The sequence below is a fragment of the Ruegeria sp. HKCCD7628 genome (genome assembly GCF_057221005.1).
The window spans coordinates 1-47,161 of sequence record NZ_JBWVBA010000018.1; the positions used below are offsets into that span (position 1 = coordinate 1).

Below are 47,161 nucleotides of genomic sequence, written 5' to 3' on the forward strand. Positions count from 1 at the left end.
CAATCGTGCCGATGTTGACGTGCGGTTTTGTACGCTCAAACTTTTCCTTTGCCATTCCTCAGGCGCCCTTTTGCGATTTGGGGGACCCTTGGTCCCGTGGTTACATCTGCGCGCGCGAGATATTTGGTTCGCAGGGGAAAATCAAGCACATCCTGAGGGAAAAGCCGTTTACGACGCTGGATTTTGCGTGAGCTCGCCGGAATCCAGCGGCTGGATCAGATCGGGGCGACTTTTGAACCAACCGTTCTGTTGATGTTCTTCGGCCAGCCATTCCTCGACTCGGTCCGCAACCTTCAAGGCCAGACCGCTCATCTGCTCTTCTTTGGTACGCTCATGGCCCGAGCCCTTGAGCGCGCTGCCGCCAGTGGTGTCTTCCAGAACCTGAAATTGTTTGCCCTTGGCCAGGAATTCTTTCTTGTTCACATCATAGACATTCACCAGCACAATCGCGGTGCTGCGTGGGTTGTAGATCACCGGAATGCCCGGAGGCGCCAGCATATATCCCTCTAGGCTGATGCCGATATCATAATCCTGCGCGCCTTCGTATCGGCCAAGGCGGATATCCACCGCATTCTGGATCGCGGCCGTCCACTCGTCCGGCGTAGCGTCGCGTGAGACCGGTCCCTGAACCGCCTTTTCGGCAAAGGCATAGTTTACGCGCAGTTTGAATTCGCCGAGCGACTCGGGCTCTTCGTACACTTGCGTCTGCGTACACGCGCCCAGCAGGGCCAGTCCGGTGATCAAGGTCAATATGCGCAACATGTCTCTCGTCTCGATAGGCCTGTTTTCTTTGATTTAGCGCACCGATACGGACTGTGCCAAGCCGTATCGGCGGAATTCCCCGCAAGCGGTCGCAAAATCACGAGAATTTATAGTCCCTCGGGAAGCCGTAAGGCGGCTTTTTCCCGACGCTGGCGCGTTTGGCCAGCCATTGAGACATATCCGCCTCGTGCCGGGTCTTGTCGCCACCCATGGACCATTTCAGGCCCTCCTCCCAGTTGAAAGTGGTGATGTCGGACAGACCGCCATCCAGCTCCAGCGTGCCCTGACGCCCGCGCGCCATGTTGTATTTCTGCAAACGCACACCCTTGCCGCGGGTCATCTCGGGCAATTCTTCGGTCGGGAAGACCAGGAACTTGCCGTTCTGAGACACCACTGCTACGTGGTCGCCCGCGACCGGTTTGCAGATCACCGCCGTTTCATCACCTTTGACGTTCAGCACCTGCTTGCCGTTGCGGGTCTGCGCCAGCACGTCATCCTCGGGCACCATGAACCCGTTGCCCGCATCCGACGCCACCAACAGCTTGCGCCCCGGCTTGTGGATCAGGATGTCGATGATCTGCGCCTCGTTCGGCAGATCGACCATCAGGCGCAGCGGCTCGCCCATGCCCCGCCCGCCGGGCAGGTTGGCGGCGCTGACCGTATAGAACCGGCCATTTGAGGCAAAGACCAGCAGGCGGTCGGTGGTCTCCGCGTGGAAGATGAAACGCGGGCCGTCACCGTCCTTGAACTTCAGCTCGCGCTTGAGGTCGATATGGCCGGTCATGGCGCGAATCCAGCCCATCTGCGAACAGACGACCGTGATCGGCTCCTTGTCGATCATCGCCTCAAGCGGCACTTCCTCGACCTGACCAGCCTCAGCGAACTGGGTACGGCGTGCGCCGCCTTCGTAATCTTTACCAAAGGTCTTCTTGGTCTCTTTCAACTGCTCGGCGATCTTGGCCCATTGCAGTGCGGGATCAGCCAGCAGGTCTTCGAGATTGGCGCGCTCTTCCATCAACGCGTCACGCTCGCGGACCAGCTCCATCTCTTCCAGACGGCGCAGGCTGCGCAAGCGCATGTTGAGGATGGCGTCGACCTGAACCTCGGACAGTTCGCCCTCGCCTGGTTTGGGCGAGACATAGTCGGATTCGTCCGTCGCACGAACGTGGTCGATGCCCCAATCTTCGCGCATCAAAGCAGCTTTGGGATCATCGTCATAACGGATGATGTCAATCACACGGTCGAGGTTCAGGAAGGCAACGATAAAGCCCTCCAACACTTCTAACCGGTGGTCGATCTTAGCCATGCGGTGACGCGAACGCCGCAACAACACCTCTTGCCGGTGGTCAAGGAAGGCGCGCAGCACTTCCTTCATCGAGCAGACCTTGGGCGTCACCCCGTCGATCAGCACGTTCATATTCAGGCTGAAACGCACCTCAAGGTCCGAGTTGCGGTAGAGCATCCCCATCAGCACCTCGGGGTCCACGTTTTTAGAACGCGGCTCAAGGATCAGACGAATGTCATCCGCGGATTCATCGCGGACATCGCCGAGGATGGGGATTTTCTTGGTCTGGATCAGCTCCGCGATCTTTTCGATCAGCTTGGATTTCTGAACCTGATATGGGATCTCGGTGACAACGATCTGCCACTGGCCACGCCCCAGATCCTCGACCTCATACTTACAGCGCAGGCGGAACGATCCACGCCCGGTGCGATAAGCCTGCGCGATATTCTCAGGGGGCTCGACAATCACGCCACCAGTCGGAAAGTCCGGGCCGGGGACATAGTTCAGCAGCGTGTCATCCCGCGCGTCTGGCGTCTTGATCAGATGCAGACAGGCGTCACAAAGCTCCGAGATATTATGCGGCGGAATATTTGTCGCCATGCCCACCGCGATACCACTGGCCCCGTTTGCCAGCAGGTTCGGGAACTGTGCGGGCAGAACGACCGGTTCAGTCAGCGTCCCGTCATAGTTGTCACGGAAATCAACAGCGTCTTCGTTCAGACCTTCCAGCAGCGCTTCGGCCACGATGGTCATCCGCGCCTCGGTGTATCGCGAGGCCGCCGGATTGTCGCCGTCAATGTTGCCGAAATTCCCCTGCCCGTCGACCAGCGGGTATCGGACGTTAAAGTCCTGCGCTAGACGCGCCATCGCGTCGTAAATCGCGGCATCACCGTGGGGGTGATAGTTACCCATCACGTCGCCCGAGATCTTGGCGGACTTACGGAATCCCCCTGTCGCGCTGAGTCGCAGCTCGCGCATTGCATAGAGGATTCGCCGGTGAACCGGCTTCAGACCATCGCGCGCATCGGGCAGCGCCCGGTGCATGATGGTGGACAAAGCATAGGTCAGATAGCGTTCGCCAATCGCGCGGCGCAGCGGTTCGGCTACCTCGCCCCCACCTTCGGGGGCCTCCATGTTGGGGTCGTCGATTGTGTCGTTCATATATGATGTGATACGACGCAAGCGCGCCGCGGTAAAGCAACCGGCAAGCATTTTGCTGGGGACAAGTGGCGCTTTTTGCAACAGGGGGAGGCAACCGACGGATTTCCCCCGATCTTTCGACTCGAGACCTCAGATATGGTAAGCTCTCGGTCATTAGACTGCTGCCTATTTCACCTTTTACGATTACCCGGGGGAAGCGCTATGACGCGCCTTATCGTTGTTAGTTTCGCTGCACTTGGCTGGTGTTTTTACGTCATGAGCGGTGGGCCAGACTTTGAACCGCGCGGCCTGCGTGCCGAACAGCCTGTGCGTGTCGCCACCCAATCCAAGCCAGTGCAGATCGCACCTGCGCCTGCCCAAAATCTTGTGACCAATGTCGCCAGCCGCACCCCGGCCGTCCGGGCCAAACCGATTGAGCCTCAACCGGCCGTTGTTGAATTTGTGACTGAAACCGCAAGCGTTGAAGCGCTCAGGGAAATTTCGGTTTTTGATGATCAAACTTCCAATTTTACGCTCGCATCGCTTGAAGATGGAGTGAGCGGCCTGCAGCAGATCGAACCAGAAGCGCCTGAACAGATCGCGGAACCGATTGCCCCCACTGAGCCCGAGAAGGACATTCGCGAGATTTCTGGAACACGGGTCAATCTCCGCGACGGTCCCGGCACGATCTATCCAATCATCGCAAAGGTCGGCATTGGCCAGAAAGTCGAAATCCTGAGCGACTCGGGCACAGGTTGGCTTCGCCTGCGCGTGTTGCCGCAGCAACAGGTCGGATGGATATCGGCATCTCTGGTCGAAAAACCCGTAAACTGACGCAGTGCAACGATTGTCCCACCCGGTATCACGCCCTAGCTAGGGGTAAGGCTTGGTATCGGGGACACTATGCAGAAATCGATTCTAATAACCGGCTGTTCGTCCGGAATCGGGCTGGACGCAGCGCATGGCATGCGCGCTCGCGGTTGGCGCGTCTTTGCATCGTGCCGACAGCAGCGGGACTGTGACAGGCTACGCGCGCAAGGCTTTGAAAGCCCCCGCATCGACTATACCGACACCGACAGCATCGCCGCTGGTCTGGCCGAGGTGCTTGAGGCCACCGGAGGCACGTTGGACGCACTGTTCAATAACGGCGCACACGGTCTACCCGGCGCAGTCGAAGATCTGCCCACCGACGGGTTGCGCGCGATCTTCGAGGCTAATTTCTTTGGCTGGCACGAACTGACCCGTCAGGTCATCCCAGTGATGCGAGCGCAAGGCCACGGGCGAATCGTGCAGAACTCCTCGGTTCTGGGACTGGTCGCCTTCCCCTGGCGCGGAGCTTATGTGGCCACAAAATATGCGATCGAGGGCCTGACCGACACATTGCGGTTGGAACTGGCGGATACCGACATCAAGGTCAGCCTGATCGAACCCGGCCCGATCACCTCGAAAATCCGCGAGAACTCGATCCCTTTCTTCGAACGTTTCATCGACTGGCAGAACTCAGCCCTGCGCGAGCGGTATCAGGCGACACTGTTGAAAAGGCTATACGAAACCTCAGGCACAGATCGGTTTGAACTGCCCGCATCCGCCGTGACCGACAAGCTGGCCCATGCGGTCGAGGCAAAACGACCGCGCCCCCGCTACTACGTTACGACTCCAACTTACATCGCAGGCTACCTGCGCCGCATTCTGCCAACACGTACGATTGACCGTATCCTCTCGGACGTCTGAGGCGAAATTACCCGTTCGCTTTTCTCCGCCATGGGTCTAGATGGTAAGCTAATGCAAAAAACGCGGACGGTGTACCCATGGACCTATTGATGGTCGTATTATTGCTGGCGATGGCGGCGGTGGTCGTCGTGCTGGTGATCGGCATTTCAAACTTCGGCAAGGCAGGGAAAAGTGCCGCGCTGAAGAGCAACAAGATGATGCAGCTGCGCATCCTGTTTCAATTCATTGCCGTGGTGCTGATCGTGCTCTACGTCTGGCTTCGCGGACAGGGAGGTCAGTAAATGGTTGTACTTAACAAAATCTACACACGCACCGGCGATGACGGCAAAACAGCCTTGGGCAATGGGGAACGCGTTGCCAAGTATTCGGGTCGAGTTGCAGCGTATGGCACGGTGGATGAACTGAATTCATTTGTCGGCGTTGCCCGAACCGAAGCTGATGGTGAGGTCGAAGCCGCGCTGTCGCGCATCCAGAATGACCTGTTCGATCTGGGTGCCGATTTCTGCCGCCCCGACATGGATATGGATGCCGAGGCTGAATACACGCCGCTGCGCATCGTACCCTCTCAGATCGACAGGCTTGAGGCTGAGATCGACGCCATGAACGAAGCGCTAGCGCCGCTGCGCAGCTTCATCCTACCCGGTGGGTCACGCCTGGCGGCCCATCTACATGTGTGCCGCACCGTCTCGCGCAGGGCCGAGCGTCTGGCGGTTGAGCTGACCAATATGGAACCTGTCAACGAAGTGGCGGTAAAATACCTCAATCGCCTAAGCGACTGGTTTTTCGTGGCCGCCCGCTGCGCGAACGAAAACGGCTCGGCGGATGTGCTGTGGGTTCCGGGCGCGAACCGCTGAAGCGTTGGCTTGAGCGCGCCGTAGCGTCAAAAAATATGAAACGCGACGTCCCAAGCCCACGAGATGACGATTTTGCCCTGTTGTCGTGTGGCTTGAGACGTTATTCAGACGTCCGAGAGCATTGGTGGAGTCGCGTCGCGGCTCACCGTTATTTGTGAGGAGCAAGCGCAAAATGAAGGTACTCGTGCCTGTCAAACGCGTGATTGACTATAACGTGAAAGTTCGCGTCAAAGCGGACGGCAGCGGTGTTGATCTCGCCAATGTCAAAATGTCGATGAACCCGTTCGACGAGATCGCCGTCGAAGAGGCGATCCGTCTGAAAGAAGCAGGCAAGGCGGATGAAGTCGTCGCTGTTTCCATCGGCGTCAAGCAGGCGCAGGAAACCCTGCGCACCGCTCTGGCCATGGGTGCCGACCGCGCAATTCTGGTTGTTGCGGCTGATGACGTGCACACCGATATCGAACCGCTGGCCGTTGCCAAGATCCTGGCCAAAGTGGTCGAGGAAGAGCAGCCGGGTCTGGTTCTGGCGGGCAAGCAGGCGATCGACAACGACATGAACGCCACCGGTCAGATGTTGTCGGCCCTGTTGGGCTGGAGCCAAGGCACCTTCGCCTCTGAGGTGGATATCGAAGGCGACAGCGCCAAGATCACCCGCGAGGTTGACGGCGGTCTGCAGACCATCAGCGTCAAGATGCCGACCATCGTGACCGTTGACCTGCGCCTGAACGAGCCGCGCTATGCTTCGCTGCCCAACATCATGAAGGCGAAGAAAAAGCCGCTGGACGAGAAAACTGCTGCCGATTACGGCGTCGACGTCACTCCTCGTCTGGAAATCGTCAAAACCGAAGAGCCGCCGGCACGTGCCGCTGGTATCGTCGTGGGCTCGGTTGACGAGCTGGTTGCGAAACTCAAAGAAGCGGGGGCTGTGTAATGGCTGTTCTTCTTCTCGCCGAAGTCAATAATGGTGAACTGGCGCTGGACGCCACCGCCAAAGCCGTCAACGCCGCGAAGGCGCTGGGTGACGTGACCGTTCTGGCCGCAGGTGGTTCTGCCGCTGCTGCCGGTGAGGCTGCAGCAAAGATCGACGGTGTCTCCAAGGTTCTGGTTGCCGAAGACGCATCACTGGGTCACCGCTTGGCGGAATCGACCGCAGCCCTGATCGTGGGCCTGGCCGATGGCTATGAGCACATCGTCGCACCGGCCACCACCGACGCCAAGAACGTGATGCCCCGCGTCGCAGCCCTGCTGGACGCGATGGTGATCTCGGATGCATCCGGCGTGGTTGACGGTTCGACCTTCGAGCGTCCGATTTATGCAGGCAACGCGATCCAGACCGTGAAATCGAACGACGCCAAGAAAGTCGTCACCTTCCGTACCGCGTCCTTCGATGCTGCAGGCGAAGGCGGCTCGGCCGCGGTCGAGACGATCTCGGTTGGTGACAACCCAGGTCTGTCTTCGTGGGTCGAGGACAAGGTTGCCGAAAGCGATCGTCCGGAACTGACCTCGGCTGGCGTTGTTGTCTCGGGCGGCCGAGGCGTCGGCTCGGAAGAGGACTTCAAACTGATCGAAACCCTGGCAGACAAGCTGGGCGCCGCCGTTGGCGCGTCGCGCGCCGCCGTTGACTCGGGCTACGCTCCGAACGACTGGCAGGTGGGTCAGACCGGTAAGGTTGTTGCCCCTGATCTGTATGTTGCCGTCGGCATCTCGGGCGCGATCCAGCACCTTGCTGGTATGAAGGACTCGAAGGTCATCGTTGCGATCAACAAAGACGAAGAAGCACCGATTTTCCAGGTTGCTGACTTCGGTCTGGTTGCCGACCTGTTCCAAGCCGTACCGGAACTGACCGAAAAACTCGGCTGATCTTAAGCCGAGGCTTTTCGACGAAAAATCTGACAGGCCCGCCAAAATGGCGGGCCTTTTTCTTAGCGCAGATCCCGAATTGGACCCGCCAGCGCCTCGGCTATGGTCCTGTGCGCAGCAGGCCCAATCATGTACTCAGCCATCGGCTGCTGCAAAGTTCCGAATAGCATGTCTTCAAGCTCGTCCGATTGCCCAGAAACGCTGACAGTCTCACGCACGATTGCCGCGCAAAAAGGTCTAACCGCGTCCAGCAATCCAAGAGACAATGGCACGTCTGCTTCATCGGCAGGGTCCCCGCCATCCGATTGACCAACAACCTGCAAACAGAGAAGAATCACTGGCACGTCCAGTTTTTCCAGCAGGGCCCGCATCTGCTTTAACCAATTGCGCCGTAGCTCATCTGCGACGGCTTCGAAACGTGCGTCCTGATGGTCGCGTAACAGCGCCATCAGGTGATGCACGAAATTCACGTCGGCAAAATCGACATCGGGGTATAGTGAGATCAGATCATCCGTGGCGGCCAGAAATCGATCGTTCCGCCTTGGATGGACACGATAGAAGCGATTCGATTGTCCAAGTAGGTCCGGCGCTTGCAACACGCACAGTTCAGCCTTGTCCATCAACGACTGAAGACCGGAATCGCGACACAACGCGTCGACACCGCAGAACAGGCTGCCAAGGTTTAAACACCGCCTGTCAAGCTTGTCTTCCAAAACGGACGCGAACGGAGTTTCGACGAAACGGCCAAACGTCTCTGTCCCACCGATGCAAGCCATATATGGCGTATCCAGTGATCGCTCGGGACCACGAAACCAAAGCCGCGAACCCGAATACCGGCAGACGGCATCCTCGGGAACCCCCGAGCCTGTTTAGTAATAGCTCATTACACTCACCCATTTTTCACCCGGGAGACACTTTGCAGCCGCATATCTTGAGAAATTACTAATGTGCGCATTTGAAGCAAATTCGATGGGTCTCATCCTCTTGCCGCCCGCCCCCATCTGCCGATACTGTCGCCGTAACCCGTGGGACAGAGGCACCTGAATATGGATGTAAAATCAGTCGGAGTGATTGGCGCAGGTCAGATGGGCAACGGTATCGCCCATGTGTTGGCCTTGGCGGATTATGATGTTGTTCTGAACGATGTCAGCCAGGATGCGTTAAACGCTGCGATGGCCATTATTGAAGGCAATTTGGCCCGCCAGGCATCACGCGGAAAGATAACGGATGAGGCGGTACAGAACGCCTTGAAACGCATCACAACCACGCTGGAATTGCCGCAACTGGGCAAGACCGATCTGGTGATCGAGGCGGCCACCGAACGCGAAGCGATTAAGCAGGCGATTTTTGAGGATCTGCAACCTCATCTTCTGCCGCATACGATTCTGACATCGAATACGTCGTCTATATCGATCACGCGTCTGGCCAGCCGTACGGACCGCCCCGAAAGGTTCATGGGTTTTCATTTCATGAACCCGGTTCCCGTTATGCAACTGGTCGAACTGATTCGCGGCATCGCCACAGATGAAGAAACGTTCAGCGCGTGTAAGGCCGTCGTCGACAAGCTGGGGAAAACTGCAGCCAGCGCCGAGGACTTTCCGGCCTTTATCGTGAACCGTATTCTCATGCCAATGATCAACGAGGCGGTTTACACGCTGTACGAAGGGGTCGGGAATGTGCAGTCGATCGACCAGTCGATGAAACTAGGGGCAAACCATCCTATGGGGCCCTTGGAACTGGCCGACTTTATTGGGCTGGACACGTGTTTGGCCATCATGAACGTGCTGCATGATGGTTTGGCGGACACCAAGTATCGCCCTTGCCCATTGCTCACGAAATATGTTGAGGCAGGGTGGCTTGGTCGCAAATCCCAGCGCGGGTTTTATGACTATCGAGGTGAGTTCCCCGTTCCGACCCGGTGAAGGGGGCCAGCCCCCTCGCCCGGACGTTGTCCGGGCTCACCCCCGAGATATTTTTAGCCCGATGAAGCAGCGGATCAGGTTCCGCGTGTCTCGCCCAAGGACAAAGTGTGCTTTCGGAGCCACGCCATGAAACCGCGTGGATCGCGTTCCAGAAGTTGCATGTCATCTTCCGATATAGGTTCACCAATGACTGGGGATTGAGGCTTGTTACAAGACCGGACGATCTCGTGCAGCAAAAGGCCCTGGCGCATAATGGCTGATAATTTGTTCGCGATCTGATAGGCGCGAGAGTTGCGGCCCGGGAAGAAAATCGGCACCACCTGCGCGCCGGATCTCCGGATCATCTTGGCAGTGAAAACGTTCCACTCGCGTTCAATCGCAGGGCCGAACCAATCATCCGAGGACATAACGACACCTGACGGGAACAGAGCTACAACGCCTCCGTTTTTAAGGTGATCCATCGCCTTACCACGCATTTCCAGCATTTTGGCCTGCGCTTCCGGGTCATGCGGGAAAGGCACTGGAATCATAAACGACGTCGCGGCCTCATCTAGGCCAGTCAGGACCGAGCGTGTCAGAATGCGATAGTCGTTGCGCACCTGACCGATAAGCTCGGCCAGAATCATGCCATCGACCATACCGTGAGGGTGATTTGCCACGACGACCACAGGTCCGGTTTTGGGGATACGGGCAATCTGTTCCTGCGGTGTGGTCAGATTGATTCCCATCACCTCAAGCGCGCCGCCCCAGAAACGCTGGCCCCGGTAGTATTCGTTCTTCTTCTCAAACTTGTTGACCATACGCAAAATGGTCAGCTTACCGGTGCACCATTCGATGGCGCGAATGGCTGTCGCGGTCCAGGCGTCGTCAAACGAGTTCGCATAGGTCAGGGTTCTACGGTCGTAGATTTCGCCCTGGTCCTCGGTCCCATCGACAACCGGGCCTGTCTTGGTCTCGTGCGTAGTTTCCGCCAATTCCTGGTCTTCCCGTTCTTGATATCGCGGCTGATGCGCTCAGAACCCCTCCCCGAACTTGTCGTTCACGAGGGTTTCCAACGCGTCGGCCAACGCCTCAGCATCCGGTCCGGACGTCTCGACGTCAATAGTCGTTCCGCGCGACGCTGCCAACATCAAAAGACCCATAATACTGTCGCCTGACGCTGAAAGCCCGTCTTTTGACACTTCGGCCTGTGCATCGAACCCCTCGACCACTTCAACCAACTTAGCCGAGGCGCGCGCGTGCAGGCCCTTTTCATTAACTATTTTCAAGCTTCGGGTGGTCATTCTTAGTCGGTCCGCTCTTGGTCAAAGGTCACGTTTTGCGCATTGATATACTTGCGCCCAGCTTCCATCGCCTGCCGCACCGCGTCGCCAATTGGCAAGTGGCGGGATTTAGCCAGTTTGATCAACATAGGCAGATTTGCACCGTAAAGGATACGTCGGTCATGAGGTGCACAGGCGCGCAAGCTGAGATTCGACGGGCTGCCGCCGAAAAGATCTGTCACGACAACGACGCCATCGCCAACATCAACGCTGTCGGCGGCAGCACAGATTTCTGCCTGCTTGGCCTCGCGGTCATGGTCCGCTTCGATCGAAATCGCCGCAAGGCCAGGTTGCTTTCCCACGACATGCTGCATGGCCGCAAGATATTCCTGCGCCAACCCACCATGTGCTACGAGTACGATCCCGATCAATCCGGCCTCACATTCAACGATCGACGTTCCATTTCGCGATGCCTAATTGCCACCTGCTGCCCCCCTTCCGCAAGAGCCTTTGCAACCGCTTCCGCTGTGGCGACCGATCTGTGCTGACCGCCCGTACACCCGAATGCAACGGACAGATGCGCTTTTCCTTCGGCACGATAGGCCGGAAGCAGGATTAAAAGCAGATCGACCACGCGTTCAAAAAACGGCGCATAATTTCCGTCTGATTGAACGTAGCGCGCCACGTCCGGGTTTCGACCGTCTTCGCCCCGCAGGTCTGGCTGCCAGTATGGGTTAGCGAGGAAACGGCAATCAAATACCATGTCCAGACCACGGGGTAACCCGCGTTTATACGAAAACGACTCGACCGATACAGCTAGATGTCGGCCTCCCTGTGGCGCGAACCAACGTTCGACCTCTTGCCGCAGCTGGTGCACGTTGAGCGGGCTGGTATCAATTAGCGTGTCAGCAATCTCTCGGATCGGCGCCAGCAACTCTTTTTCCTGCATCACCCCGGTTTCAGGGCTGGCATTCGCCGCGACTGGATGGCGCCGTCGCGTTTCAGAGAACCGACGTAGCAAGACCTCATCGCTACAATCGAGATACAAGGTGGCCAGGTCGACATCAGCCATACGGCGCAGTTTCGCGGCTAGTTCGATAAAACCAATTGTCGAGAAATCCCGATTTCTTGCATCCAGCCCCAAAGCCATGGGCCGCTCGCGCGCCGGTCCTTCCAGCAAGCGAAGCAATAGGCCCATCGGTAAATTGTCTATGGCTTCAAAACCCAAATCTTCGAGCACCCGAATAGCGGTGGATCTCCCCGCACCAGAAGGTCCGGTCACCAGAACTATCCGTTGTTGTGTCATGCGTTCGGCCATTCTGGACCCACTCGCCCCATTTTCAAAAGCTGCATAAGAGCTGCTGACAAATTGGGGGCAGCCGCTGCCCGTAGCAAGGGAACAGTTTGCCTCAGGGCGAGAACAGTTGCGTGTTCGGGCAGGCGCGCGTGCTCGGGCGTATCTAGATCAACAACATAACGAAGTGGGACGGGCCCGACCGGAACAGCTTGCAGAAGGCCAATACCACGGGCCTCGATTATGCCGCTAATATTGGGGGCGGTATCCGCTAATACAGCTCCGCTCTTCATGCGTAGACTGACGCGGTCGTCTGCAACCAACCCGGCGCCCGCCGCCATCATCTGCAACCCAAGCGCGGATTTCCCTGAACCGGACGCGCCAATGATCAAGATACCGCGCCCGTCGACCGCAACGCAGGTGGCGTGAACAACTGCAGAATCCAGATTTTCAACGGCCGACAGCGTGGTGTCCGGCATGACCTATACGGGCAACCCGACGACGAACCGGGCGCCCAGCGGATCCGAGGTGATGTCCGCTTCGGTCGGTCGAATGTTTTCGGCCCAGATAACGCCGCCATGTGCTTCGACAATCTGCTTGGAAATCGCCAAACCAAGGCCCGAGTTGTTCCCGAAATGCTCGGCCGGGCGTTGGGAATAGAAGCGCTTGAACACCTTCGTCAGTGCCTGTTCCGGGATGCCGGGACCGGTGTCTTCAACCACAATCAAGACCCGGTTTTCGCGCTGGCGGACCCAGACACGTATCGCATCGCTGTCCTCGCAGAAAGAAATCGCATTGGTGATTAAGTTGACAAAGACCTGTGCAAGGCGTGCTTCGAGACCGTGGATCACGATCGGTTGACTCGGCATATCCGTGATGTAATCGATGCCCTTTTCGCGCGCGTCCTCGCCCAAATACTGGCCGATGTTGCCCAGTAGCTTGAGCAAATCGAACGGCTGCTCTTCTTCCTTGACCAGTTCGGCATCAAGACGCGATGCATTTGAGATATCGCTGACCAGACGATCCAACCGCCGCACATCGTGCTCGATCACACCCAGCAGTTTGTCCCTCTGGTCTTCGCGTTTGACCATACGCAGGGTGCCAACTGCGGATTGCAGGCTGGCCAAAGGATTCTTGATCTCGTGTGACACATCGGCGGCGAACTGTTCATTTGCGTCAATGCGGTTGTAAAGCGCCGTGACCATGCCTCGCAATGCCCGGCTAAGACGCCCTATTTCATCCGGCCGCGCACTGAGGTCAGGGATACGGATACGGCCAGGGTTCATACCTGTGCCACGGTCTCTGCCCGTCTCTGCAGCAGAGGCCAAATCCGCCAATGGGTTTGCAATGGTCGAGGCCAAAACAAGGCTTAACCCGATGGAGACAAGCAAGGCGACCACGAACATCTGTAGAATACGCTCTTGCTCACGTCGCGCCAGAGCGTCAATTTCGCCTGCGGGGCCCGTTATCGCAACAGCCCCGACTGGTACTCCGTCCTGCAAGATCGGCGTAGCCGCAACAACAACCGTCTCGCGTTGTTCGTCCTTTACCGCCTGAACCTGTGTTGCGCCATCAAGCGCTGAGGGGACAATAGCCTGAACCCGCTGCGCCAAAGTGGGTGCCGTGCTGGGATCGTAATTCGTGAAAACGCGGGTCAGACCGTTCCACACCGCATTCAATGCGTCGCTGATCAGCGTGCTGCCTGTCTGAACCTCGGCATCAGTTCGCAGCAGCACGGCCATTGTGGATGATGAAGCCTCACCGCGCGTCCAACCGATAAGAGTGCCGGACATGTCATACACAAAAACTTCGCCACCCGGCGGCAGGCTCAGACCGGCCAAAGTGTCTTCAACGTCCAATTGACTGGCATCTTGCGACGGTTGATCGCCGGTTTGACGCAACCGTGTTTCAAAGACGTTGCTGACCAGTTGCGCGTTTCCGACGATATTTCGCGCAGTCTGCTGAACTTGTTCCTCACGAGAATCGTCCAAGTACAACAGTCCGGTTACCAGAATAACCAAGGCCACCAAGTTGATAGTAACGATTTTGCGCGCCAGCGGGGACTCACGCAAGGCGAACAGATTTCGGCGACGCCGCGATGCGCGCAGCTCGCCTGATTCTCCGTCCTGTGGAATGACCCAATCATCCCCCAGAACGACATCGCCATCCTTGAATTCGCTGGCTTGTTCCGTATCGCGCACGAGACCCAACTACCCTTTCAGATTGGCGTTCTTATTCTTCGTTGTACCGGTAACCAATGCCATAGAGCGTTTCGATGGCCGAAAACTCTGAATCAGCGGCGCGCATTTTCTTGCGCAGACGCTTGATGTGGCTGTCAATGGTCCGATCGTCCACATAGACCTGATCGTCATAGGCCACGTCCATCAGTTGATCGCGGCTTTTGACAAAGCCTGGTCGCTGTGCCAACGCCTGCAGCAACAGGAACTCGGTCACTGTCAGGGACACGTCTTCTCCCTTCCAGCTGACCGCATGGCGCAGAGGATCCATCCGCAGTTCTCCGCGTTCCATAACCTTAGCGTCGCCAGTATTGGCGACAGTCGCGTCACCTGAAGTGGCTTCCTGTCGGCGCAGCAATGCCCGGATACGCTCGACCAGCAAACGCTGCGAGAAAGGCTTTTTCACATAATCATCCGCGCCCATGCGAAGGCCAAGAACCTCGTCAATCTCGTCATCTTTCGAGGTCAGGAAAATCACCGGCATCTGGGTCTTCTGCCGCAGGCGCTGCAACAGATCCATGCCGTCCATACGCGGCATCTTGATATCCAGCACAGCCATGTCAGGCAGTTTCTTGTTGAAGGCGTCTAGCGCGGCCTGCCCGTCATTATATGTTTCAACCTCAAAACCTTCGGCTTCGAGAGTCATGGATACGGACGTCAGAATGTTTCTGTCGTCATCCACCAATGCAATCTTTGACATCGGGTTAACCCCTATTCCTGCTCACTCATGCAATTTATCGCTTATTAGTATGGCATTTCTGGCGTTTTTAAGGCCGCGAATCAATCCGTAACTGCGAATCGTGCGATTGTTGTCACATAGATGCAGCAAAAAAGCCGTTAATGTTGCCGGAAAGGCGCTTTGATTTCCGACAGGAAATTTGTGATGGCGCTAAACTTGGGCTTGGTTGCGCTAACTGCGTCAAACCCTCCTGTTCATGTCCCGAATGACCGTGGTAAGACGCGGCCATCCGCCGGTTTTTCCCGGCTAATTGCCCAATGGCGCATCCGGCCCAACCGCCAACGCGCCGCCACACGGAGAAGACACACATGACATCTGGACGGGTTAACCCGCAATTCCGCCTCGAGGATCAGGGCATCGAGGGTCTGGGAAATGTCTATTACAACTTCATGGAACCGGCGCTGATCGAAGAGGCGCTGAAGCGCGGCGAAGGCACTCTGGGCAATGGCGGAGCCTTTTTGGTTACCACCGGCAAGTTCACCGGCCGCTCGCCCAAGGACAAACACGTCGTGCGCACTGACAGCGTTGCAGACCATATTTGGTGGGAAAACAACGCCGAGATGAGCCCCGAGGGCTTTGACGCGCTGTATCAGGACATGCTGGCCCACATGAAAGGCCGCGACTACTTCGTGCAGGATCTGGTTGGCGGAGCCGACCCGGCCTATTCGATCAACGTGCGCATGGTTACCGAACTAGCTTGGCACAATCTGTTCATCCGTCACCTGCTGCGACGCCCGGATCGTGAAGATCTGAACGAGTTCATCGCCGATTTCACCGTCATCAACTGCCCCAGCTTCAAGGCCGACCCGGCTAAGCACGGCTGCCGGTCTGAGACGGTGATCGCGATGAACTTCGACCGCAAGATGATCCTGATCGGCGGCACCGAGTATGCAGGCGAGAACAAGAAATCTGTCTTTACTCTGCTGAACTACATGCTGCCGGAAAAAGGCGTGATGCCGATGCACTGCTCGGCCAACCATGCGGTTGGTAACCCGGTCGACACCGCCGTCTTCTTTGGCCTGTCCGGCACTGGCAAGACAACCCTGTCCGCTGACCCGGCCCGCACTTTGATCGGCGATGATGAGCATGGCTGGTCCGATCGCGGCACCTTTAACTTCGAAGGTGGCTGTTATGCCAAGACGATCAACCTGAACGCCGAGGCCGAGCCGGAAATCTACGCGACCACCACCAAATTTGGCACTGTGATCGAAAACATGGTGTTCGATCCCGAAACCAAGGAACTGGATTTCGAGGACGACTCCCTGACCGCGAACATGCGCTGCGCCTATCCGTTGGAGTATATCTCGAACGCGTCCAGCAGCGCACTGGGTGGCCACCCTAAGAACATCATCATGCTGACCTGTGATGCGTTCGGCGTGCTGCCTCCGATCGCGCGGCTTACCCCGGCGCAGGCGATGTATCACTTCCTGTCGGGCTTCACCTCCAAGGTTGCCGGGACCGAGCGCGGCATTACCGAACCTCAGCCCACTTTCTCGACCTGCTTTGGCGCGCCGTTCATGCCGCGTCGCCCGGAAGAGTACGGCAACCTGTTGCGCGACAAGATCGCCCAGCACGGCGCGACCTGCTGGCTGGTCAACACCGGTTGGACCGGTGGCGCCTATGGTGTGGGCAGCCGGATGCCGATCCGCGCGACCCGTGCACTGCTGACAGCTGCGCTGGACGGATCGCTGCGGGATGCCGAGTTCCGCAAAGATGCCAATTTCGGCTTTGACGTACCGGTTTCGGTGCCCGGCGTGGCCGAAGTCCTTTTGGACCCGCGCCGCACCTGGGATGATCAGGCGGCCTTCGACAAGCAGGCTGAAAAACTGGTGCAGATGTTCGCCGAGAACTTTGAACAGTACCTTCCGTTCATCGACGAAGACATCAAAGCCGTAGCAATCGGTTAATCGAAAAAAGGGGGCGAAATCGCCCCCTTTTCTTTAAAGAGTCTCACTACATCGTGATCGCGCATAAGTTGTATATTGCAAAATGTGAATGCAATTGCGTTGCTCGAAGTGTCGATCTGAGGTATCTCGGCATGTCAGAAATATGACAAAACCCGACGCTCTCGCGTCGGGTGAGAAGTGAAAAGACCTATGGGATGCTCAAGCGCACACTCACAAACGCGATTTAAGCAGCCTAATCAGATAGCTAGTGTATTCTAAAGGGGATGAGTGTCAATATGAGATTTGCCGGGTAACTCGTAAAACGGCATACCTCAGTTCGTCACCGTAAAGGGGCGGAAGACACAGAATAAGGCAGGTAACGATATGACAGAAATCTCGAAACTCACCGAACTGCGTAAATTGATGCAAAGCATGGAGCGGACGCTAGGTCTGGAACAACTCTCTCCGGTTGAGCGCGATATCTATTACGCAGCTGAGGAATTGTCGAAAAACGATCAGGAAGTTCGCACCTTTGGATTGATTGAACATACACTGGTTCAAAGCGTATCGCGCCCGACATTTTTCCGTGCACTCAAGTCCCTGGTGCAAAAGGGATACCTTTCGCAAAGCGGCAGCGCAAACCGGGGGCGGTACGTCGTTCATGCTCCCAGGTGACGCGCCAAACAGCTACGACAATGGCTGATTGTCGTGCGCAAATGGGCTTCTGAAACGTTTTTTGCCTCGTTGGCATATGTCGTGGCATCGTACCTTACATTCGAGGTTCTGATGCCCCTTCAGAACATGTTTTTTCCAGAATATCCAAGCCGGGCCAGCCTTCTGTTCTTGCCCCATGGGGTTAGGGTATTGTCTGCATGGCTATTGGGCTGGCGAGCCATTTTTGCCCTTCTTCCCGGCGTTTTCATCGTCTTTGCGGCGCTGGGGGGCAGCGACGTTTTCCTGCCCAGCCGTCTTGCCGCTATTGCAATCGCCGTTCTGACAGTACCGGCAGTCTTCTATTTGCTCAAATGGGCCGGATGGGATCTGTTTCCAAGGGCTGATCGCAAACCGTGCTGGGTCTGTGTCATGGGTGTCGGTGTGATCACCTCATTCCTTGTGGCAGGTCTGACAAATATGGCTTTTGGCAGCGCACGCGTCGAATACATTGCCTATTTGATCGGCGATATTTCAGGTCTGTTCTTCCTGATGCTGGGTTTGTATTTCGCCTTCCGCTTCGCAGATAGCCGCAGTTAACCCATCACCGCTTTACGCAGAAGGTTCAATCCTGCGATCAATAGCACCATCAAAGTCAGTTTCCGAAACCGCGCCTGGTCGATGCGCGCCTGCAGGCGCAGGCCGACCCACATCCCAAGCAGTGCGGGCAGGATCAGAATTGCCGAGAATGGTGCTGTCTCGGCCCGCAAAATACCCGAGCCCAGATGCGCAATAACCAATGCGCCTGCCCCAAGCCCGTAGATTACGCCCTGTACGCGCATTTGAACATCCTTGGGCGTATTCAACGCTGTCAGATAAGCGACCGTCGGAGGCCCCCATATCCCCGACATCCCCCCCACGAAACCGGCTACGGCTCCAATCGCAGCCTCAACTCGGGTCGAGGTCTTTTCGAGGGTCAGTTTCCACCCGGCGATCTGAATCACAGCAAAGACCGAGACCGGAATGCCGATCATCAACAGAAACACCGTCTCGGGCACGAAGCGGACCAGTTGTGCCCCAGCTAACAAAAACACGAGGCCAACCAACAGAAAAACGCGAAACTGCCGTATGGCATCGATCGCGGCCGGAACCCCTTCGCGAAATGCCTGCACGCCATTTGTGGCCAACGTAGGCAGGATCAATCCCGCCAGCGCCAGTTGCGGCGACAGGAAAACACTAAGTCCAGAGACAAGCACCATGGGCATGGCAAAACCGACCATCCCTTTGACCCAACCCGCCGCAAAAGCGACGGCAAGGGCAAACAGAATTTCCGACGGTGACACAACGGAGAACAGGGTCATGCGCCTGTGATATCACTCCTGAAAAATTCTGCATCGCAAAACTGCGCAAGAAATTTTTGAACTATTTCGCAACGCAATTCGTATTTTTGTTGCGCTGCACGTGCAGCATGGTATGACCAATCGACCCAGAAAAGGACTTGATTCATGGCCCATGACGGACAGGATATGACCCAGATGACAGCATCCGCGATTTTGCCCGACCTTCTGACACTGACCCGCGCCGCAGTCCCGGCAGTCGAAGCTGTGTTCGACCGCGCGCGTGAATCTGTACGCCAGATGGTGACTGTCGAGGGTCGCGTGTCCGGTGCGTTGATCGAAGCCAACCAAACGGCCGCTCATGGCCTCGCGTGGCTGGCCACCTACAGTCAGTCGCTGCAACAGATGCAGCGTTGGGCCGAGACGTTGGATCGTGATGGCAAGTTTGGTGAAATCGAACAGCTGCTGCATCAAATCGCGTTCGGCGAATATCTGTGGCAGGTCTATGGCGGCATCCAAATGAATCAGGGTGAAATCGTTCGCCTGCAGGATCTTGGCCTCAGCCAAGATGATATGCGCGCGTTGATGATCCCTGAGGTGATGACTCTGACCCAAGGCGGCAATACACAAGCCGCCCGCAGCCGCCTTGTAGAATTGATGGAAGATCAATCCGGTGCCACAATGTTTGGTGCATCCGGTCTGGACGAAGAACTGGAAATGATCCGCGACCAGTTCCGCCGCTATGCGGTCGAAAAGGTCGAACCGCACGCCCATGATTGGCACCTGAAAGATGAGCTGATCCCGATGGAAATCATCGAGGAACTGGCTGAGATGGGCGTCTTTGGCCTGACCATTCCCGAAGAATTCGGCGGGTTCGGCCTGTCCAAAGCCTCGATGTGTGTGGTGTCCGAGGAACTGTCGCGCGGCTATATTGGCGTGGGTTCGTTGGGCACCCGGTCCGAGATCGCGGCCGAGCTGATCATCGCCGGCGGCACGGACGAGCAAAAGGCCAACTGGCTGCCAAAACTCGCGAACGCTGAGATTCTGCCCACCGCCGTGTTCACCGAGCCCAACACCGGATCGGACCTTGGCAGCTTGCGCACCCGCGCGGTCAAGAACGCCGACGGCGATTATGAGATCACCGGCAACAAGACCTGGATCACACACGCGGCCCGCACCCATGTGATGACCCTGCTGGCCCGCACCAACCCCGACAGCTCTGACCACCGCGGGTTGTCGATGTTCCTGGCCGAGAAAACTCCCGGCACCGACGAGGCCCCCTTCCCCACCCCCGGCATGACCGGCGGCGAGATCGAGGTTCTGGGCTATCGCGGCATGAAAGAATACGAACTGGGCTTTGACGGTTTCAAGGTCAAAGGTGAGAACCTGCTGGGCGGCGAAGAAGGCAAAGGCTTTAAACAGCTGATGGAGACCTTCGAATCTGCCCGCATTCAGACCGCTGCCCGCGCCATCGGCGTGGCGCAAAGCGCGCTGGATATCGCCATGCAATACGCGCAGGATCGCAAGCAGTTCGGCAAGTCGCTGATCAACTTTCCCCGCGTCTCGGGCAAGCTGGCGATGATGGCGGTCGAGATTATGATTGCGCGCCAGCTGACCTATTTCAGCGCGTGGGAAAAGGACAACGGACATCGCTGCGATCTTGAAGCCGGCATGGCCAAGCTGCTGGGTGCACGGGTTGCGTGGGCTGCTGCGGATAATGGCCTGCAGATCCACGGCGGCAACGGGTTTGCGCTGGAATACAAGATCAGCCGCGTTCTGTGTGATGCGCGCATCCTGAACATTTTCGAAGGGGCTGCCGAAATTCAGGCACAGGTCATCGCTCGGCGTTTGCTGGGTTGATCTGATAGGTAGCCCTGTTTCCCCAACTTGACCCGGCGCGCGCGCCGGGTCTTTTTTTGCTAATGACATAGGCCCAGTTTCGCCAACGCCCGGAATTTCTCACTACCACGATGCCTTGAATACGGTTACATCAGCTGGGACAGTGAACAGGAAATTACACGACATGATGCGATCTATTCTGGCCTGCCTCGCAGTAATAGTGGCTATGGCGCTAGGAGGCTGCGCCAAGCAATACCCAGCCGCTGGCCAGAACGACATTGACGAACTGGCGCTGGCTATCCGCGACCTCGGGCCCAACGTCGACCCTGTCGAAGCGCAGCAAGCCGCTGAAATCGCGTACACATACTCGAGCCGTTTGGCGCAGGAATGGAACGTGACCGATCCAGCCATCATTCACAACGCCAAGGTCATCAATGGCCTGCGCGAGAAAGGACTGTGCAACGATTGGGCCGAAGCCATGACTGCCCGGCTTCGGCAAGAGAATTTCGAGACTTTGGATCTGCATTGGGCGACTTCGCCCCCCACGGCATTTCGCATAATCCATCATTCTGCGCTGATCAGCGCCAAGGGGGATTCGATGTATGATGGGCTTATTCTTGATCCATGGCGCAACAGCGGCGCACTGACCTGGGCTCCTACACGCGAGGATACACGATATAATTGGCGCCCTCGCAGCGAAGTAAGGGCTGAGTTGGTGAGCGGTCAGAACCCCTATTAACCCTGTTCGGATTTAGGGTGATTTGGGCTAACGTGATCAAATGATACGACTAACCCTGATCCTGCCCTTCATGGCTCTGTTTCAATGCGACAGGGATGAAACCGTCGCCGCCTATGGTGCGGCGGATAGAACATGGGCGCTGCAAGAGATCGACGGTCAGCCTTATGAAGCCAGCGCTTTGCTACGTTTTACGGAAGACGGGAAGATTGCGGGTAACGCCCCGTGCAACAGCTACAACGGCACCCTAAGCGCCCCATATCCCTGGTTTGAAGTGACCGGATTGACCGCCACCCGCGCAGCCTGCGCGGGGCTGGAAGCCGAAGGATACTATTTCGCCGCTCTGATTGCCATGACACAGTCTGAAGTGGCCGGAGACGTTTTGATCCTGCGGAACGAGGACGGCCACGAAATGGTGTTCAAAGCCGCCGAGTAAACTGCTCGACAAACCGCGCCCGCGCTTCGGGCAGCGGGCGATGACCGAAGGACGGCGCGACCCGGTGCTCCAGAAAGTACCCGGTGGTGCGTAGTGCCTCGGCAATCTCGGGATCCGGCGCGGCCCCCTCGCCGCGCAGACATGGGGGCAGTGGCAACAGCTTATCCGCCCATTCCCCCGCCCCTTTCTCACTAACCGCGCGGCCCGATTTCGGAGAGACATAGATCAGATCTTCGACCGCCCCGGTAACTGCGCAAGCGGTCAGATCAAGACCAAAGCCCAACTCTTCAAGCATGGCCAATTCCCATCGCAAGTAGGCCAGCGGCCATACATCATCCTGCCCCAGCAGGTCCATCAACTGTTCGGTTTGTTTGTAGATGACTGGGTGCGGTTCCCGTTCGGGAAGGCAGAAGGACAAAAGTGCCACGACCGCGTTTAATCCCGCCAGTGCCAGCCGCCCCGAAAACGCCGCCGCTGCACGAGAACGCAGGGGTTCGACTTGAAACGTGCCTATATGCTCTTCGAGCCGCGCGCGCCAAAGCACGTCTAGCTGCGCTCCCGGCTGCAGGATCGGCGCAATTTTCCGACTGGTCCCACCGCGCACAACCCCGGCGTGGCGTCCGTGGATTTCGGTGAAGACCTCGATGATCGCCGCTGTCTCACCATGTCGGCGTGTGGTCAGAAGTATACCGTGATCGCGCCAGTCCAGCGGTCTCCTCCTTGATAGGTGCCGGGGTTCGGGAAACTCAATCTCAAGCAGGGAATTTTCGCAAGCGAATAAGAGTGGTTCCGGCTGTAAGGAACAAAGTGTATATTTGATCTTTTGAGATCCTTTTCCCACTAATTCTGCACCAGCAAACACTTAGAACGGATCTGTGCTTCAAATATTTTTGATCCGGCCGCTCGGCAACTCCGTATCCAAAACACTATCAAAACTTGGGAGGGGACAATGCGTTTCTTGACGACAACTACTGTAATTTTCATCGCGTCTGCGGGTCTTGCCATGGCGCAATCTGCTAACAGCAACTCGGGCGCAGCAAAAAATATGGCCGGGGTGCTGTCTGCAACACCCGGCATCGGTGGAGCGGCACCTACGGTCAGCGGCAAAAATGCCGAAAAAGGTGACAGCGGCTGGGGCAATGCGGGTAGCCGCGAAGTCGCTAAGGATCAGGTTTCGCGTGGCAAGAAAGGCGGAAACTGACTCCAATTCCATCAATCAGTATGGATTGATTGGGCGCGTCTCTTATCCGAGGCGCGCCATATTTTTACGCTCATTTTCATCAAGCGTTTTGCAGGATCAAGAGCGGATCAGTCCAACCCTTCTTCCCCCAGAAGATGTCTCCCTTGGCGGTCTTCGACCTCGACCACCCAAAGGTCTGGATCAAAACTGCGTTGTTTTGTAATCGCCCCATCCACGTCGGCCTCGGGACCAGCGGATAGTTCGACCCATTTGCGCTCCCCACTCATCAGATCAAAACTGCGCTGGAACGCGACGGCCTGCCCATCCAGAGTATTAAGTTTGATCAGCACCGCACCGGCCGTGTCATCACCGTGGGCAACCACAAAGGCAGGAATTTCTTGAAACCGCAGGCGGGCCAAGTAGGCGTGAACCCAAAATTCCGCCGTCAGCCGGGTCATTTCGCGCTCCTTAGCAAAGGCGCCAACAATTTCCGACGAGATTTCTTCGTCCCGCTCATGCGTTGCCGTCTTTGAAATCCAGACCCATTTCCGAGTAACGCTCGGATTCCTCAAGCCAATTTGGACGCACTTTGACCTGAAGGAACAGGTGAATTTTGCGATCAAGAAACTCTTCCAGCTCGGCGCGCGCAGCCTGGCTAACCGCCTTGATCGTCTCGCCACGTTTACCCAGAACGATACCCTTGTGGCCGTCGCGCATAACATAGATGACCTGATCGATTTTGGCGGATCCGTCCTTGCGCTCTTCCCAGTTCTCGGTCTCGACGGTCAGCTGATAGGGCAGTTCCTGATGCAGGCGCAGGGTCAGTTTCTCGCGCGTCATTTCGGCGGCGATCATGCGCAAGGGCAAATCGGCAATTTGATCCTCGGGGTAGAGCCAAGGCCCTTCGGGCAGCTCGCCCGCCAGCCATTTGCGCAGGTCTTCAACTCCGTGGCCTTTTTCGGCTGAGATCATGAAGGTTTCAGCAAACGGATAGCGTGCGTTCAGGTCGCTGGTCAGGGCCAGCAGTTTCTCGGATGGTACTTTGTCGATCTTGTTGATGGCCAGGGCGACGGTGCGGCCTTGCCCGATCTCGTCCAAACCTTCCAGAATGCGTTCAACCCCTTCGGTGATACCGCGATGCGCTTCGACCATTAAGACCACGACATCTGCATCAGCTGCGCCCCCCCAGGCGGCAGCGACCATGGCGCGGTCCAGCCTGCGGCGTGGCTTGAAAAGGCCCGGCGTGTCAACAAAGACCAACTGGGCCTCGCCCTCCATCGCAACGCCGCGAATGCGCGCACGCGTGGTCTGCACCTTATGCGTCACGATCGAGACTTTGGCCCCCACCATGCGGTTCAGAAGGGTGGATTTGCCCGCGTTGGGCTCTCCGATCAGGGCGATAAATCCGGCGCTTGTGGTCATGTGTACTGCGATCCTGTTTGCAAGTGCGCACCCCTATAGCAGAAAGACTTCGCGGGCCAGAGGGTTTTGTCTCATAGCGGGTTTGCACTTCTCTTGGAGAGAAAGCACCGCAAGAGCAGCTGTGGATAAGAAAGTGGGCTCATCTGGATTGGTTTTCGACGTTGGCAGACCTGATCTGGCTAGAGCTTCCGATGCTTGCCAAAGGAGGCGTCGCGGCCTTTAGGAATGAGGCGTTTCATCACTGGATAATTGGCTGTTTGGTCGGGTGGTATCAGGTCGTTTCAATTTCGATTTGTTTGCGCCAATCCGATCCAGAGGGAGCCAGCCTCCTCGCCAAAGGGATTGCTATTTCGTTAACTGATCGAGTAGCGATCTGGCTGCGGCCTGTTCGGCCTGGCGCTTTGATCCGGCTGTGGCTTGCGCCTCTGTACCGTCCTGCAAACGCGCGGCGATCGTGAATACCGGGGCGTGATCGGGTCCACTGCGTTTGACCTCGACGTAAGACGGAGGTTTCTGGCCGCGTGCCTGCGCCCATTCCTGAAGAGACGTTTTGGCATCGCGCGCATCCGCTTCGACCGAATGGATGCGATCGCCCCACAAAGCAATGATCACGTCTCGTGCCGCTTCGAACCCGGCATCGCGGTAGATTGCGGCGATGACCGCCTCCATCGCGTCTCCCAACAGTGCCTGTTTTCGACGGCCACCCGACAGCATCTCAGATCGGCCCAGTTTCAGAACCGCACCGAGGTCGATCTGTCGCGCGACATCGGCGCAGGCTTCTTTTCGGACCAACGCATTGAATCGCGGAGCGAGTTGACCCTCAGTTGCCTTTTTGTCGGCCTCTAGCAGGGCCGTAGCCATAACCAACCCCAATACACGGTCGCCCAAAAACTCTAACCGCTGATTATCCGGTCGAGTTGAGGACGAGACTGAGCCATGAGTCAGCGCGCGAACAAGCAGCTCAGGGTTAGAAAACGTGTAGCCCAACCGATGCTGAAAAGACTTTATCTCGGCCGAAAGCTTCACTTGACCGCCTTGAAGAACCGGTCACTCCGCCAGGTCCAGAAGAACAGCATCGACCGGCCAGCGGAAGAGAACATGATCCGATCTGCGCGACCAATCAGGTTTTCGTAAGGCACATAGCCCACGCCACCCGCAGATTGCGGCAAACGGCTGTCGCTGGAATTGTCACGGTTGTCGCCCATGAAGAAATAGTGACCTTCGGGAACAGTGTAGATCCCGGTGTTGTCGGATCCCTGGTTGCCGATATTGAGTACGTCGTAAGAGACGCCGTTTGGCAACTTTTCGATCGTCCGGGACTTTTCGCAAATCGCCCCAATCCCGACCGGGCCGTTTTCACATCGCGGACGAAGACCTTGCGGCCCCTGCGGCAAAGCGGTTTCGGTGAAAACACCATCCGGTTGCTGTGGAACAGGCGTACCGTTCAGGATGATCTGGCCTTCGCGGATCTGGATACGATCACCGGGCAAACCAATCAGGCGTTTGATGAAATCACGCCCTGTAACAGGGTGACGGAAGACGATGACATCCCCGCGTTCAGGATCGCCGGCCCAAAGGCGCGAGTTATCGTCCCCCGACATCCAGCCGCAAACATCCTCGGCATCGATATTCAGGCCAACACTGGGAATGATCAGACTAGGGCACGAGGCGTAGGAATAACCATAGGCCATCTTGTTCACGAACAGGAAATCTCCGATCAGCAGGGTCTGTTTCATCGAGCCCGACGGAATCCAGAAGGGTTGAAAAAACAGTGTCCGGAAAACGCCTGCGATCAGCAATGCGTAGACGATGGTTTTAATCGTCTCCCACACGGGATTTCCGGTTTTGACGTCCTCGGCCATACTGCTCTCCGGTCCTTGGTTTGTTGGGGTGCTACATGCGGGGCGCAGAGAGGTTAGTCAAGGCTGGCCGCTGCGTTCGTGATGGCGCGCGCCTCAATCACCACGAAAGCCTGCGCCCAAGGGTGGTCGTCGGTCAGGGTGACGTGGATGATCGCCTCATGGCCTTCGGGGGTCATCTCGCGCAGCCGCTCGGCGGCCCAGCCGGTGACATGCATGACCGGCTGGCCGGTGTTCAGGTTAGTGACGGCCATGTCCTTCCACGCGATGCCCATGCGCAGGCCGGTGCCCAAAGCCTTAGAGCACGCCTCTTTGGCGGCCCAGCGCTTGGCATAGGTGCCAGCCGTATCATGGCGACGTTCGGCCTTGCGCTGTTCGGTGTCGGTGAAAACGCGGTTGCGGAACCGGTCACCGAACCGGTCGAGCGTACCCTGAATACGCTCGATATTCGCGAGGTCTGTGCCGATGCCTAGGATCATATCGCGCTTTCTTTGCTACGCCGTCTGGTAATCGCCCTGAGTTCCATTTTGGTCGACAGATAAAATAGAACGCTGTTGGCGAAGAAAGCAAAAATCGCCAGATTCAGCATAAGGCTGCCCATATAGCCACCTCTGTGCCAATACATCAGAAGCGACATATCGACCGGTCCGATATTGCTGATCGCCAAAATCAGATAGGCCGCAGCGTTCACGACCATGAATATCACGGTCCCCGCAACCGCAAAGCCCAGCACCTCGCGCAAGTGCGGCATTCGGCCCATCGACCGCGCTATGCCGCAGCCCGCTATCATCGCTGCGGCAATCGCTGACAGGAAGGGTATCCCCACATTCGCTAAATTGAGCCCGGTCACATGCCACAGAACGACAATAGCGATCGGCATTAATAGCCGGACTTGGACAAGCAAGACGCTGTAGCGCCACAAATTGTTCGAATCCATAGCGTTACCTTTGCGATCAGACGACTGCCCGCGCCTCATCCATCAGCCGTCGCATCTCGGCAATCGCCGGGGTCAGGCCGCGAAAGATAGCCTCGCCGATCAAGAAATGACCGATGTTCAACTCGCGCACCTCAGGGAAAGCCGCGACGGGTTGCACAGTGTCATAGGTCAGACCATGGCCCGCGTGGACTTCCAGCCCAAGCGAATGGGCAAATGCGGACATCTCACGCAGGCTGTCCAGCTCTTGGTTGGCTACGTCTGTGTGACCCTCGGAGACGGCGTCGCAATAAGCACCGGTATGCAGTTCGATCACCTCGGCACCGATGCGATGCGCGGCTTCGATCTGGCGCTGGTCGGCGGCGATGAAAATGGACACGCGGCAGCCCACGTCGCGCAGGGGGGCGATGAAATGGGCCAGCTTGTTTTCCTCGCGCGCGACTTCCAAACCGCCTTCGGTCGTCCGTTCCTCGCGCTTTTCGGGAACGATGCACACCGCATGCGGTTTGTGCCGCAGGGCGATCTGCTGCATCTCGGGCGTCGCGGCCATTTCAAAGTTCAGCGGGACCGACAGAACCTCCATCAACCCGTCGATATCTGCGTCCGATATATGGCGGCGATCTTCGCGCAGATGGGCTGTAATGCCATCAGCCCCGGCCTCTTCGGCCAGTTTGGCGGCGCGCAGAGGGTCAGGGTACGCCCCGCCACGCGCATTGCGCACGGTGGCCACGTGGTCGATATTCACGCCCAGACGCAGGGGATTGTCAGACATCGCTTGATTCCTTTGCCGAATTCTGGCCCGAGCCTAGTGGTTTTGAAACTGAAACGGCAGGCTTGGATTCTGCCAAACGGCGGATTTCGTCAAATTTCGCTTTGATTTTGGCGCGCCGCCGCTGCTGGTAGGTTCGGATCAAAGGCAGGCTCAGATAGTGGCAGATCGCCCCGGCCAGCAAACCGGGCAAAATGCCCCCTATTAGGTAGGGAAAGAACACTTCGTCATAGAATATACGCAACCCGGACCAATCAGCCATGCGATCAGTGAAAATGGCAATGAAGTTATCCTTGAGGTCGCCCAGCGCGTCGGCAAACTTACCCATAAGGCCATGGGTGTCGCCCTCCTGAAACTCGGTTCCCAAAATGAAATGACCGGCCTGAAGGCAGATGACACCAATCGGAACGTAAGTTAGCGGGTTTCCGAAAAACGTTCCGCTCAGCGCAGCCAAAATATTGCCGTTGATCAAACGCGCCGCCAACGCAGCCACGACGAAATGCAACCCGTAGAACGGAGTAAACGCTGCGAACACCCCTGCCCCGATACCGCGTGCGATGCGTTCAGGGGAGTCCGGCAACCGACGGACGCGGTGTTTTACATAGTGGAACGCGCGGGTCCATCCGCCACGGGGGTAGACGAATTCAGATGCGATCTGGACAGGCGAGCGTCGATCTCGGCGCTTGAAAACCACTCCTGATCACCCCTTCTCAGCCAGCCGCCACGGCGGTCTTGGTCCTGTCTCTGTAGCGTTCGACAGCAGCAACATCGCTTTCGGCCTCAAGCATCAGCATCAAAGAATGAAGCTGTTCAAGGTCGCGCAGTTCGACATTGATCAGAAGACGGTAAAAATCCGGTTTCCGGTCGACGAATTCAAGGTTCGAGATATTGGCCTTTTTCTCACCGATCAATGTGCAAATACGCCCCAGTACACCCGCATCGTTTCCAATGGTCAGATCCAGCGTCGCGCCATAGACCGCCGGATGGGTGCCAGTGTGCCAATGCAAGTCCACCCAACGCTCGGGTTCGCCTTCAAACTCGGTCAGGCGGTCACAATCGATGGCATGCACCACCACCCCTTTGCCACGATAGGTGATGCCGACAATCCGCTCTCCCGGCAGGGGCTGACAACATGGTGCCCGGTCGAATTTCTGACCCGGCTCAAGACCAATCACAGCGCGGCGCAGGGGGATCGCGTCCCCTTCATCCTGCGTAAGCTCTGGATAAACGGCGCTCACCACGTCATGGGCCGTCAGTTCGGCACTGCCCAAACGAGCCAACAATTCGTGTCGGTCCTTCAGACGCAAATGCTTGGCGGCCGTGTCCAACGCCTTGTCCGTCGCCTTTCGGCCCACATGTTCGAACCCCGAGCGCGCCAGTTCCTTGCCCAATTTGATGAAACGCTCGCGGTCGACTTCACGCAAAGCGCGCCGGATGGCAGTGCGGGCTTTGCCAGTGACCGCAATCTCAAGCCATGTGACCTGCGGGGTCTGTCCGTCGGCCGTGATAACATCGACCGATTGGCCGTTCTTGATCCGGGTCCACAGCGGCACCCGGATACCGTCCACCTTGGCCCCGACACAAGCATGGCCAATCCGCGTGTGGATCGCATAGGCGAAATCGATTGGTGTCGCCCCACGCGGCAGTTTCACCACATCGCCCTTGGGCGTGAAGCAGAACACCTGGTCGGAATACATCTCAAGCTTGACGGCTTCGAGGAAATCCTCGTGATCATCCTCGCTGTCGAACTGCTCGGTCAAGTTGGCAATCCACTTTGCCGGGTCCACGGCAAAGGGGTTTTCGGACCGCACCCCGTCGCGGTACGACCAGTGCGCCGCCACACCCGTCTCGGCCACATCGTGCATTTGGCGAGTACGGATCTGAACCTCGACCCTTTTGCCATCCCGCCCCGATACCGTTGTGTGGATCGAGCGGTATCCGTTCGATTTTGGCTGGCTGATATAATCCTTGAACCGTCCCGGCACCGCGCGCCAGCGCTGGTGGATCGCGCCAAGGGTCCTATAGCAGTCTTCTTCTGTCTGAGTGATAATGCGGAAGCCATAGATATCGGACAGACGCGAAAAGCCCTGATCCTTTTCCTGCATCTTGCGCCAGATCGAATAGGGTTTTTTGGCTCGGCCGAACACCTCAGCTTCGATCCCAGCCTTGTCCAATTCAAGGCGCATATCGCCGGTGATCCGATGGATCACATCGCCGGTTTCCCTTTGCAGAGTGATAAACCGCCGGATGATCGACTGCCGACCTTCGGGGTTCAGCACGCGGAAGGCCAGATCCTCCAGCTCTTCGCGCATCCATTGCATCCCCATACGGCCCGCAAGTGGCGCGTAGATATCCATCGTCTCGCGCGCTTTTTGAACCTGTTTTTCGGGGCGCATCGCCTTGATCGTGCGCATGTTGTGCAAACGGTCTGCCAGCTTGACAAGAATGACCCGCAAATCTTTGGACATGGCCATGAACAGCTTGCGGAAGTTCTCGGCCTGTTTGGTTTCCCTGCTGGACAGCTGCAAGTTGGTCAGCTTGGTGACGCCATCGACCAGCTTGGCCACTTCGTCCCCGAACAGCTCGGACACCTTGCCGTAATTGGCCTTGGTATCCTCGATCGTGTCATGCAGTAGTGCGGTAATGATCGTGGCATCATCCAGACGCTGTTCGGTCAGGATGGCGGCAACGGCAACAGGATGGGTGAAATAGGGTTCGCCAGAGTGGCGGAACTGACCCTCATGCATCTGGCTTCCGAACTCATAGGCACGGGCAATGCGGTCAGCATTTGTCTTGGGGTTGTAGTTGCGGACCAGCGCAATCAGGTCTTCAGCAGAAATCATCCGGTCCGCACCTTCGTTTTTGGGGATTACCCCTGGCCTTGAGCCTCCATCAGAGCGCGCAGCAGCTTCTCTTCGGACATGTCATCATCTGCAGGCTTGTCGGATTCCGCACCCATCAGCAGCGCCATCTGGTCCTCTTCGGGCTCATCAACCTCGATCTGGGTCTGGTTGGCCTCGATCAGGCGTTCGCGCAGTTCATCAGCGCTTTGGGTTTCGTCGGCGATTTCGCGCAGCGACACAACCGGGTTTTTGTCATTGTCGCGGTCCACAGTGATCGCAGCACCTGCGGAAATCTCACGCGCACGATGGGCGGCAAGCATCACCAGCTCGAACCGGTTTTGTACCTTGTCTACGCAATCTTCTACCGTCACGCGGGCCATTGGGCGCTCTCCGTTTCTGAGTCCATGTCAGGAAGAGGTTTATCTAAGGGCGAATCCCTGCCTTGACAAGCAGGAAATGCCGCAAATGCACCGATCACAAAGGGGTAACGGCGGCAATATCATCGACAGGCAGGGCTGCCACCATTTCCCGGACCGTCAGACCCAGCACGGGATGGTACCAATCCGGGGCGACATCAGCCATTGGCACCAGCACGAAGGCGCGATCCTGAAGACGCGGATGCGGCAGGATCAACCGGTCCGGCGCCTGCTGCATCTGTTCCTGCGACGGCAGCGTCCGCCATTGGTTATAGGTTGACGTATCCGGAAGCACTTGGTCGCCGAAACATACCAGATCCAGATCCAACGTCCGCATCCCCCAGCGCTGTATTCGTTCGCGCCCGAATTCGTGTTCGACCTCATGCAGCATTTGCAACAAGTCTGCAGCTGACTTGTCCGTTTCGACCAAAACAGCCGCGTTCACGTAATCCGGTCCAGCACCCACTGGAAAACAGGGGGTCTCGTAGAATCGGCTGACGGCGCGAATCACCAAGCCCTGACGTGAAATTGCGTCAATTGCCTGTTCTAGTGTCACCTTGGGTCCGCAGCCTCTCAAATTGAGATTTGCGCCCAATGCAATGACCGATTCTGACGTAAATTTGCACATACTATTCCCTATATTCGGCGAATTGCATACTTGCGATACACATTAAATGCCCTAATTATAGGCGTATCAGCGCGCCGCCAATTTCCTAGCTCACTCACGTAACACCCGGCGTTCTGGTAGATACCGGAAGGACCTATTTATGTTTTATAAAGACGAACGGCTAGCGCTGTTCATCGACGGCTCGAATCTTTATGCGGCCGCGAAAGCACTTGGATTTGACATCGACTACAAACTGCTGCGTCAGGAATTCATGCGCCGCGGGAAGATGCTTCGTGCTTTTTACTACACAGCGCTTTTGGAAAATGACGAGTATTCGCCCATCCGCCCCCTGGTAGACTGGCTGCATTACAACGGCTTCACCATGGTGACGAAACCGGCAAAAGAATACACCGACAGCATGGGGCGTCGGAAAGTCAAAGGAAACATGGATATCGAACTGACCGTCGATGCCATGGAACTGGCACCGCGCGTTGATCACATTGTGCTGTTTTCGGGCGATGGGGACTTCCGCCCGCTGATAGCAAGTCTGCAACGTCAGGGCGTGCGCGTTTCGGTCGTGTCGACCATCCGTAGCCAGCCGCCGATGATCTCGGACGAGTTGCGCCGTCAGGCCGACAACTTCATCGAGCTTGAAGACCTGCGCGATGTGATCGGCCGCCCGCCGCGTGACATTCCGATGGAACCGCGCAGCGTAGCTGCAAGCGGTCAGTAACACGCACCAAACACCAAAAGATAAAGAACGCGGTCAGGGTTGATGCCCTGACCGCGCGTCTTAAACTAGAAACAGGTGATGAAACATCTGTTTGATAGCACTGATTCATGTCAGATGAATGACACTGTCCTGTCTGGACCATGGCGAGGAAAAGACCTACCTGTGGCCTTAAGGAGAACGTGACATGACAAAGCCATCCCTGACGCTGTATCTGGCAGCACCGCGTGGGTTCTGCGCCGGTGTAGACCGGGCGATTAAGATTGTGGAAATGGCGCTACAGAAATGGGGCGCTCCGGTCTATGTGCGTCATGAGATCGTGCACAACAAATTCGTAGTGGACGGGCTGCGTGAAAAAGGTGCGGTGTTCGTCGAAGAACTGGATGAATGCCCCGATGACCGGCCGGTAATTTTTTCGGCCCACGGCGTTCCTAAATCGGTACCTGCAGCGGCTGCCCAGCGCGAGATGATCTATGTCGACGCGACCTGTCCGCTGGTGTCCAAAGTCCATGTCGAAGCGCAGCGCCATGCCGAAGCCGGGTTGCAGATGATCATGATCGGTCACAAAGGACACCCCGAAACTGTCGGCACCATGGGGCAACTGCCCGAGGGCGAGGTCCTACTGGTCGAAACCGTCGAGGACGTCGCCACCGTCGCCGTGCGCGATCCCGACAAGCTGGCCTTTGTAACGCAAACGACCCTGTCCGTTGATGATACCAAGGACATCATCGCAGCGCTACAGGCGCGGTTTCCAGCCATTGTAAGCCCACACAAAGAAGACATTTGCTACGCGACCACGAACAGGCAGGAAGCTGTCAAAGCTGTGGCCCCCAAATCCGATGCGCTGTTGGTTGTGGGGGCGCCCAATTCGTCCAATTCACGTCGTCTGGTCGAAGTTGCCGCACGCGCCGGGTGTAACTATGCGCAACTGGTACAACGTTCGACAGATATCGACTGGCGCGCTTTGGAAGGGATTTCCTCGGTCGCGATCACTGCTGGTGCGTCTGCTCCCGAGGTCTTGGTGAATGAAGTGATCGACGCATTCCGAGATCATTTTGATGTAAAAGTCGAATTGGTCGAAACAGCGGTTGAAAACGTCGAATTCAAAGTCCCGCGCGTTTTGCGCGAACCGGCATGAACGGTATTCCACGCGCCCCTTTGGTTCTGGGGCTAGCCGGATTGATCCCCTTCGTCTGGGGGGCGCTGACTTACTTGAACGATGATCTGCATGCCTGGGGCACACAGGCGCTGGGTTCCCGTTTCGTGGGGCCTTACGTTCAACTGTTCTACGGCTCGATCATCCTCAGCTTTATGTCTGGCGTTTTGTGGGGGTTTGCGACGAAGACATCGGGCAGTAAGGCTGCGACCTGCTATCTGTTGTCCGTTCTCCCAGCGCTTTGGGCCTTTTTCAAAACGGGCGGTGGACCCGTCGCGGCAGGTACCAACCTGATGTGGGGCTTTGCCGGGTTACTTTTGCTGGACGCTGTGTTCTCATACTGGCGACTGACGCCGGTTTGGTGGATGCGTCTGCGCATGTTGCTGACAGCCGTCGTTCTGGTCTGCCTTGCCGTTGGAGTATACTTGTGACCGACAAAAGAACGATTGACGCCTATTCCTCTCGCGTCGCTGATTACCTCAGTGTTCCCCTACCCCCTGAACAGATCGAAGCCCGCATGGCCTTTGCAGAAGCGGTCGTGGAAGGCGGACACGTACTGGATCTCGGGGCCGGCCCGGGATCGGACAGCGCCTTTCTGCAACGGCAAGGTCTGCGCGTCCGCGCCATCGACGCCACACCCGCTTTTGTCGAACACGCGCGTGAAAACGGTGTGGACGCTCATCTGGGGACGTTCGACGACGTGACCGAAGAGGCCGAGTATGATGGAGTCTACGCAAGTTTCTCGCTGTTACATGCCCCTCGCGCCGATTTCCCCCGACACCTGTCAGCCATCCACAAGGCGCTGAAACCCGCAGGAGTCTTTTTTCTGGGGTTAAAACTCGGGACTGGTGAACATCGCGACGATCTGGACCGCCGTTACACCTATTTCTCGCAGACTGAAATCGAAGAAGCGCTGTCCCAGACCGGATTCACCATCGACTGGATCACCACGGGCGTGGGTGCGGGCCTTGCGGGTTCGTATGATGGTTTCATTCTGGTGTTGGCCCATGCCTGAGCTGTTTGCCTATACCGACGGCGCATGTTCCGGTAATCCGGGCCCCGGCGGCTGGGGCGTGCTTTTGCGCGCGATGGATGGCGACAATGTCCTGAAAGAGCGGGAACTCAACGGCGGCGAGGCCGAGACCACAAACAACCGGATGGAGCTGCTGGCCGCGATCAGCGCGCTCGAAACGTTGGACCGGGCCTCGAAGATCACCGTTGTGACAGACAGCGCCTATGTGAAAAACGGCGTCACAGGGTGGATTTTCGGGTGGAAGCGGAACGGCTGGAAAACTTCGAACAAGAAGCCTGTCAAGAATATAGATCTGTGGCAGAGGCTGGACGAGGCACAAACTCGTCATGACGTGACCTGGGAATGGGTCAAAGGCCACGCGGGCCATCCTGAAAACGAAAAGGCCGATGAACTGGCCCGCGCCGGCATGGCACCGTTCAAGCCAAAAAAGACACAGGCATGAGCTGGCTGGCGCTGCTCGACTATGCCTCGGTTCTTGTGTTCGCACTGACCGGGGCGCTGGTGGCCAGTCGGGCGCAGCTAGATCTGGTGGGCTTTGCCTTTATCGCCAGCCTGACCGCCGTGGGCGGCGGCACTGTCCGTGATTTGCTGCTAAACCGCGACCCGGTTTTCTGGGTCGGACAACCGGATTACATCCTGATCGCAGTGGCCGCCGCCGTATTGGTGTTCTTCACCGCACATCTGGTGGAAAGCCGCTATAACTGGCTGATCTGGCTGGACAGTTTTGCACTGTCAATCGCCGTCGCAGCCGGATCGGCCACCGCTTTGTCGCTGGGGCAATCGGGCGTGGTCGTCGTGCTGATGGGGATCAGCACCGGATGTCTGGGCGGGTTGATGCGCGATGTGGTCTGCAACGAAGTGCCTCTGGTGCTGAAACAGGGCGAACTTTACGTCTCGTGCGCCTTTGCCGGGGCGCTGACCGCCGTTGCCGCCAGCCGCCTTGGGCTGGACGATCTGGCCATTCTGGCGTCTTGTGCGCTGGTCTGCTGGGCCTTGAGGGCGGGGTCATTGCTGTTTGGTTGGAAACTGCCTGTCTACAAAAGCCGCCCACCGCGTGTTTGAATAGGGCCTCTACGCATGAAACCTGCATTTTGTATCGTCATCGCCGGACTCGCTGCCCTCGCTGGCTGCGGTCAACAATATGACCCCATGCAGTTTGCCGCGCAGGGAGATCAAATCGTGGCCACAGGTACTATCGACCATACGACGCTGGATGCGTTTCTTGAGGTAATCCAGCGAAACCCCGACGCAAAAACACTGGTGCTAAGCTATATTGAAGGCTCGATGGATGACGACGCGAATGTGGTTTTTTCCCGCGTGGTTCACGAGCAGGGGTTCGATACGATTGTGCCCTCAGACGGGCTGATCGCTTCGGGCGGAACCGACCTGTTTCTGGCAGGGAAGCGCCGCGTGCTGGAGCCCGGAGCGTGCGTCGGCGTCCACAGTTGGGGCGGCTGGAACATCGTCGCCACCGAAATCCCCAAGGACGACCCGGAACATGACCGATATCTGGACTATTTCGAAGATATCGGCGTGGATGAGGCGTTCTACTGGTACACGTTGGACGCGGCCCCGTCCGAGGGGATGCATTGGATGAACGCGTCCGAGGCTGACCGGTTCGACATGACCACGGGTGGCGCACCCCGTCTGGGATCAGCCGCCCAATGTGACGCGCGTTAGGGTCAGCGCGACAGCAGACGCCCGCCGATTTCCTTGACGAATTTCGCCGCCACCATCGCGGTGATGCCATAGGGATCGCGGTGAGGGTTCAGCTCGACAATATCCGCGCCAACCAACTGGCCCTTGAAACGGTGGATCAGGTTTATCACCTCGCGCGTGCTCAGCCCACCGGGCTCGTGATGCGAAACACCCGGCGCAAAGGCCGGGTCCAGCGCGTCCAGATCCAGCGAAAGGTAAACAGGGCCGTCAAAGCTGATCTCAAGATCCGGGCTCCAGCTTTGCATGTCGATCACTTCGACGCCGAACTTGTCGGCCTGTTCCTGCTGATGCTTGTTCATGGTGCGGATACCGACCTGCACCAGACGGTTGATCTGGCACGTCTCCATGACCCGCGCGAAGGGGCAACCGTGACCCAGCGGGCCGACCTGCTGACTGTCGTAAAGGTCAGGGTGCGAGTCGACATGCAGGATGTTCAATCCCTCATACCGCTCTGAGTGCGCTTTGATCAGCGGATACGCGACCGAGTGGTCGCCCCCCAGCGACAACAGCCGCGCGCCGGTTGCGATACGCTCGGCGGCCCCGGCCTCGATCCGGTCGATGGGTTCCTGTCCAATCATCTCGAACACGTCCAGATCGCCGGTATCCTTAAACCGGTCGGTCGCGCCCAGATCGGTGCCGTCTTCGGCAGTCAGGTTGGCAGCTCCGGAATGCAGTGCCTCACGAATGCGGCCCGGCGCAAAGGCAGGCCCCTGCAGGAACGAAGAATGCAGGTCCAGCGGAACGCCCATCAGGGCAACGTCACCGGGGTTCAAATCATGCGACATGGGGCGTCTTTCGGATAGAATTTCCTGGCGATCTGGCCGGGTTCGACCCGAAAGGTCAAGGGGTCAGCGACGCAGATATCTCTGCCAGATCCAGATCACCAACAAAGCGCCCAGAACCGCGCCAACAAAACCCGACAGCCAGCCCGCCATGGCAATCAGGGCACGCAGGATAAACCCGCCCACCAATGCGCCGACAATGCCGATCAGCATGGTTGTGGGGATATCCGCCTCGATCCGCATCAGGCGGGTCGCCAGAAACCCGGCTGTAGCTCCGATGATGATCAGGGCGATGACGGGCACGTTATTTCCTCCAATGAGTCGGAACGATGATAAGCGCACCAATCGAGGACAGCACGGCATCAAAACCAGGCGGCCCAAAGCTGATGCCGAACATGATCCGGACAAAGTAAAACAGGAACGCTCCGCCCACACAAATGATGATTGAGGGCAGATACCCATTGTGGGTAAATCCCGTCTTCTCAGACAGATATCCTACGATGCCAGCGATAACCACCGTACCCATCAAGACCATGAACATCTACTTTACCCCGACGTTAAATTGGTCCCAGCTGCGACTGGCCAACCCCTTAGGAAAGTTGCTGCATCCTGCGCCGCTTTCCCAGCCCGCTGCAAGCGCAATAGGTCAATCGCGCCATCGCCACAGGCAACGCGGAGGGTATCATCCAACAACTCACCCGGCTGCCCCTGCCCCACTGCCAACCGAGAAGCCAACAGCTTGATACGCTCGCCTCCCATCTCGGTCCAGGCGCCGGGAAAGGGGGACAGGCCACGGATTTGCCGGTCGACTTCGACGGCTGGGCGGGTCCAGTCGACACGCGCCTCGGACTTGTCGATCTTTGCCGCGTAGGTCACTCCGTCCTCGGACTGAGGTTCCGGTGTCAGGTCCGATAAGGTGTCCAACGTTTCCACAATCATCGCTGCACCCATTTCTGACAGTCTGTCATGCAGGTGCGCCGTGGTTTCCTGTGTCCCGATATCGGTGGCACGTCGCAAAAGGACCGGCCCAGTGTCCAGTCCGGCCTCCATTTGCATGATGCAGACGCCGGTCTGAGCGTCCCCCGCCATGATTGCGCGCTGCAGCGGCGCGGCCCCGCGCCAGCGCGGTAAAAGGCTGGCGTGAATATTCAGACACCCCTGTTTGGGCGCATCCAGAACAGGTTGCGGCAACAGCAGACCATAGGCAACGACAACGGCCACATCCGCTTTCAGCGCTGCGAATGCTTCTTGTTCTTCGATCGACTTTAATGACACCGGGTGACGAACATCAAAGCCGAGCGCCTCGGCCCGTGCATGAACAGGGGTTGGCCGGTCTTTCTTACCTCGCCCTGCTGGGCGTGGTGGTTGGCAGTAAACAGCGGCGATCTCATGCCCGGCTTCGACCAGCGCGTCCAGTACCGGCACCGAGAAATCGGGCGTTCCCATGAAAATGATGCGCATTTCTACCCCTGCTTTCTGGCTTTGCGCAGCAGAATATCGCGTTTGACCTTGCTGAGACGGTCGAAATACATCCGACCGTTCAAGTGGTCGATCTGGTGCTGCACGCTGGTGGCCTCAATCCCCACAAAATCACGACGATCGATCATGCCCTGTTCGTTCAGGAATTTCACCGTCACCGCACGGGGGCGTTTCACCTTGGCAGACACGCCGGGAAGGTTCGGGCTGGCTTCATCATGCTCGCGCAGTTCAATCGAGCTGTGCAGGATTTCCGGGTTCGCCAACCGCACCGCACGCCCACGCTCGGTCGAGCCATCCACCACGGCCAGCCGCAACATCACTCCGATCTGAGGGCCCGCAAGACCAACACCGGGCATCGCCTCCATCGTGTCGATCATGTCGTCCCAGATGGCCCGGATTTCATCGGTAATCTCGGTCACGTCCTCGGCCTTGGTCCGCAGGCGTTTGTCGGGCCAAGGCAGGCAGGTGCGTACGGTCATGCGCGGGCCTTTTCGCGTTTCAACTTCTGCATCTTACGCGTGATCATCTGGCGTTTCAGCGGCTTGAGATAGTCGATGAACAGCTTACCGTTCAGGTGGTCGATCTCATGCTGCACGCAGGTCGCCCAAAGGTCATCAAACGTTTCTTGTTGTGCGTTACCGTCACGATCCATCCAAGCCACCTCCACCACTTTGGGACGGGTGACTTCGGCATATTGTTCGGGAATCGACAGGCAGCCCTCTTCATAAACATTTGTTTCGTCCGAAGAGGCCACGATCTCGGGGTTGAACATGATCAGGGGGCGCGGTGCCTCGCCCTCTTCCTTGACGCAATCCAACACGATCAACCGATCCAGGATGCCAATCTGCGGTGCAGCCAGCCCGATACCAGGAGCGTCGTACATTGTCTCCAGCATGTCATCAGCCAGTTTGCGCAGTTCATCCGTCAGTTCATCAACGGGGGCGCAAACTTTTTTCAAGCGCGGATCGGGGTGAATAAGAATTGAGCGTTTCATGTCGTTGATTTAGGCCATCGCGCCCCCCGCCGCAACGCCCCCCTTGCACCCGCCACGATTGTGACTAGCTTTCCGTCCGACAGATGGAGACAACATGACGTTCAACGACTTGATCGACCGCCGGGGCACCAACAGTTCAAAATGGGATAAGATGGAGCGCCTGTACGGCGTTTCACCGGATGACGGGCTGGCCATGTGGACGGCCGATTCCGATTATCCTACGGCGCCATGTGTTGTCGATGTCGTGCGGCAAGCGGCGGACCATGGGGTTTTTGGCTATTCTTGGATGCACCCGGACTATCTGCGTTCGGTCCAGTGGTGGATGAAAAACCGTCATGGATGGGACATCGACACCGATTGGGTTCTGACTTCACAGGGGTTGGGGAACGCGATCGCCCTATGTCTAGACGTCTGGACCGAACCGGGCGACGGAGTGGTCATTTTTTCGCCCGTTTACCATGAGTTTGCGCACAAGGTGAACAAATCGGGCCGCATGGTGGTAGAGTGCCCGTTGGTGCGAGATGGCGACAGCTACGGGGTGGATCTGGATGATGCGCAATCGCGGCTGGACGGATCAGAAAAGATGCTGTTGTGGTGTTCGCCTCAGAACCCGTCGGGGCGGGTCTGGACACCAGATGAGCTGCGCGCCGTTGCAGCTTTTGCCGAACGGAATGGGCTGGTTTTGGTGTCGGATGAAATTCATCATGACCTGGTCTATCCCGGCCAAACGTTTGTCCCGATGGACGTGGCCGCCCCGGATGCGCGGCCCTGGACCGTAACGCTGACGGCGCCTTCCAAAACGTTCAACATCGCCGGTCAGCGCACTGGCAACATGATCATCCCAGATCCCAAATTGCGCGCGGCCATGCGCAACCGCATCCAGACGCTGGACTACGACCCAAGTGCGCTTGGCGTGGCGATGATCACGGCCGCCTACACCCCAGAGGGCGCCGCATGGGTCGACGAGCAGATCGTACATCTGGACAGCAACCGCCGTCTGTTTGATGCAACGATTGCGGAAATCCCCGGTCTTTGGTCCATGCCACTGCAGGCGACCTATCTGGCCTGGGTTGATTTCTCGGGCACCGGAATGGACCATCCCGAATTCATTCGTCGCCTGCGTCAGGATGCCAAAATCGCCACCACATCGGGCCCAGGCTTCGGCGCGGGCGGAGAAACCTTTGAGCGGTTCAACCTGGCCACCCAACGCAGCCGAGTGGAGGACGCCTGTGCCCGCCTGAAACAAGCGTTTGCCGATTTGCAGTGAGGCGGGCCTTAAAGATAACTCTTGTGCTGTGCCTGATCAGCGCAGCATGGGTTGGGTAGCACCGATACGGGCCACGTCCGCCCGCGCCGGAATGGTTCCCGAAACCGCACAGATCGACCACATCCTGATCTAAAATCCGCCCGGCGACTGACCGCGTCTGCGAACGGGATGGTCGTGATGCAATCGGATGTCGCACTGGGCTTTGCGCCGCAGGGTGACAAACAGCAAAAGGGCGATAGAAAAACGCCCATCAGGGCGTTCAAGATTGACAAGCGCAATCCTCAGAGCGCCTATCACCTTTCCCTTGGGATCAATTACCCCAAACCCAAAGACATCGCCCGCGCGCGGGCTCAGGGCGTTGATCCGGGGGGCGACATATTCATTCATGGCCAGCCGAACGGGATTGTAGGCCTTTCCCTGCCCGGTGATTGGACAGCCGATTGTATCGCCCTGTCAAATGTCGAAATGGCACGGCGCTGGAGTTTGACGCCAAATGGGACGACCGTGGAAATCCGCCCCTAGTCCTCGTGCCCCAACAGCGCGATCGGCGCATCCGGCGCGCGGTAGAAATCCAGCGGCGCCTTGTCGGCTGCGGCAGTGCTGCGTTTGAAATCATAGCGCATTTCACCCGCCTGCGCTTCATCCGCGATGATCAGGCATTGGTACAGATGGCGCGCGCCGTCATAGATATCGACCAGACCGCGCAGTTGCGGAGTGGTTTCAGCCTCAACCGTGAAGCCATCCTTCCACAATCTTAAAATTTTGAAGGTATTGTCGCCAAATTCCACACGAAGACGGCTCGTTCTCTTCAGGCCCGCGATTCGAGCCGCGTCCAGTTCAGCGCTTATTTCCTTGGAAACATAGGTACTCATCAAAAAACTCCCCCGGCAGTGAGTACTATTGTGCGCTCTCAATCGTAAAAATCTAGTGAAACCGGTTACTTTAAATCCAGTCTTCATCACCGTGTTGCGGGCGCACGCGCCATGGTCTGTGCGCAAACGCAGGCAAAATGCGCGCCTGCTCGCATAGGAACACCGCGCTCAAACGCCTATCTTTCGATAAATCTCTAAGCGGAGGAATACAGATGGGCCTGTTGGTCGACGGCAAGTGGCATGACACGTGGTATGACACCAAATCCACAGGTGGCGCGTTCAAACGAAGCGCCGCGCAGTTCCGCAACTGGCTGACCGCCGACGGCACGACCGGCCCTTCGGGCAAGGGTGGGTTCAATGCGGAACCGGGGCGCTATCACCTCTATGTGAGCCACGCGTGCCCCTGGGCGCATCGCACCCTCATCTTCCGCAAACTCAAGGGGCTAAACGACCTAATCTCGGTTTCGGTCGTTCATCCGGATATGCTGGATAAAGGCTGGACCTTCGAGACGGATGACAACGGCGCGACCGGCGACGATCTTTACGGGCTGGATTATGCCCATCAGGTCTATACCAAGGCGGATCCGTCCTATTCCGGCCGTGTAACTGTGCCAATCCTTTGGGACAAACGGCAAGAGACGATCGTTTCCAATGAAAGCTCGGAAATCATCCGCATGTTCAATTCGGCGTTTGATGGCATCACCGGAAACACCGATGACTATTGGCCCGAGGCGATGCGCGACGACATCGAGGAGGTCAACGCTCGCATCTATTCCGACGTCAATAACGGGGTCTACAAGTGCGGCTTCGCCACCAGCCAAACCGCTTATGACAGTGCGGTGGGACCGCTATTTGATACTCTGGATTGGCTCGAACAGCGCCTGTCTCAGAGCCGCTATCTGATGGGTGATCGCGTCACCGAGGCCGATTGGCGCCTGTTTACTACTCTGATCCGGTTCGACCCGGTCTATCATCTGCATTTCAAATGCAACCGGCGGCGACTGATCGACTATCCGAACCTGTGGGCCTACACGCGCGAGCTATACCAATGGCCGGGCGTCGCACACACGGTCAACATGGAGCACATCGTGCGCCACTATCACTATAGCCACGAAAGCATCAATCCGCATCGCATCATCCCGACCAACCCGGTGCTGGACTTCATGGAACCTCATGGGCGCGGTCAGCGACCCGCTGCGTAGTGCTCGACCATCGCCGCCAGATCCTCTGGCGGCGTTGCGCTTTGCACATAAGCGCAAGCGTTAGGGCTGTGGGCAAAGATCGACCCGTCCGAAAAGAAGGTGGTATTGGTGACAAAAATCACCCGTGCCTCGGGGCGGCGATAACTGGCGAAATCTGCGACGGCCAGCGCGCTGCCCGCCTCTAACACCAAATCGAGCACAATGATATCGAACTCAGCCCCATAGAGCGCAAGAATTGCAGCCTCTTGCCCAGTGACCAACGTCACTTCGGCACCTTGTCGTTCAAGATGCCTTTGCCAGACCCGACCCAGATCGGGGTTACTCTCAACAATCAAAACATTCATACGTAAAACCTCGGCCCATGTTGTGGTGAGTAGTGCCGATCCCTGTGGTTTGTGATCACGTTATTTCCTTAACAAAGTGTTAACGCTGTTTTCGGCTTTTCGTGACCGCGCGGATTCGCTTGTAAAAACGGCGAAAATCCGCTTGAAACAGCCAGAAATACGCGATTCCGGCGGGACCTAGATGACAAGCTCTGACAAAAACTTGAACCCACGGGCTGCGCGAGACCACGGCGGCGGGTTGGATGCAGCGATTGCGGCCTATGGCGGCGCGCGCGGGAACTGGATCGACCTTTCGACCGGAATCAATCCTCATCCGTACCCCATAGCCGCGCTGTCCCATGAAGATTGGACCGCACTTCCAGATCACGGCGCATTCGAACAGCTGTCGCAAGCCGCCCGACACTTCTGGTCAGTCCCGGCAGACGCGGCCGTTTTGCCCTCGCCCGGCGCATCGGCCCTGATCGCCCGTATCCCCGCACTTGCGCCGACAGGCCGCGTTCAGATCACCATGCCCACTTACAATGAACATGCCGCAGCCTTTTCCGCGCAGGGCTGGAAAGTCCAATCTGGTGGACCGGCCCAGGCCCGCGTCATCGTCCACCCCAACAATCCAGATGGTCGCTATTGGGACAAGTCAGACGTGAATGCCCCGCTGACCATAATTGACGAGAGCTTTTGTGACGTCACTCCAGAGGTGTCACTGATCCACCTGGCCGCGCGACCGGGCGTGATCGTTTTGAAAAGCTTCGGCAAGTTCTGGGGGCTGGCCGGGCTGCGTCTAGGGTTTGCAATCGGTGATCCACTGCTGATCGCCCGCCTGAACGACCTGACCGGCCCTTGGGCAGTGTCTGGGCCGGCGCTTCGCGTCGGTCAGCGCGCCCTGACCGATCCCGATTGGGCCAATTCCACCCGTCAGCGCCTGACGACGGACACCGCTCGACTGGATGCGCTTATGATCGCAAAGGGCGCGCAGCTTGCTGGTGGCACCACACTGTTCCGCCTCTATCAAGTCGATGACGCTGCCCAATGGCAAACCCGTTTGGCCCGCGCCCATATCTGGAGCCGCATCTTCCCCTATTCCCAAACCTACCTGCGGTTGGGCCTGCCCCCTGCAGATGGCTGGGACAGGCTTGAGGCCGCACTGTGAGCACCGCCTTCCTGCTGGTCTGCGCCCTATGTCTGGACGCTGCCTTAGGTGAGCCAGACTGGCTATGGTCGCGCGTCAAACACCCGGCGGTCATGATCGGCAACGTGATCGGCGCGCTAGACAAGCGTTTGAACCACGGGGCGCATCGGCGGCTGAAGGGCGTTGGTGTGGTCATCCTACTGGTAGTAGGTGCATTGGTAATCGGTTGGGGACTCAGACTGCTGGGACCAGTAGTCCAGATCATCGCCTGCGCCATCCTGTTGGCGCAAAAATCGCTGGTTGACCATGTGCGCGCGGTCGGGGAAGGCTTGCGGGCATCCCTACCTGAGGGGCGTGCGCAGGTCGCCATGATCGTTTCACGCGATACACGCGACATGACACAGGCGCAGGTGGCCCGATCCGCCATCGAAAGCGCGGCCGAGAACCTGAGCGACGGGGTCATTGCGCCCGCCTTCTGGTTTCTTATTGGCGGTTTGCCCGGACTGCTGGTCTACAAAGCCATTAACACGGCCGACAGCATGATCGGCTACCGGACCGACAAATACCGAGACTTCGGCTGGGCCGCCGCCCGTCTGGACGACCTGCTGAACCTGATCCCTGCCCGCCTGACCTGCATGATGATCGTAGCCCTATCAGGCCAATGGGCGCGCTGGTCTGAGATGGTCGCCGATGCGCACCGCCATATCTCGCCAAATGCAGGCTGGCCCGAAGCCGCAATGGCCCGCGCCCTGAACGTGGCACTTGCCGGGCCTCGCAGTTATGACGGGCAATTGCGCGATCTTGCCTGGGTCAATGGTGACGCCCCCCGCGATATCGGCGCGTCAGAGGTTTTCCGCGCATGTGACATGCTATGGCGGGTTTGGGGGCTTGCGCTTGGCCTCGTGTCGGTGTGGGTTGGGTTCAGCTTTATTCTGTAACGGACCCGTTTCATGCGCTTGCTTTCTGGCCTTTTGGCCACCGCCCTGCTGACCTCGCCCGCCTTTGCCCAATGTGGCGGAGGGTTCAATAGTTTCGTCAAGGATCTGAAATCCGAGGCCGCGCAGCAAGGCTATGACCGCGCCACCGTCAACGCCTTCTTCAAAGGTGTGCAACAGGACAATGCAGTGCTTAAAGCCGACCGCGCGCAGGGCGTGTTTCAGAAACCGTTCATTGAATTCTCTCGCCGCCTGATTTCGCAAAACCGGATTGATCGCGGGCGGGCCATGTCGCGCAAATATGACGCGGTTTTTGACCGGATCGAGCGCGAATACGGCATCTCGCGCGGCGTACTGCTGGCCTTCTGGGCGTTCGAAACCGATTACGGCGCGTTTCAGGGCGATTTCAACACCCGCAACGCGCTGGTCACGCTGGCCCATGATTGCCGCCGTCCCGAACTGTTTCGCCCTCAAATCTTCGCCGCCATCGAATTGTACGAGCAGGGCAATTTCGATCCCGCCCGCACCACCGGGGCTTGGGCCGGAGAAATCGGCATGGTCCAGATGCTGCCCCGCGACATTCTTGAAAACGGTGTGGACGGGGATGGGGACGGTAAGGTCTCACTGAAAACCTCGGCCCCGGATGCGCTGATGTCGGGCGCAAAAATGCTTTCGAGCTTTGGCTGGCAGCCCGGTCAGCCATGGCTGCAAGAAGTTACGGTAACCGAGCGAATGGACTGGTCCCTGTCCGGCCCCGGCAAGCCGCGCCCTGTGTCCGAGTGGCAGGCGATGGGCGTTCGGGCCCGCAGCGGGTCGCTGTCCAACCTGCCCGCCTCGCTGATCCTACCGCAAGGGCATAAAGGGCCTGCCTTTCTGGCCTATCCGAATTTCGACGTCTATTTCGAGTGGAACCAGAGCTTTACCTACGTCCTGACCGCCGCATATTTCGGCACGCGGTTGGAGGGCGCGCAGATTTATGATGCAGGTAACCCGGCGCAGGGCCTTTCTGGCGCGCAAATGAAGCAACTACAGAGCAAACTTCAGGCCCGCGGCCATGACGTGGGCAAGATCGACGGGATTCTGGGGGCCGGAACACGGGCGGCCGTGCAGGCAGAACAGGTGCGGCTAGGATTGCCCGCGGATGCGTGGCCAACGGTCGAGTTGTTGGGACGGTTGTAGATATTCCAATAACAGGCCGTAATAACTCTCAATGAAGTTAAAATTGGGTCAAAAAATAGTTCTTGCGAGCTTTTTTTCACTGGGCAGTCGTAGCTTTACCGCGCCCACAAGGTGTTTCCATGGATATCTTTTACAGTGATCAAGTTGCTGCGACATCTGATTGTAGTCTACATTTTTTTGCCTTAAGCGCCCCCGTTGTTTTATCCAAACCTTTCAGGATGTCTCCAAGTGTCACATTCAGCAGGCGCAACGCTTCATCCATCTCTGCTAGGTTCTGGACCTATTAGTTTGGTTGCCGTCGACTTGGCTGCGTGATTCAAGCCCCTGAGTTTCAGGGGTATA

57 protein-coding genes and 1 pseudogene are annotated in these 47,161 nt (G+C 57.7%); 27 read left to right on the plus strand and 31 right to left on the minus strand.

Annotated elements, in window-relative coordinates; all coding sequences use genetic code 11:
- Nucleotides 1-168: 168 nt before the first annotated feature.
- Together AC2TAD_RS21085 and parC are read right to left on the minus strand one after the other, a co-directional pair.
- Nucleotides 169-762 (minus strand): hypothetical protein, encoded by a 594-nt coding sequence (locus AC2TAD_RS21085; protein ID WP_170356706.1) that lies wholly within the window; start codon nucleotides 760-762, stop codon nucleotides 169-171.
- A 97-nt stretch (nucleotides 763-859) separates the two neighbouring features.
- On the minus strand, nucleotides 860-3,208 hold the full coding sequence (gene parC / locus AC2TAD_RS21090) for a DNA topoisomerase IV subunit A (protein ID WP_170756049.1): 2,349 nt from the start codon (nucleotides 3,206-3,208) through the stop codon (nucleotides 860-862).
- 201 nt (nucleotides 3,209-3,409) lie between these two features.
- On the opposite strand from parC, the gene AC2TAD_RS21095 reads away from it, so the two are divergent.
- From AC2TAD_RS21095 to AC2TAD_RS21120, 6 genes are all read left to right on the plus strand, one after another.
- Nucleotides 3,410-4,021 (plus strand): SH3 domain-containing protein, encoded by a 612-nt coding sequence (locus AC2TAD_RS21095; protein ID WP_234899568.1) that lies wholly within the window; start codon nucleotides 3,410-3,412, stop codon nucleotides 4,019-4,021.
- 69 nt (nucleotides 4,022-4,090) lie between these two features.
- A complete protein-coding gene (locus tag AC2TAD_RS21100; RefSeq protein ID WP_480870312.1) occupies nucleotides 4,091-4,918 on the plus strand; it encodes an SDR family oxidoreductase in 828 nt (275 codons plus the stop codon).
- Nucleotides 4,919-4,995: 77 nt separating this feature from the next.
- On the plus strand, nucleotides 4,996-5,199 hold the full coding sequence (locus tag AC2TAD_RS21105) for a twin transmembrane helix small protein (protein WP_170356709.1): 204 nt from the start codon (nucleotides 4,996-4,998) through the stop codon (nucleotides 5,197-5,199).
- Nucleotides 5,200-5,772: a cob(I)yrinic acid a,c-diamide adenosyltransferase gene (locus AC2TAD_RS21110; protein ID WP_480870315.1), complete on the plus strand. Its 573-nt coding sequence runs from the start codon at nucleotides 5,200-5,202 to the stop codon at nucleotides 5,770-5,772.
- Between the two features lie 172 nt (nucleotides 5,773-5,944).
- On the plus strand, nucleotides 5,945-6,703 hold the full coding sequence (locus tag AC2TAD_RS21115) for an electron transfer flavoprotein subunit beta/FixA family protein (protein ID WP_170356711.1): 759 nt from the start codon (nucleotides 5,945-5,947) through the stop codon (nucleotides 6,701-6,703).
- The gene (locus AC2TAD_RS21120; protein WP_170756053.1) at nucleotides 6,703-7,632 is read left to right on the plus strand and encodes an electron transfer flavoprotein subunit alpha/FixB family protein; all 930 of its coding nucleotides are present in this window, start codon (nucleotides 6,703-6,705) and stop codon (nucleotides 7,630-7,632) included. The genes AC2TAD_RS21115 and AC2TAD_RS21120 overlap by 1 nt, the downstream gene beginning before the upstream one ends.
- Nucleotides 7,633-7,694: 62 nt before the next feature.
- On the opposite strand, the pseudogene AC2TAD_RS21125 reads toward AC2TAD_RS21120, so the two are convergent.
- Nucleotides 7,695-8,426, minus strand: a pseudogene (locus tag AC2TAD_RS21125) (DUF6473 family protein); the annotation flags it as partial.
- Between the two features lie 252 nt (nucleotides 8,427-8,678).
- Between AC2TAD_RS21125 and AC2TAD_RS21130 the strand changes: the two are divergent.
- Nucleotides 8,679-9,554 carry a 3-hydroxybutyryl-CoA dehydrogenase gene (locus AC2TAD_RS21130; protein WP_170356713.1) on the plus strand — a complete coding sequence of 292 codons (876 nt, stop codon included), beginning with the start codon at nucleotides 8,679-8,681 and terminating at the stop codon, nucleotides 9,552-9,554.
- Nucleotides 9,555-9,628: 74 nt separating this feature from the next.
- On the opposite strand, the gene AC2TAD_RS21135 is transcribed toward AC2TAD_RS21130, so the two are convergent.
- The 7 genes from AC2TAD_RS21135 to AC2TAD_RS21165 are packed head-to-tail and all read right to left on the minus strand — an operon-like array spanning nucleotide 9,629 to nucleotide 15,047.
- On the minus strand, nucleotides 9,629-10,528 hold the full coding sequence (locus AC2TAD_RS21135) for a lysophospholipid acyltransferase family protein (protein ID WP_170756054.1): 900 nt from the start codon (nucleotides 10,526-10,528) through the stop codon (nucleotides 9,629-9,631).
- A gap of 39 nt (nucleotides 10,529-10,567) precedes the next feature.
- On the minus strand, nucleotides 10,568-10,837 hold the full coding sequence (locus AC2TAD_RS21140; RefSeq protein WP_170356715.1) for an HPr family phosphocarrier protein: 270 nt from the start codon (nucleotides 10,835-10,837) through the stop codon (nucleotides 10,568-10,570).
- Between the two features lie 2 nt (nucleotides 10,838-10,839).
- Nucleotides 10,840-11,247, minus strand: a complete 408-nt coding sequence (locus AC2TAD_RS21145; protein ID WP_170356716.1) for a PTS sugar transporter subunit IIA — start codon at nucleotides 11,245-11,247, stop codon at nucleotides 10,840-10,842.
- A complete protein-coding gene (gene rapZ / locus AC2TAD_RS21150) occupies nucleotides 11,244-12,122 on the minus strand; it encodes an RNase adapter RapZ (RefSeq protein WP_234899570.1) in 879 nt (292 codons plus the stop codon). The genes AC2TAD_RS21145 and rapZ overlap by 4 nt, the downstream gene beginning before the upstream one ends.
- Nucleotides 12,119-12,589, minus strand: coding sequence for an HPr kinase/phosphorylase (locus tag AC2TAD_RS21155; RefSeq protein ID WP_480870321.1), 471 nt, complete (start codon nucleotides 12,587-12,589; stop codon nucleotides 12,119-12,121). The genes rapZ and AC2TAD_RS21155 overlap by 4 nt, the downstream gene beginning before the upstream one ends.
- Nucleotides 12,590-12,592: 3 nt before the next feature.
- Nucleotides 12,593-14,311, minus strand: coding sequence for an ATP-binding protein (locus AC2TAD_RS21160; RefSeq protein WP_170356718.1), 1,719 nt, complete (start codon nucleotides 14,309-14,311; stop codon nucleotides 12,593-12,595).
- 31 nt (nucleotides 14,312-14,342) lie between these two features.
- Entirely contained in the window at nucleotides 14,343-15,047 is a 705-nt protein-coding gene (locus AC2TAD_RS21165; protein WP_170356719.1) for a response regulator transcription factor, read from the minus strand.
- A gap of 347 nt (nucleotides 15,048-15,394) precedes the next feature.
- Between AC2TAD_RS21165 and AC2TAD_RS21170 the strand changes: the two genes are divergently transcribed.
- From AC2TAD_RS21170 to AC2TAD_RS21180, 3 genes are all read left to right on the plus strand, one after another.
- Nucleotides 15,395-16,993, plus strand: a complete 1,599-nt coding sequence (locus AC2TAD_RS21170; protein WP_480870325.1) for a phosphoenolpyruvate carboxykinase — start codon at nucleotides 15,395-15,397, stop codon at nucleotides 16,991-16,993.
- A gap of 363 nt (nucleotides 16,994-17,356) precedes the next feature.
- The gene (locus AC2TAD_RS21175; RefSeq protein WP_170356721.1) at nucleotides 17,357-17,647 is read left to right on the plus strand and encodes a hypothetical protein; all 291 of its coding nucleotides are present in this window, start codon (nucleotides 17,357-17,359) and stop codon (nucleotides 17,645-17,647) included.
- Nucleotides 17,648-17,758: 111 nt separating this feature from the next.
- On the plus strand, nucleotides 17,759-18,223 hold the full coding sequence (locus AC2TAD_RS21180; RefSeq protein ID WP_247742659.1) for a hypothetical protein: 465 nt from the start codon (nucleotides 17,759-17,761) through the stop codon (nucleotides 18,221-18,223).
- On the opposite strand, the gene AC2TAD_RS21185 is transcribed toward AC2TAD_RS21180, so the two are convergent.
- The gene (locus tag AC2TAD_RS21185) at nucleotides 18,220-18,984 is read right to left on the minus strand and encodes a sulfite exporter TauE/SafE family protein (protein ID WP_480870329.1); all 765 of its coding nucleotides are present in this window, start codon (nucleotides 18,982-18,984) and stop codon (nucleotides 18,220-18,222) included. The genes AC2TAD_RS21180 and AC2TAD_RS21185 overlap by 4 nt on opposite strands.
- A gap of 144 nt (nucleotides 18,985-19,128) precedes the next feature.
- Between AC2TAD_RS21185 and AC2TAD_RS21190 the strand changes: the two genes are divergently transcribed.
- The 3 genes from AC2TAD_RS21190 to AC2TAD_RS21200 all read left to right on the plus strand — a co-directional run bounded on the left by AC2TAD_RS21190 (nucleotide 19,129) and on the right by AC2TAD_RS21200 (nucleotide 21,971).
- Nucleotides 19,129-20,820 carry an acyl-CoA dehydrogenase family protein gene (locus AC2TAD_RS21190; RefSeq protein WP_480870332.1) on the plus strand — a complete coding sequence of 564 codons (1,692 nt, stop codon included), beginning with the start codon at nucleotides 19,129-19,131 and terminating at the stop codon, nucleotides 20,818-20,820.
- A gap of 163 nt (nucleotides 20,821-20,983) precedes the next feature.
- Nucleotides 20,984-21,538 carry a hypothetical protein gene (locus AC2TAD_RS21195; RefSeq protein WP_480870336.1) on the plus strand — a complete coding sequence of 185 codons (555 nt, stop codon included), beginning with the start codon at nucleotides 20,984-20,986 and terminating at the stop codon, nucleotides 21,536-21,538.
- 40 nt (nucleotides 21,539-21,578) lie between these two features.
- On the plus strand, nucleotides 21,579-21,971 hold the full coding sequence (locus AC2TAD_RS21200; protein WP_170756061.1) for an META domain-containing protein: 393 nt from the start codon (nucleotides 21,579-21,581) through the stop codon (nucleotides 21,969-21,971).
- Here the strand turns inward: AC2TAD_RS21200 and recO are convergent.
- Nucleotides 21,955-22,680 (minus strand): DNA repair protein RecO, encoded by a 726-nt coding sequence (gene recO, locus AC2TAD_RS21205; RefSeq protein ID WP_480870411.1) that lies wholly within the window; start codon nucleotides 22,678-22,680, stop codon nucleotides 21,955-21,957. The genes AC2TAD_RS21200 and recO overlap by 17 nt on opposite strands.
- A 240-nt stretch (nucleotides 22,681-22,920) precedes the next feature.
- Here recO and AC2TAD_RS21210 point away from each other — a divergent pair, with 240 nt between their 5' ends.
- Nucleotides 22,921-23,172 carry a hypothetical protein gene (locus AC2TAD_RS21210; protein WP_480870339.1) on the plus strand — a complete coding sequence of 84 codons (252 nt, stop codon included), beginning with the start codon at nucleotides 22,921-22,923 and terminating at the stop codon, nucleotides 23,170-23,172.
- A 107-nt stretch (nucleotides 23,173-23,279) separates the two neighbouring features.
- On the opposite strand, the gene AC2TAD_RS21215 is transcribed toward AC2TAD_RS21210, so the two are convergent.
- From AC2TAD_RS21215 to folK, 11 genes are all read right to left on the minus strand, one after another.
- On the minus strand, nucleotides 23,280-23,609 hold the full coding sequence (locus AC2TAD_RS21215) for a DUF1491 family protein (protein WP_480870341.1): 330 nt from the start codon (nucleotides 23,607-23,609) through the stop codon (nucleotides 23,280-23,282).
- 55 nt (nucleotides 23,610-23,664) lie between these two features.
- Nucleotides 23,665-24,573, minus strand: coding sequence for a GTPase Era (gene era, locus AC2TAD_RS21220; RefSeq protein ID WP_480870343.1), 909 nt, complete (start codon nucleotides 24,571-24,573; stop codon nucleotides 23,665-23,667).
- A 345-nt stretch (nucleotides 24,574-24,918) separates the two neighbouring features.
- On the minus strand, nucleotides 24,919-25,599 hold the full coding sequence (rnc, locus tag AC2TAD_RS21225) for a ribonuclease III (protein WP_480870346.1): 681 nt from the start codon (nucleotides 25,597-25,599) through the stop codon (nucleotides 24,919-24,921).
- The gene (lepB, locus tag AC2TAD_RS21230; RefSeq protein ID WP_480870349.1) at nucleotides 25,596-26,435 is read right to left on the minus strand and encodes a signal peptidase I; all 840 of its coding nucleotides are present in this window, start codon (nucleotides 26,433-26,435) and stop codon (nucleotides 25,596-25,598) included. The genes rnc and lepB overlap by 4 nt, the downstream gene beginning before the upstream one ends.
- Nucleotides 26,436-26,488: 53 nt before the next feature.
- Nucleotides 26,489-26,911: a holo-ACP synthase gene (gene acpS / locus AC2TAD_RS21235; RefSeq protein WP_170356731.1), complete on the minus strand. Its 423-nt coding sequence runs from the start codon at nucleotides 26,909-26,911 to the stop codon at nucleotides 26,489-26,491.
- Nucleotides 26,908-27,408, minus strand: a complete 501-nt coding sequence (locus AC2TAD_RS21240; RefSeq protein WP_480870352.1) for an ABZJ_00895 family protein — start codon at nucleotides 27,406-27,408, stop codon at nucleotides 26,908-26,910. The genes acpS and AC2TAD_RS21240 overlap by 4 nt, the downstream gene beginning before the upstream one ends.
- Complete coding sequence (locus tag AC2TAD_RS21245) at nucleotides 27,386-28,138, minus strand: pyridoxine 5'-phosphate synthase (protein ID WP_170356733.1); 753 nt, start codon at nucleotides 28,136-28,138, stop codon at nucleotides 27,386-27,388. The genes AC2TAD_RS21240 and AC2TAD_RS21245 overlap by 23 nt, the downstream gene beginning before the upstream one ends.
- Nucleotides 28,131-28,829 (minus strand): DUF2062 domain-containing protein, encoded by a 699-nt coding sequence (locus tag AC2TAD_RS21250; RefSeq protein ID WP_480870356.1) that lies wholly within the window; start codon nucleotides 28,827-28,829, stop codon nucleotides 28,131-28,133. Before AC2TAD_RS21250 ends, AC2TAD_RS21245 begins: the two co-directional genes overlap by 8 nt.
- Nucleotides 28,830-28,845: 16 nt before the next feature.
- Nucleotides 28,846-30,978 carry a RelA/SpoT family protein gene (locus tag AC2TAD_RS21255; RefSeq protein WP_170356735.1) on the minus strand — a complete coding sequence of 711 codons (2,133 nt, stop codon included), beginning with the start codon at nucleotides 30,976-30,978 and terminating at the stop codon, nucleotides 28,846-28,848.
- A gap of 26 nt (nucleotides 30,979-31,004) precedes the next feature.
- A complete protein-coding gene (gene rpoZ, locus AC2TAD_RS21260; protein WP_170356736.1) occupies nucleotides 31,005-31,358 on the minus strand; it encodes a DNA-directed RNA polymerase subunit omega in 354 nt (117 codons plus the stop codon).
- 94 nt (nucleotides 31,359-31,452) lie between these two features.
- Nucleotides 31,453-32,022 (minus strand): 2-amino-4-hydroxy-6-hydroxymethyldihydropteridine diphosphokinase, encoded by a 570-nt coding sequence (gene folK / locus AC2TAD_RS21265; protein ID WP_480870359.1) that lies wholly within the window; start codon nucleotides 32,020-32,022, stop codon nucleotides 31,453-31,455.
- Between the two features lie 139 nt (nucleotides 32,023-32,161).
- Here folK and AC2TAD_RS21270 point away from each other — a divergent pair, with 139 nt between their 5' ends.
- From AC2TAD_RS21270 to AC2TAD_RS21300, 7 genes are all read left to right on the plus strand, one after another.
- Entirely contained in the window at nucleotides 32,162-32,734 is a 573-nt protein-coding gene (locus AC2TAD_RS21270; protein ID WP_170356738.1) for a LabA-like NYN domain-containing protein, read from the plus strand.
- Between the two features lie 184 nt (nucleotides 32,735-32,918).
- Entirely contained in the window at nucleotides 32,919-33,869 is a 951-nt protein-coding gene (gene ispH / locus AC2TAD_RS21275; RefSeq protein ID WP_170356739.1) for a 4-hydroxy-3-methylbut-2-enyl diphosphate reductase, read from the plus strand.
- Nucleotides 33,866-34,318: a DUF3429 domain-containing protein gene (locus AC2TAD_RS21280; RefSeq protein WP_480870363.1), complete on the plus strand. Its 453-nt coding sequence runs from the start codon at nucleotides 33,866-33,868 to the stop codon at nucleotides 34,316-34,318. Before ispH ends, AC2TAD_RS21280 begins: the two co-directional genes overlap by 4 nt.
- Nucleotides 34,315-34,902, plus strand: a complete 588-nt coding sequence (locus AC2TAD_RS21285; protein WP_480870366.1) for a class I SAM-dependent methyltransferase — start codon at nucleotides 34,315-34,317, stop codon at nucleotides 34,900-34,902. Before AC2TAD_RS21280 ends, AC2TAD_RS21285 begins: the two co-directional genes overlap by 4 nt.
- Complete coding sequence (rnhA, locus tag AC2TAD_RS21290; RefSeq protein WP_480870369.1) at nucleotides 34,895-35,362, plus strand: ribonuclease HI; 468 nt, start codon at nucleotides 34,895-34,897, stop codon at nucleotides 35,360-35,362. The genes AC2TAD_RS21285 and rnhA overlap by 8 nt, the downstream gene beginning before the upstream one ends.
- Nucleotides 35,359-35,982, plus strand: a complete 624-nt coding sequence (locus AC2TAD_RS21295) for a trimeric intracellular cation channel family protein (protein WP_480870372.1) — start codon at nucleotides 35,359-35,361, stop codon at nucleotides 35,980-35,982. Before rnhA ends, AC2TAD_RS21295 begins: the two co-directional genes overlap by 4 nt.
- 15 nt (nucleotides 35,983-35,997) lie before the next feature.
- Nucleotides 35,998-36,600 (plus strand): COG3904 family protein, encoded by a 603-nt coding sequence (locus AC2TAD_RS21300; RefSeq protein WP_480870375.1) that lies wholly within the window; start codon nucleotides 35,998-36,000, stop codon nucleotides 36,598-36,600.
- 2 nt (nucleotides 36,601-36,602) lie between these two features.
- On the opposite strand, the gene speB is transcribed toward AC2TAD_RS21300, so the two are convergent.
- The 6 genes from speB to def (AC2TAD_RS21330) all read right to left on the minus strand — a co-directional run bounded on the left by speB (nucleotide 36,603) and on the right by def (AC2TAD_RS21330) (nucleotide 39,894).
- Nucleotides 36,603-37,424, minus strand: a complete 822-nt coding sequence (gene speB, locus AC2TAD_RS21305) for an agmatinase (RefSeq protein ID WP_480870378.1) — start codon at nucleotides 37,422-37,424, stop codon at nucleotides 36,603-36,605.
- A gap of 63 nt (nucleotides 37,425-37,487) precedes the next feature.
- A complete protein-coding gene (locus AC2TAD_RS21310; protein ID WP_480870380.1) occupies nucleotides 37,488-37,724 on the minus strand; it encodes a GlsB/YeaQ/YmgE family stress response membrane protein in 237 nt (78 codons plus the stop codon).
- Between the two features lies 1 nt (nucleotide 37,725).
- The gene (locus AC2TAD_RS21315) at nucleotides 37,726-37,962 is read right to left on the minus strand and encodes a hypothetical protein (RefSeq protein WP_170756075.1); all 237 of its coding nucleotides are present in this window, start codon (nucleotides 37,960-37,962) and stop codon (nucleotides 37,726-37,728) included.
- Between the two features lie 5 nt (nucleotides 37,963-37,967).
- The gene (fmt, locus tag AC2TAD_RS21320) at nucleotides 37,968-38,882 is read right to left on the minus strand and encodes a methionyl-tRNA formyltransferase (protein WP_480870383.1); all 915 of its coding nucleotides are present in this window, start codon (nucleotides 38,880-38,882) and stop codon (nucleotides 37,968-37,970) included.
- Between the two features lie 2 nt (nucleotides 38,883-38,884).
- On the minus strand, nucleotides 38,885-39,379 hold the full coding sequence (def, locus tag AC2TAD_RS21325; RefSeq protein WP_480870386.1) for a peptide deformylase: 495 nt from the start codon (nucleotides 39,377-39,379) through the stop codon (nucleotides 38,885-38,887).
- The gene (gene def / locus AC2TAD_RS21330) at nucleotides 39,376-39,894 is read right to left on the minus strand and encodes a peptide deformylase (protein ID WP_480870388.1); all 519 of its coding nucleotides are present in this window, start codon (nucleotides 39,892-39,894) and stop codon (nucleotides 39,376-39,378) included. The genes def (AC2TAD_RS21325) and def (AC2TAD_RS21330) overlap by 4 nt, the downstream gene beginning before the upstream one ends.
- 94 nt (nucleotides 39,895-39,988) lie before the next feature.
- On the opposite strand from def (AC2TAD_RS21330), the gene AC2TAD_RS21335 reads away from it, so the two are divergent.
- The gene (locus AC2TAD_RS21335; protein WP_480870391.1) at nucleotides 39,989-41,161 is read left to right on the plus strand and encodes a MalY/PatB family protein; all 1,173 of its coding nucleotides are present in this window, start codon (nucleotides 39,989-39,991) and stop codon (nucleotides 41,159-41,161) included.
- Between the two features lie 177 nt (nucleotides 41,162-41,338).
- Nucleotides 41,339-41,683 carry a L,D-transpeptidase family protein gene (locus AC2TAD_RS21340; RefSeq protein WP_480870394.1) on the plus strand — a complete coding sequence of 115 codons (345 nt, stop codon included), beginning with the start codon at nucleotides 41,339-41,341 and terminating at the stop codon, nucleotides 41,681-41,683.
- Here the strand turns inward: AC2TAD_RS21340 and AC2TAD_RS21345 are convergent.
- Entirely contained in the window at nucleotides 41,680-42,033 is a 354-nt protein-coding gene (locus tag AC2TAD_RS21345) for a hypothetical protein (RefSeq protein ID WP_209198160.1), read from the minus strand. The genes AC2TAD_RS21340 and AC2TAD_RS21345 overlap by 4 nt on opposite strands.
- A gap of 212 nt (nucleotides 42,034-42,245) precedes the next feature.
- Here AC2TAD_RS21345 and AC2TAD_RS21350 point away from each other — a divergent pair, with 212 nt between their 5' ends.
- Nucleotides 42,246-43,235: a glutathione S-transferase family protein gene (locus AC2TAD_RS21350; RefSeq protein ID WP_480870397.1), complete on the plus strand. Its 990-nt coding sequence runs from the start codon at nucleotides 42,246-42,248 to the stop codon at nucleotides 43,233-43,235.
- On the opposite strand, the gene AC2TAD_RS21355 is transcribed toward AC2TAD_RS21350, so the two are convergent.
- A complete protein-coding gene (locus AC2TAD_RS21355) occupies nucleotides 43,217-43,579 on the minus strand; it encodes a response regulator transcription factor (RefSeq protein WP_170756081.1) in 363 nt (120 codons plus the stop codon). The genes AC2TAD_RS21350 and AC2TAD_RS21355 overlap by 19 nt on opposite strands.
- 181 nt (nucleotides 43,580-43,760) lie before the next feature.
- Here AC2TAD_RS21355 and cobD point away from each other — a divergent pair, with 181 nt between their 5' ends.
- Genes cobD through AC2TAD_RS21370 form a run of 3 tightly spaced genes read left to right on the plus strand, consistent with a single transcriptional unit; the run spans nucleotide 43,761 to nucleotide 46,819 of the window.
- Complete coding sequence (gene cobD / locus AC2TAD_RS21360; protein WP_480870401.1) at nucleotides 43,761-44,726, plus strand: threonine-phosphate decarboxylase CobD; 966 nt, start codon at nucleotides 43,761-43,763, stop codon at nucleotides 44,724-44,726.
- Nucleotides 44,723-45,643, plus strand: coding sequence for an adenosylcobinamide-phosphate synthase CbiB (cbiB, locus tag AC2TAD_RS21365; protein WP_480870404.1), 921 nt, complete (start codon nucleotides 44,723-44,725; stop codon nucleotides 45,641-45,643). Before cobD ends, cbiB begins: the two co-directional genes overlap by 4 nt.
- 12 nt (nucleotides 45,644-45,655) lie before the next feature.
- A complete protein-coding gene (locus tag AC2TAD_RS21370; protein WP_480870408.1) occupies nucleotides 45,656-46,819 on the plus strand; it encodes a lytic murein transglycosylase in 1,164 nt (387 codons plus the stop codon).
- The last annotated feature ends 342 nt before the right edge of the window (nucleotides 46,820-47,161 follow it).

Excerpts from the sequence above, each read along its gene's own strand:
- AC2TAD_RS21140 (WP_170356715.1), bottom strand. The coding sequence starts at position 10,837 with ATGACCACCCGAAGCTTGAAAATAGTTAATGAAAAGGGCCTGCACGCG.
- AC2TAD_RS21315 (WP_170756075.1), bottom strand. The coding sequence starts at position 37,962 with ATGTTCATGGTCTTGATGGGTACGGTGGTTATCGCTGGCATCGTAGGA.
- AC2TAD_RS21295 (WP_480870372.1), top strand. The coding sequence starts at position 35,359 with ATGAGCTGGCTGGCGCTGCTCGACTATGCCTCGGTTCTTGTGTTCGCA.
- era (WP_480870343.1), bottom strand. The coding sequence starts at position 24,573 with ATGACCACAAGCGCCGGATTTATCGCCCTGATCGGAGAGCCCAACGCG.
- AC2TAD_RS21370 (WP_480870408.1), top strand. The coding sequence starts at position 45,656 with ATGCGCTTGCTTTCTGGCCTTTTGGCCACCGCCCTGCTGACCTCGCCC.
- folK (WP_480870359.1), bottom strand. The coding sequence starts at position 32,022 with ATGTGCAAATTTACGTCAGAATCGGTCATTGCATTGGGCGCAAATCTC.
- AC2TAD_RS21280 (WP_480870363.1), top strand. The coding sequence starts at position 33,866 with ATGAACGGTATTCCACGCGCCCCTTTGGTTCTGGGGCTAGCCGGATTG.
- parC (WP_170756049.1), bottom strand. The coding sequence starts at position 3,208 with ATGAACGACACAATCGACGACCCCAACATGGAGGCCCCCGAAGGTGGG.
- AC2TAD_RS21200 (WP_170756061.1), top strand. The coding sequence starts at position 21,579 with ATGATACGACTAACCCTGATCCTGCCCTTCATGGCTCTGTTTCAATGC.
- AC2TAD_RS21120 (WP_170756053.1), top strand. The coding sequence starts at position 6,703 with ATGGCTGTTCTTCTTCTCGCCGAAGTCAATAATGGTGAACTGGCGCTG.
- AC2TAD_RS21110 (WP_480870315.1), top strand. The coding sequence starts at position 5,200 with ATGGTTGTACTTAACAAAATCTACACACGCACCGGCGATGACGGCAAA.
- AC2TAD_RS21115 (WP_170356711.1), top strand. The coding sequence starts at position 5,945 with ATGAAGGTACTCGTGCCTGTCAAACGCGTGATTGACTATAACGTGAAA.
- AC2TAD_RS21300 (WP_480870375.1), top strand. The coding sequence starts at position 35,998 with ATGAAACCTGCATTTTGTATCGTCATCGCCGGACTCGCTGCCCTCGCT.
- AC2TAD_RS21085 (WP_170356706.1), bottom strand. The coding sequence starts at position 762 with ATGTTGCGCATATTGACCTTGATCACCGGACTGGCCCTGCTGGGCGCG.
- AC2TAD_RS21180 (WP_247742659.1), top strand. The coding sequence starts at position 17,759 with ATGCCCCTTCAGAACATGTTTTTTCCAGAATATCCAAGCCGGGCCAGC.
- AC2TAD_RS21270 (WP_170356738.1), top strand. The coding sequence starts at position 32,162 with ATGTTTTATAAAGACGAACGGCTAGCGCTGTTCATCGACGGCTCGAAT.
- speB (WP_480870378.1), bottom strand. The coding sequence starts at position 37,424 with ATGTCGCATGATTTGAACCCCGGTGACGTTGCCCTGATGGGCGTTCCG.
- AC2TAD_RS21130 (WP_170356713.1), top strand. The coding sequence starts at position 8,679 with ATGGATGTAAAATCAGTCGGAGTGATTGGCGCAGGTCAGATGGGCAAC.
- rapZ (WP_234899570.1), bottom strand. The coding sequence starts at position 12,122 with ATGACACAACAACGGATAGTTCTGGTGACCGGACCTTCTGGTGCGGGG.
- AC2TAD_RS21105 (WP_170356709.1), top strand. The coding sequence starts at position 4,996 with ATGGACCTATTGATGGTCGTATTATTGCTGGCGATGGCGGCGGTGGTC.
- AC2TAD_RS21350 (WP_480870397.1), top strand. The coding sequence starts at position 42,246 with ATGGGCCTGTTGGTCGACGGCAAGTGGCATGACACGTGGTATGACACC.
- AC2TAD_RS21335 (WP_480870391.1), top strand. The coding sequence starts at position 39,989 with ATGACGTTCAACGACTTGATCGACCGCCGGGGCACCAACAGTTCAAAA.
- AC2TAD_RS21195 (WP_480870336.1), top strand. The coding sequence starts at position 20,984 with ATGATGCGATCTATTCTGGCCTGCCTCGCAGTAATAGTGGCTATGGCG.
- AC2TAD_RS21165 (WP_170356719.1), bottom strand. The coding sequence starts at position 15,047 with ATGTCAAAGATTGCATTGGTGGATGACGACAGAAACATTCTGACGTCC.
- AC2TAD_RS21155 (WP_480870321.1), bottom strand. The coding sequence starts at position 12,589 with ATGCCGGACACCACGCTGTCGGCCGTTGAAAATCTGGATTCTGCAGTT.
- AC2TAD_RS21185 (WP_480870329.1), bottom strand. The coding sequence starts at position 18,984 with ATGACCCTGTTCTCCGTTGTGTCACCGTCGGAAATTCTGTTTGCCCTT.
- cobD (WP_480870401.1), top strand. The coding sequence starts at position 43,761 with ATGACAAGCTCTGACAAAAACTTGAACCCACGGGCTGCGCGAGACCAC.
- AC2TAD_RS21245 (WP_170356733.1), bottom strand. The coding sequence starts at position 28,138 with ATGTCTGACAATCCCCTGCGTCTGGGCGTGAATATCGACCACGTGGCC.
- def (WP_480870386.1), bottom strand. The coding sequence starts at position 39,379 with ATGACCGTACGCACCTGCCTGCCTTGGCCCGACAAACGCCTGCGGACC.
- lepB (WP_480870349.1), bottom strand. The coding sequence starts at position 26,435 with ATGGCCGAGGACGTCAAAACCGGAAATCCCGTGTGGGAGACGATTAAA.
- AC2TAD_RS21095 (WP_234899568.1), top strand. The coding sequence starts at position 3,410 with ATGACGCGCCTTATCGTTGTTAGTTTCGCTGCACTTGGCTGGTGTTTT.
- AC2TAD_RS21215 (WP_480870341.1), bottom strand. The coding sequence starts at position 23,609 with ATGACCCGGCTGACGGCGGAATTTTGGGTTCACGCCTACTTGGCCCGC.
- AC2TAD_RS21170 (WP_480870325.1), top strand. The coding sequence starts at position 15,395 with ATGACATCTGGACGGGTTAACCCGCAATTCCGCCTCGAGGATCAGGGC.
- acpS (WP_170356731.1), bottom strand. The coding sequence starts at position 26,911 with ATGATCCTAGGCATCGGCACAGACCTCGCGAATATCGAGCGTATTCAG.
- rnhA (WP_480870369.1), top strand. The coding sequence starts at position 34,895 with ATGCCTGAGCTGTTTGCCTATACCGACGGCGCATGTTCCGGTAATCCG.
- AC2TAD_RS21175 (WP_170356721.1), top strand. The coding sequence starts at position 17,357 with ATGACAGAAATCTCGAAACTCACCGAACTGCGTAAATTGATGCAAAGC.
- AC2TAD_RS21100 (WP_480870312.1), top strand. The coding sequence starts at position 4,091 with ATGCAGAAATCGATTCTAATAACCGGCTGTTCGTCCGGAATCGGGCTG.
- def (WP_480870388.1), bottom strand. The coding sequence starts at position 39,894 with ATGAAACGCTCAATTCTTATTCACCCCGATCCGCGCTTGAAAAAAGTT.
- fmt (WP_480870383.1), bottom strand. The coding sequence starts at position 38,882 with ATGCGCATCATTTTCATGGGAACGCCCGATTTCTCGGTGCCGGTACTG.
- AC2TAD_RS21240 (WP_480870352.1), bottom strand. The coding sequence starts at position 27,408 with ATGAGGCGCGGGCAGTCGTCTGATCGCAAAGGTAACGCTATGGATTCG.
- AC2TAD_RS21255 (WP_170356735.1), bottom strand. The coding sequence starts at position 30,978 with ATGATTTCTGCTGAAGACCTGATTGCGCTGGTCCGCAACTACAACCCC.
- rpoZ (WP_170356736.1), bottom strand. The coding sequence starts at position 31,358 with ATGGCCCGCGTGACGGTAGAAGATTGCGTAGACAAGGTACAAAACCGG.
- AC2TAD_RS21340 (WP_480870394.1), top strand. The coding sequence starts at position 41,339 with ATGCAATCGGATGTCGCACTGGGCTTTGCGCCGCAGGGTGACAAACAG.
- AC2TAD_RS21355 (WP_170756081.1), bottom strand. The coding sequence starts at position 43,579 with ATGAATGTTTTGATTGTTGAGAGTAACCCCGATCTGGGTCGGGTCTGG.
- AC2TAD_RS21345 (WP_209198160.1), bottom strand. The coding sequence starts at position 42,033 with ATGAGTACCTATGTTTCCAAGGAAATAAGCGCTGAACTGGACGCGGCT.
- AC2TAD_RS21210 (WP_480870339.1), top strand. The coding sequence starts at position 22,921 with ATGCGTTTCTTGACGACAACTACTGTAATTTTCATCGCGTCTGCGGGT.
- AC2TAD_RS21190 (WP_480870332.1), top strand. The coding sequence starts at position 19,129 with ATGGCCCATGACGGACAGGATATGACCCAGATGACAGCATCCGCGATT.
- ispH (WP_170356739.1), top strand. The coding sequence starts at position 32,919 with ATGACAAAGCCATCCCTGACGCTGTATCTGGCAGCACCGCGTGGGTTC.